The 56,526-nt window shown below is 40.5% G+C and carries 70 protein-coding genes, 1 tRNA gene and 1 other annotated feature (1 of these 72 only partly in view); of the genes, 3 read left to right on the top strand and 68 right to left on the bottom strand.

The features are described from left to right. Positions 1-225: 225 nt before the first annotated feature. Positions 226-597, top strand: coding sequence for a large conductance mechanosensitive channel protein MscL (gene mscL / locus BO48_RS07330; protein ID WP_496366774.1), 372 nt, complete (start codon positions 226-228; stop codon positions 595-597). Positions 598-769: 172 nt separating this feature from the next. Continuing rightward, on the top strand, positions 770-2,134 hold the full coding sequence (locus BO48_RS07325) for a YfcC family protein (RefSeq protein ID WP_496366773.1): 1,365 nt from the start codon (positions 770-772) through the stop codon (positions 2,132-2,134). A gap of 111 nt (positions 2,135-2,245) precedes the next feature. On the opposite strand, the gene BO48_RS07320 is transcribed toward BO48_RS07325, so the two are convergent. The 15 genes from BO48_RS07320 to BO48_RS07250 form a co-directional block, all read right to left on the bottom strand. After that, on the bottom strand, positions 2,246-3,508 hold the full coding sequence (locus tag BO48_RS07320; protein WP_496366772.1) for a bifunctional folylpolyglutamate synthase/dihydrofolate synthase: 1,263 nt from the start codon (positions 3,506-3,508) through the stop codon (positions 2,246-2,248). Positions 3,509-3,523: 15 nt separating this feature from the next. Further along, the gene (locus tag BO48_RS07315) at positions 3,524-6,145 is read right to left on the bottom strand and encodes a valine--tRNA ligase (protein ID WP_496366770.1); all 2,622 of its coding nucleotides are present in this window, start codon (positions 6,143-6,145) and stop codon (positions 3,524-3,526) included. 39 nt (positions 6,146-6,184) lie between these two features. Continuing rightward, positions 6,185-6,393: a binding site (T-box leader), on the bottom strand. A 36-nt stretch (positions 6,394-6,429) separates the two neighbouring features. Further along, complete coding sequence (locus BO48_RS07310; RefSeq protein WP_496366769.1) at positions 6,430-7,476, bottom strand: AbrB family transcriptional regulator; 1,047 nt, start codon at positions 7,474-7,476, stop codon at positions 6,430-6,432. Between the two features lie 98 nt (positions 7,477-7,574). After that, positions 7,575-8,141, bottom strand: a complete 567-nt coding sequence (locus BO48_RS07305; RefSeq protein WP_496366768.1) for a c-type cytochrome — start codon at positions 8,139-8,141, stop codon at positions 7,575-7,577. 73 nt (positions 8,142-8,214) lie between these two features. Further along, positions 8,215-9,501, bottom strand: coding sequence for a glutamate-1-semialdehyde 2,1-aminomutase (hemL, locus tag BO48_RS07300; protein WP_496366767.1), 1,287 nt, complete (start codon positions 9,499-9,501; stop codon positions 8,215-8,217). 2 nt (positions 9,502-9,503) lie between these two features. After that, positions 9,504-10,484 carry a porphobilinogen synthase gene (hemB, locus tag BO48_RS07295; protein WP_496366766.1) on the bottom strand — a complete coding sequence of 327 codons (981 nt, stop codon included), beginning with the start codon at positions 10,482-10,484 and terminating at the stop codon, positions 9,504-9,506. 2 nt (positions 10,485-10,486) lie between these two features. After that, a complete protein-coding gene (locus BO48_RS07290) occupies positions 10,487-11,191 on the bottom strand; it encodes a uroporphyrinogen-III synthase (protein WP_496366765.1) in 705 nt (234 codons plus the stop codon). Then, positions 11,178-12,101, bottom strand: coding sequence for a hydroxymethylbilane synthase (gene hemC, locus BO48_RS07285; RefSeq protein ID WP_496366764.1), 924 nt, complete (start codon positions 12,099-12,101; stop codon positions 11,178-11,180). The genes BO48_RS07290 and hemC overlap by 14 nt, the downstream gene beginning before the upstream one ends. A gap of 12 nt (positions 12,102-12,113) precedes the next feature. Continuing rightward, positions 12,114-12,902, bottom strand: coding sequence for a cytochrome c biogenesis protein CcsA (ccsA, locus tag BO48_RS07280; RefSeq protein ID WP_496366763.1), 789 nt, complete (start codon positions 12,900-12,902; stop codon positions 12,114-12,116). Between the two features lie 50 nt (positions 12,903-12,952). Continuing rightward, positions 12,953-14,299, bottom strand: a complete 1,347-nt coding sequence (hemA, locus tag BO48_RS07275; protein ID WP_496366762.1) for a glutamyl-tRNA reductase — start codon at positions 14,297-14,299, stop codon at positions 12,953-12,955. A gap of 117 nt (positions 14,300-14,416) precedes the next feature. Beyond that, on the bottom strand, positions 14,417-15,004 hold the full coding sequence (gene yihA, locus BO48_RS07270; protein WP_496366824.1) for a ribosome biogenesis GTP-binding protein YihA/YsxC: 588 nt from the start codon (positions 15,002-15,004) through the stop codon (positions 14,417-14,419). Positions 15,005-15,059: 55 nt separating this feature from the next. Then, positions 15,060-16,319: an ATP-dependent Clp protease ATP-binding subunit ClpX gene (clpX, locus tag BO48_RS07265; RefSeq protein WP_496366761.1), complete on the bottom strand. Its 1,260-nt coding sequence runs from the start codon at positions 16,317-16,319 to the stop codon at positions 15,060-15,062. 132 nt (positions 16,320-16,451) lie between these two features. Beyond that, positions 16,452-17,792 (bottom strand): trigger factor, encoded by a 1,341-nt coding sequence (tig, locus tag BO48_RS07260; protein ID WP_496366760.1) that lies wholly within the window; start codon positions 17,790-17,792, stop codon positions 16,452-16,454. 85 nt (positions 17,793-17,877) lie between these two features. After that, positions 17,878-18,849 carry a hypothetical protein gene (locus BO48_RS07255; RefSeq protein WP_496366759.1) on the bottom strand — a complete coding sequence of 324 codons (972 nt, stop codon included), beginning with the start codon at positions 18,847-18,849 and terminating at the stop codon, positions 17,878-17,880. After that, positions 18,839-19,459: a DNA mismatch repair protein MutT gene (locus BO48_RS07250; RefSeq protein ID WP_496366758.1), complete on the bottom strand. Its 621-nt coding sequence runs from the start codon at positions 19,457-19,459 to the stop codon at positions 18,839-18,841. The genes BO48_RS07255 and BO48_RS07250 overlap by 11 nt, the downstream gene beginning before the upstream one ends. A 198-nt stretch (positions 19,460-19,657) precedes the next feature. Here BO48_RS07250 and BO48_RS07245 point away from each other — a divergent pair. Further along, positions 19,658-19,731 (top strand) — tRNA-Arg (locus BO48_RS07245). Positions 19,732-20,006: 275 nt separating this feature from the next. Here the strand turns inward: BO48_RS07245 and BO48_RS07240 are convergent. The 53 genes from BO48_RS07240 to BO48_RS06980 form a co-directional block, all read right to left on the bottom strand. After that, on the bottom strand, positions 20,007-20,180 hold the full coding sequence (locus BO48_RS07240; protein ID WP_496366757.1) for a hypothetical protein: 174 nt from the start codon (positions 20,178-20,180) through the stop codon (positions 20,007-20,009). A gap of 44 nt (positions 20,181-20,224) precedes the next feature. Continuing rightward, positions 20,225-20,638, bottom strand: a complete 414-nt coding sequence (locus BO48_RS07235) for a YolD-like family protein (protein WP_496366756.1) — start codon at positions 20,636-20,638, stop codon at positions 20,225-20,227. Between the two features lie 692 nt (positions 20,639-21,330). Then, the gene (locus BO48_RS07230) at positions 21,331-22,215 is read right to left on the bottom strand and encodes a DUF6731 family protein (RefSeq protein ID WP_496366755.1); all 885 of its coding nucleotides are present in this window, start codon (positions 22,213-22,215) and stop codon (positions 21,331-21,333) included. Positions 22,216-22,527: 312 nt separating this feature from the next. Next, on the bottom strand, positions 22,528-24,237 hold the full coding sequence (locus BO48_RS07225) for a LysM peptidoglycan-binding domain-containing protein (protein WP_496366754.1): 1,710 nt from the start codon (positions 24,235-24,237) through the stop codon (positions 22,528-22,530). Then, positions 24,221-24,361: a hypothetical protein gene (locus BO48_RS07220; protein WP_496366753.1), complete on the bottom strand. Its 141-nt coding sequence runs from the start codon at positions 24,359-24,361 to the stop codon at positions 24,221-24,223. Before BO48_RS07220 ends, BO48_RS07225 begins: the two co-directional genes overlap by 17 nt. A 61-nt stretch (positions 24,362-24,422) precedes the next feature. Beyond that, the gene (locus BO48_RS07215) at positions 24,423-24,719 is read right to left on the bottom strand and encodes a hypothetical protein (RefSeq protein ID WP_496366752.1); all 297 of its coding nucleotides are present in this window, start codon (positions 24,717-24,719) and stop codon (positions 24,423-24,425) included. Between the two features lie 4 nt (positions 24,720-24,723). After that, positions 24,724-25,179, bottom strand: coding sequence for a hypothetical protein (locus BO48_RS07210; protein ID WP_496366751.1), 456 nt, complete (start codon positions 25,177-25,179; stop codon positions 24,724-24,726). Beyond that, positions 25,134-25,580 (bottom strand): hypothetical protein, encoded by a 447-nt coding sequence (locus BO48_RS07205; protein ID WP_496366750.1) that lies wholly within the window; start codon positions 25,578-25,580, stop codon positions 25,134-25,136. The genes BO48_RS07210 and BO48_RS07205 overlap by 46 nt, the downstream gene beginning before the upstream one ends. A 90-nt stretch (positions 25,581-25,670) precedes the next feature. Continuing rightward, on the bottom strand, positions 25,671-25,814 hold the full coding sequence (locus BO48_RS07200) for a hypothetical protein (RefSeq protein ID WP_496366749.1): 144 nt from the start codon (positions 25,812-25,814) through the stop codon (positions 25,671-25,673). Beyond that, the gene (locus BO48_RS07195) at positions 25,804-25,941 is read right to left on the bottom strand and encodes an XkdX family protein (protein WP_496366748.1); all 138 of its coding nucleotides are present in this window, start codon (positions 25,939-25,941) and stop codon (positions 25,804-25,806) included. Before BO48_RS07195 ends, BO48_RS07200 begins: the two co-directional genes overlap by 11 nt. A 2-nt stretch (positions 25,942-25,943) precedes the next feature. Next, complete coding sequence (locus BO48_RS07190) at positions 25,944-26,468, bottom strand: hypothetical protein (protein ID WP_496366747.1); 525 nt, start codon at positions 26,466-26,468, stop codon at positions 25,944-25,946. Further along, positions 26,468-27,562 carry a reverse transcriptase domain-containing protein gene (locus tag BO48_RS07185; protein WP_496366746.1) on the bottom strand — a complete coding sequence of 365 codons (1,095 nt, stop codon included), beginning with the start codon at positions 27,560-27,562 and terminating at the stop codon, positions 26,468-26,470. Before BO48_RS07185 ends, BO48_RS07190 begins: the two co-directional genes overlap by 1 nt. A gap of 266 nt (positions 27,563-27,828) precedes the next feature. Beyond that, entirely contained in the window at positions 27,829-28,170 is a 342-nt protein-coding gene (locus BO48_RS07180) for a four helix bundle protein (RefSeq protein ID WP_496366745.1), read from the bottom strand. An 80-nt stretch (positions 28,171-28,250) separates the two neighbouring features. Further along, entirely contained in the window at positions 28,251-29,156 is a 906-nt protein-coding gene (locus tag BO48_RS07175; protein ID WP_496366744.1) for a hypothetical protein, read from the bottom strand. Next, a complete protein-coding gene (locus BO48_RS07170) occupies positions 29,156-29,338 on the bottom strand; it encodes a hypothetical protein (RefSeq protein WP_496366743.1) in 183 nt (60 codons plus the stop codon). The genes BO48_RS07175 and BO48_RS07170 overlap by 1 nt, the downstream gene beginning before the upstream one ends. Continuing rightward, the gene (locus tag BO48_RS07165; protein ID WP_496366742.1) at positions 29,325-29,615 is read right to left on the bottom strand and encodes a hypothetical protein; all 291 of its coding nucleotides are present in this window, start codon (positions 29,613-29,615) and stop codon (positions 29,325-29,327) included. The genes BO48_RS07170 and BO48_RS07165 overlap by 14 nt, the downstream gene beginning before the upstream one ends. Further along, positions 29,612-30,187 carry a putative phage tail protein gene (locus tag BO48_RS07160; RefSeq protein ID WP_496366741.1) on the bottom strand — a complete coding sequence of 192 codons (576 nt, stop codon included), beginning with the start codon at positions 30,185-30,187 and terminating at the stop codon, positions 29,612-29,614. Before BO48_RS07160 ends, BO48_RS07165 begins: the two co-directional genes overlap by 4 nt. Beyond that, entirely contained in the window at positions 30,188-31,249 is a 1,062-nt protein-coding gene (locus BO48_RS07155) for a baseplate J/gp47 family protein (RefSeq protein ID WP_496366740.1), read from the bottom strand. Beyond that, positions 31,242-31,673, bottom strand: a complete 432-nt coding sequence (locus BO48_RS07150; protein WP_496366739.1) for a DUF2634 domain-containing protein — start codon at positions 31,671-31,673, stop codon at positions 31,242-31,244. The genes BO48_RS07155 and BO48_RS07150 overlap by 8 nt, the downstream gene beginning before the upstream one ends. 13 nt (positions 31,674-31,686) lie before the next feature. Continuing rightward, on the bottom strand, positions 31,687-31,965 hold the full coding sequence (locus BO48_RS07145) for a DUF2577 family protein (protein ID WP_496366738.1): 279 nt from the start codon (positions 31,963-31,965) through the stop codon (positions 31,687-31,689). Position 31,966: 1 nt separating this feature from the next. Beyond that, entirely contained in the window at positions 31,967-32,947 is a 981-nt protein-coding gene (locus BO48_RS07140; protein ID WP_496366737.1) for an XkdQ/YqbQ family protein, read from the bottom strand. A gap of 45 nt (positions 32,948-32,992) precedes the next feature. Beyond that, positions 32,993-33,688: a LysM peptidoglycan-binding domain-containing protein gene (locus tag BO48_RS07135; RefSeq protein ID WP_496366736.1), complete on the bottom strand. Its 696-nt coding sequence runs from the start codon at positions 33,686-33,688 to the stop codon at positions 32,993-32,995. Then, the gene (locus tag BO48_RS07130; RefSeq protein ID WP_496366735.1) at positions 33,688-39,564 is read right to left on the bottom strand and encodes a peptidoglycan DD-metalloendopeptidase family protein; all 5,877 of its coding nucleotides are present in this window, start codon (positions 39,562-39,564) and stop codon (positions 33,688-33,690) included. The genes BO48_RS07135 and BO48_RS07130 overlap by 1 nt, the downstream gene beginning before the upstream one ends. Before the next feature lie 212 nt (positions 39,565-39,776). Then, positions 39,777-40,268, bottom strand: coding sequence for a phage tail assembly chaperone (locus tag BO48_RS07125; protein ID WP_496366734.1), 492 nt, complete (start codon positions 40,266-40,268; stop codon positions 39,777-39,779). A 57-nt stretch (positions 40,269-40,325) separates the two neighbouring features. Beyond that, positions 40,326-40,778 (bottom strand): phage tail tube protein, encoded by a 453-nt coding sequence (locus tag BO48_RS07120; RefSeq protein ID WP_496366733.1) that lies wholly within the window; start codon positions 40,776-40,778, stop codon positions 40,326-40,328. Positions 40,779-40,780: 2 nt separating this feature from the next. Beyond that, complete coding sequence (locus BO48_RS07115) at positions 40,781-42,133, bottom strand: phage tail sheath family protein (protein WP_496366732.1); 1,353 nt, start codon at positions 42,131-42,133, stop codon at positions 40,781-40,783. Between the two features lies 1 nt (position 42,134). Further along, the gene (locus tag BO48_RS07110) at positions 42,135-42,341 is read right to left on the bottom strand and encodes a YqzN/YkzM domain-containing protein (RefSeq protein ID WP_496366731.1); all 207 of its coding nucleotides are present in this window, start codon (positions 42,339-42,341) and stop codon (positions 42,135-42,137) included. Next, a complete protein-coding gene (locus BO48_RS07105; protein ID WP_496366730.1) occupies positions 42,334-42,687 on the bottom strand; it encodes a hypothetical protein in 354 nt (117 codons plus the stop codon). Before BO48_RS07105 ends, BO48_RS07110 begins: the two co-directional genes overlap by 8 nt. Before the next feature lie 112 nt (positions 42,688-42,799). Next, positions 42,800-43,303 carry an HK97 gp10 family phage protein gene (locus tag BO48_RS07100; protein WP_496366823.1) on the bottom strand — a complete coding sequence of 168 codons (504 nt, stop codon included), beginning with the start codon at positions 43,301-43,303 and terminating at the stop codon, positions 42,800-42,802. A gap of 8 nt (positions 43,304-43,311) precedes the next feature. Next, complete coding sequence (locus BO48_RS07095) at positions 43,312-43,668, bottom strand: DUF3599 family protein (RefSeq protein ID WP_496366729.1); 357 nt, start codon at positions 43,666-43,668, stop codon at positions 43,312-43,314. Next, complete coding sequence (locus BO48_RS07090; protein WP_496366728.1) at positions 43,665-44,093, bottom strand: DUF3199 family protein; 429 nt, start codon at positions 44,091-44,093, stop codon at positions 43,665-43,667. The genes BO48_RS07095 and BO48_RS07090 overlap by 4 nt, the downstream gene beginning before the upstream one ends. Positions 44,094-44,120: 27 nt before the next feature. Then, positions 44,121-44,342 (bottom strand): hypothetical protein, encoded by a 222-nt coding sequence (locus BO48_RS07085; protein WP_496366727.1) that lies wholly within the window; start codon positions 44,340-44,342, stop codon positions 44,121-44,123. 3 nt (positions 44,343-44,345) lie between these two features. Then, positions 44,346-45,290, bottom strand: coding sequence for a phage major capsid protein (locus BO48_RS07080; protein WP_496366726.1), 945 nt, complete (start codon positions 45,288-45,290; stop codon positions 44,346-44,348). Next, on the bottom strand, positions 45,290-46,396 hold the full coding sequence (locus BO48_RS07075) for an XkdF-like putative serine protease domain-containing protein (RefSeq protein WP_496366725.1): 1,107 nt from the start codon (positions 46,394-46,396) through the stop codon (positions 45,290-45,292). Before BO48_RS07075 ends, BO48_RS07080 begins: the two co-directional genes overlap by 1 nt. Before the next feature lie 86 nt (positions 46,397-46,482). Further along, positions 46,483-47,415, bottom strand: coding sequence for a phage minor head protein (locus BO48_RS07070; protein WP_496366724.1), 933 nt, complete (start codon positions 47,413-47,415; stop codon positions 46,483-46,485). Beyond that, positions 47,402-48,976 carry a phage portal protein gene (locus tag BO48_RS07065; protein WP_496366723.1) on the bottom strand — a complete coding sequence of 525 codons (1,575 nt, stop codon included), beginning with the start codon at positions 48,974-48,976 and terminating at the stop codon, positions 47,402-47,404. Before BO48_RS07065 ends, BO48_RS07070 begins: the two co-directional genes overlap by 14 nt. Positions 48,977-48,978: 2 nt before the next feature. Beyond that, the gene (locus BO48_RS07060) at positions 48,979-50,340 is read right to left on the bottom strand and encodes a PBSX family phage terminase large subunit (RefSeq protein ID WP_496366822.1); all 1,362 of its coding nucleotides are present in this window, start codon (positions 50,338-50,340) and stop codon (positions 48,979-48,981) included. A gap of 9 nt (positions 50,341-50,349) precedes the next feature. Next, complete coding sequence (gene terS, locus BO48_RS07055) at positions 50,350-51,231, bottom strand: phage terminase small subunit (protein WP_496366722.1); 882 nt, start codon at positions 51,229-51,231, stop codon at positions 50,350-50,352. A gap of 47 nt (positions 51,232-51,278) precedes the next feature. Continuing rightward, positions 51,279-51,875 (bottom strand): sigma factor-like helix-turn-helix DNA-binding protein, encoded by a 597-nt coding sequence (locus BO48_RS07050; RefSeq protein WP_496366721.1) that lies wholly within the window; start codon positions 51,873-51,875, stop codon positions 51,279-51,281. Positions 51,876-51,971: 96 nt separating this feature from the next. Next, positions 51,972-52,175: an XtrA/YqaO family protein gene (locus tag BO48_RS07045; RefSeq protein WP_496366720.1), complete on the bottom strand. Its 204-nt coding sequence runs from the start codon at positions 52,173-52,175 to the stop codon at positions 51,972-51,974. A 3-nt stretch (positions 52,176-52,178) separates the two neighbouring features. Further along, positions 52,179-52,415 carry a hypothetical protein gene (locus BO48_RS07040; RefSeq protein WP_496366719.1) on the bottom strand — a complete coding sequence of 79 codons (237 nt, stop codon included), beginning with the start codon at positions 52,413-52,415 and terminating at the stop codon, positions 52,179-52,181. Between the two features lie 102 nt (positions 52,416-52,517). After that, positions 52,518-52,697: an XtrA/YqaO family protein gene (locus BO48_RS07035; protein WP_496366718.1), complete on the bottom strand. Its 180-nt coding sequence runs from the start codon at positions 52,695-52,697 to the stop codon at positions 52,518-52,520. Positions 52,698-52,752: 55 nt separating this feature from the next. Then, positions 52,753-53,205, bottom strand: a complete 453-nt coding sequence (locus BO48_RS07030) for a RusA family crossover junction endodeoxyribonuclease (RefSeq protein WP_496366717.1) — start codon at positions 53,203-53,205, stop codon at positions 52,753-52,755. A 4-nt stretch (positions 53,206-53,209) separates the two neighbouring features. Continuing rightward, positions 53,210-53,410, bottom strand: a complete 201-nt coding sequence (locus tag BO48_RS07025; RefSeq protein WP_496366716.1) for a hypothetical protein — start codon at positions 53,408-53,410, stop codon at positions 53,210-53,212. A gap of 87 nt (positions 53,411-53,497) precedes the next feature. Further along, positions 53,498-54,055 (bottom strand): dUTP diphosphatase, encoded by a 558-nt coding sequence (locus tag BO48_RS07020; RefSeq protein WP_496366715.1) that lies wholly within the window; start codon positions 54,053-54,055, stop codon positions 53,498-53,500. Then, positions 54,056-54,244, bottom strand: coding sequence for a hypothetical protein (locus BO48_RS07015; protein WP_496366714.1), 189 nt, complete (start codon positions 54,242-54,244; stop codon positions 54,056-54,058). 58 nt (positions 54,245-54,302) lie between these two features. Then, positions 54,303-54,581, bottom strand: a complete 279-nt coding sequence (locus BO48_RS07010) for a hypothetical protein (protein ID WP_496366713.1) — start codon at positions 54,579-54,581, stop codon at positions 54,303-54,305. Between the two features lie 164 nt (positions 54,582-54,745). Further along, a complete protein-coding gene (locus BO48_RS07005; protein WP_496366712.1) occupies positions 54,746-55,393 on the bottom strand; it encodes a hypothetical protein in 648 nt (215 codons plus the stop codon). Positions 55,394-55,441: 48 nt separating this feature from the next. Beyond that, the gene (locus tag BO48_RS07000; protein ID WP_496366711.1) at positions 55,442-55,732 is read right to left on the bottom strand and encodes a hypothetical protein; all 291 of its coding nucleotides are present in this window, start codon (positions 55,730-55,732) and stop codon (positions 55,442-55,444) included. Further along, on the bottom strand, positions 55,719-55,907 hold the full coding sequence (locus BO48_RS06995; protein WP_496366710.1) for a hypothetical protein: 189 nt from the start codon (positions 55,905-55,907) through the stop codon (positions 55,719-55,721). The genes BO48_RS07000 and BO48_RS06995 overlap by 14 nt, the downstream gene beginning before the upstream one ends. After that, positions 55,904-56,182, bottom strand: coding sequence for an AbrB/MazE/SpoVT family DNA-binding domain-containing protein (locus BO48_RS06990; RefSeq protein ID WP_496366709.1), 279 nt, complete (start codon positions 56,180-56,182; stop codon positions 55,904-55,906). Before BO48_RS06990 ends, BO48_RS06995 begins: the two co-directional genes overlap by 4 nt. A gap of 87 nt (positions 56,183-56,269) precedes the next feature. After that, positions 56,270-56,479 carry a hypothetical protein gene (locus tag BO48_RS06985; RefSeq protein WP_496366708.1) on the bottom strand — a complete coding sequence of 70 codons (210 nt, stop codon included), beginning with the start codon at positions 56,477-56,479 and terminating at the stop codon, positions 56,270-56,272. A gap of 16 nt (positions 56,480-56,495) precedes the next feature. Continuing rightward, positions 56,496-56,526, bottom strand: the 3' end of a protein-coding gene (locus BO48_RS06980) for a hypothetical protein (RefSeq protein WP_496366707.1). Its footprint extends 752 nt past the window's final position; 31 of the gene's 783 nt are visible here — the last part of the coding sequence; its start codon lies off the right edge, out of view — the gene reads right to left on this strand; the stop codon is at positions 56,496-56,498.

The following is a 56,526-nucleotide window of genomic DNA, read 5'->3' as shown; positions in this document are numbered from 1 at the left end:
ATATACAGTATACCTGATAATCAAAGCTTGTAAACGGTTCACAATTCAAATTATGATACAAATAATTAACGAATGATGATAACTAATGCTTATGATTAACTATGGCCAGTATAAATATTTATTATGTAAAAATATTATAATATCACTTGTATTTACAACTCGTTGGTGTATATTTAAAAAGTAAAAATTATTACTTAATACACAAACTATTTGGAGGAAAAGTCTATGTGGCAGGAATTTAAAGATTTTATACTACGCGGAAATGTATTGGATTTAGCTGTAGCGGTCGTTATCGGTGCAGCCTTCGGTAAAATTGTACAAGCCTTGGTTGAAAACATCATCATGCCTACTATTGCATTAATTTTCGGAGATACTGATTTTGCTTCCGACTGGGTATACATGGGCATCACTTACGGTGTATTCATTCAGGCAATCATCGACTTTCTGATCATTGCAGCTGCAATCTTCGTATTCATCAAAATCGTCAATAAGCTGACTAAAAACAGATTTGTCGAAGAAGTAGCAGAAGACGAACAGCTGGTACTGTTAAGAGAAATCAGAGATTCATTAGTTAAAGACAACAAACCGAATGACTAAAAAGGAAACTTGATCATTCCGGTTTCCTTTTTTTATTGCGAATCTTAAAATATATAATCATTTTTCCTCCCTTCACAATTGAAAATGGTATACAAATAAGTAAATCGTTACGATATACTTGTTATGTACACTTATAACAAGGAGGCTGATTACAATATTAAAAAACATTAAAATGCCACACGCATTCGTCCTGATTTATGCGATTGTGATCGTGGCCGCCATCGCGAGTTATATCATCCCTGCCGGTGAATATGACCGTTATGAAGACTCAGAAGGCAGGCAGGTCGTTGATGAAACAACATTTACATATATTGAACAGAACCCTGTCGAATGGACACAGATTTTCACCGTCGTTCCGCTCGGCATGGTTGACGCGGCAAGCATCATCTTTTTAATATTCATCATTGGCGGCGCCTTTGGAATGATAAACGGCACCGGTGCAATCGAAGCAGGCATCAACAAAATCGTATCTCTTTTAAAAAATAAAGAGATGATACTCATTCCGCTGACAATGCTGATATTCTCACTTGGAGGCGCAACATTCGGTATGGCGGAGTCCACCCTTATCTTCATACCTATGGGTGTCATACTTGCACGCTCCCTCGGTATGGATGCGATGACGGGCATGTCAATGGTCGCTCTTGGCGCTGCAGCAGGATTCTCTGGCGGATTCATGAACATATTCACTGTCGGCGTCGCACAGGAAATCGCAGAACTGCCGCTGTTCTCAGGTATGGGGTTACGTATCATTGTTCAAATTATCTTTGTGGCCATCGCTGCATTCTTCGTTTACAAATACGGTAAACGTGTTCAGAAAGATAAACAGAACAGTTACGTATATGACCTCGAGAAAGCTGCAGGCACTGAATCGTACGAATTCAAAGAACTGACGAAAAAACATATCGCGGTACTTATTGTAATATTTGCCGGACTCGCATTGATCGTCTACGGCGTAGTCAACGGATGGTCCACCGGCACAGAACTCGCAGCCATATTCCTCGCTATGGGAATACTTTCAGGCTTCATCGGCGGCAACTCGCCAAACGGCATCGCAGAAGACTTCATCCAAGGTGCAAAAGATGTGACTTTCGGCGCCCTGATCGTCGGACTTGCACGCTGTATCCTACTCATCCTTGAAGAAGGCACCATCATCGACACAGTCATCTTCGCAGTGAGTTCAGTACTTGAAGGACTGCCGGCGACAATCGCTGCAGTCGGGATGTTCTTCACACAATTCATCATTAACTTTTTCATCCCGTCAGGCTCCGGCCAGGCTGCCACAACAATACCGTTGATGGCACCGATTGGAGACATTGTCGGCGTACCAAGACAATCCGTTGTACTCGCATTCCAGCTCGGAGACGGTTTGTCGAACTACCTGTTCCCTACTTCAGCGATTTTGATGGCAGGACTGTCGATCGCTAAAATACCATATGAAAAATGGCTCAGGTTCGTCTGGCCCGTCATGTTGGCATGGATAATCGCAAGCTCAGCCGTCATGGCTGTCAGTATCATCATAGGATACGGTCCATTCTAGAAAATAAAAATCCTGCTCACTCAGAAGCAGATAAACTCACAAGTGAGCAACCACATACAAAAAATGAGTCAGGCCCCGATATCAGGTCTGACTCATTTTTTTATGCCTGTTCTATTTATTAAAGCGCTGCTTTACATCACTGATAAAGTACAGGCTGCCGGTGATCAATAACAGCTCACCATCGAAATCTCTGATAAAGTTTTCGTAATCTTTAACAGTCTTTTTACCAGGATGGCTGACCGCCTCATATATATCATCCAGCGGCAGTGATTTAAAGAATTCGAATTCCGTGACGTAAAACTCATCCGCAATCTCATTCAGTTTATCCACCATCGGTCCGATCGGCTTGCCTTTCACAGCAGAGAATAGCACCGTAATCTTCCTGTCGCCGAAGTAATCCTTCATCGTTGAAACAAGTGCATCGACAGCCTCATTATTATGTGCGCCGTCCGCAATGATCAAAGGCGATTCCTGCAGCGTTTCAATGCGCCCCGTCCATTCGGTCTCCTCTATCGCATCAACCATCTTATTCAGGTCAAGCGATAATTCACCGCGCTCCTGCATCTCTACCAGTGCTGCCATCGCAAGTGCTGCATTCTCTCTCTGATGCATGCCGATCATCTTCAGCTGAATGTTTTCGAAATCATAGTTCCCGTAATTAAAAGAAAATTCATTGCCCTGATGATAGATGAATATTTCTTTATGCAGTTCAACGCTCTTGGCATTCTTTTCCGACAGTACTTTCTGTACATGGGACTTGCTCAAATCATCGGCAATATTGTATACGAGCGGAATATCCTTTTTGATGACGCCCGCTTTATCCTTCGCGATGTCGATAAGTGTGTCACCGAGAATTTCGGTGTGATCGAGACCGATGCTTGTCAGTACGGTCATCACCGGTGAAAAGACATTCGTCGAGTCATGGGTCGCACCAAGGCCGGCTTCCACGATGACAAAGTCCACTGCATGAAGCTCGCCGAAATAGACGAACATCATCGTTGTGATGACTTCAAACTCTGTCGCTGCACCCAGGCTGGTCTCCTCAATCATCTCTTCAGTGACCGGACGGACAATGGTCGCCAGTTCCGCGATTGTCTCATCTGAAACCGGCTCACCATTCAAAGAAATACGTTCATTGAATATTTCGATGTACGGTGAAGTGAAAGTTCCAACCGAGTAACCATTGGCATTCAATGCATTCCTCATATAACTCAATGTAGAACCTTTGCCGTTTGTTCCCGCCACGTGTATACCCGTGATTTTATTTTGCGGAGAGCCCAACCGTTCGAGCATCCATTTCATTCTTCCAATACCGGGCTTGATGCCAAACTTCATCTGGTCATGAATCCAAGATAAACTCTCTTGATAGTTCATTAAGATAATACCCCTTTACTTCAAGCTTTGTAGACGCAATGACACTTCATCATACTGCGACTGATACTTGGCTTCTTTTTCTTTTTCCTGCTGCACTACATTTTCAGGTGCATTCGCAACAAATTTTTCATTGCTCAGCTTACCATGTACGCGTTTCAATTCATTTGCCAAACGGTCTTTTTCATTATTCAGGCGCGCAACTTCTTCTTCTTTGTTGATAAGTCCTGCAAGCGGCAGAATAACTGTGGCACCCGCCACCACACTTGTTTTATCATCATCATTTTTCTCTATCGCAGCCGCGATTTCAAGTGTGCCCGGATTACAGAAACGGTCGATGTAGTGCTTGTTCGCTTCCACAGCTTCACGTCTTGCGTCATCTTTCACTTCTATCTTGATATCAATCGGTCTCGACAACGGTGTATTTACTTCACTTCTTGTCTGACGTACGGATTTAATAATCTCAACTAAAAGCGCCATTTCCTTTTTCGCTGACTCATCAATATGATCTTTATTCGCAACCGGCCATTCGCTCGTTACAATCGTGCGGTCGCCTTCGATAGTCTGATAAATCTCTTCAGTGACAAACGGCATGAACGGGTGAAGCATTTTAAGAATCTTATCCAGTGTATAAAGGAGCACTGAACGTGTCATATGCTTCTCTTCATCAGTACCTTCTGTCATCGGCACTTTCGCCATTTCGATGTACCAGTCACAGAAATCATCCCAGATGAAGTTATACAACAGTCTGCCGACTTCACCGAATTCATATTTCTCGGATAGACGGGTCACTTCATTGATCGTAGTATTCAGGTTCGTCAGTATCCATTTATCTGCAAGTGACTTTTTGCCATCCAGATTAATGTCAGCCATCTTGAAGTCCGGACCGATATTCATCAGGCCGAATCTCGATGCGTTCCAGATTTTATTAATAAAGTTCCATACAGATTCCACTTTTTCATCGCTGTAGCGTAAGTCCTGTCCGGGTGTGGAGCCGGTCGCAAGGAAGTATCTGAGTGCATCCGCACCGTACTTATCGATGACATCCATCGGATCTACCCCATTGCCGAGTGATTTTGACATCTTGCGATTTTGCTCATCACGTACAAGGCCGTGCAGTAGAACATCATCGAACGGTTTCTCACCTGTATGTTCGAGTGAAGAGAAAATCATTCTCGCAACCCAGAAGAAGATGATATCGTATCCCGTCACAAGGACATTCGTCGGGAAGAACTTCTTAAGATCTGCAGTCTCTTCCGGCCAGCCCATCGTAGAAAACGGCCACAGTGCACTTGAGAACCATGTGTCCAGAACGTCTCCATCCTGTGTCCAGTTCTCAATGTCTTCAGGTGCTTCCATGCCGACATAAATTTCACCGGTTTCATTGTGATACCATGCAGGAATCTGATGGCCCCACCACAACTGTCTGGAAATGACCCAGTCCCGGATATTCCCCATCCACGTATTGAAAGTATTTTCGAATCTTGGCGGCACAAATTCAATACGGTTGGCAGTGCTCTGGTTCTCCGTTGAATCTTTAGCAAGCTTGTCCATCTTTACGAACCACTGTGTGGATAAATAGGGCTCAACAACAGCGTCACTTCTCTCAGAGTGTCCAACTGAGTGCGTGTGTGATTCAATCTTGATCATAAGGTCCTGGGCTTCCAGGTCCTTCACCAGCTGCTTACGGCAGTCAAAACGGTCAAAACCCGCATACGGCCCGCCAAGCTCATTGATCGAGCCGTCCGGGTTCATCACGTTAATACGTTCAAGATCGTGTCTGTTGCCGATTTCAAAGTCATTCGGATCATGTGCCGGCGTCACTTTCATCACACCGGTACCAAATTCCTTATCTACATAATCATCGGCAATGATCGGCAGTTCGCGCTCGATGATTGGCAGAGTGACTGTTTTACCGATCAGATCTTTATACCGTTCATCTTCAGGGTGAACAACAATCGCAGTATCCCCAAGCATCGTTTCAGGACGCGTCGTCGCAATTTCCAAAAAGCCGGCGCCGTCTGTGAGCGGATATTTTACATGATAAAACTTGCCCTCGATTTCTTTATGAATGACTTCTATATCAGACAATGCCGTCTGTGTCTGCGGGTCCCAGTTGATGATATATTCGCCGCGGTAGATAAGCGCTTTATTATACATATCCACGAATACTTTTCTTACGGCGTTGGACAGCCCTGAGTCCATAGTGAAACGTTCTTTGTCATAATCCAGTCCGAGACCGAGCTTCGCCCACTGGTTTCTGATGAAGTCCGCATATTCTTCTTTCCAGTTCCAGGCATGCTCCAAAAACTTCTCCCGGCCGATTTCGTGTGACTTGATGCCGGCCTCCCGCAGACGCGCATCGACTTTTGCCTGTGTCGCGATACCCGCGTGGTCCATGCCGGGCAGGTACAGCACCTCATAACCCTGCATACGCTTCATGCGCGTGATGATGTCCTGTAGCGTTGTATCCCACGCATGGCCCAGGTGCAGCCTGCCCGTCACGTTCGGCGGTGGAATGACGATGGAGAAAGGTTCCTTGTCAGATTCGGCATCTGACTTAAAATAACCTGCCTTGACCCATTTTTCATATTTACCTTCTTCAATTGTTCCCGGATGATACTTCTTTGGCATTTCCATATAAAAAACTCCTCTCAAAATAAAAAACCCCACATCCTGTAATAGGACGGGAGTTCCGCGGTACCACCTAAATTCAGCAATAAAAATATTGCTGCACTCAAATATTTAACGCATATAAACGTTCAACCCTACTGGCGTGTTCAGGCTGAATTGATACCAGACTACTTTCACCATGATTTTTGTTATGTTCACACCTGCCACATACTCTCTGAAAACCCAATCATGCCTACTCTTCTGACCTCTTTATTTGATTAAATTTATCTTATCCAAATATGCCTACACTGTCAAGTTTCACCATGTTTTCTGCGCCTGTATTTCAAATAGTAGCTGACGGCAGGCGTCACAAATAATATGATGAAAAATATGCGGAATATATGATAGCTTGAGATCATCGCAATATCTGCGCCCATTTCAACGGCAACGATAATCAGCTGACCGATGCCGCCGGGTGCTGCACTTAAAAATAAGTTATTGAATGAATGGTCTGTAAACATCTGATAAATACCGACGATCAACAACGTACCGAAAATCAGCAGGAGGTTCTGAATCAGCATTGAAATGATCATTCTGCTGTTCAATTGATACAACAGTGATGATATTTGAATACCGATTCTGATACCGAACAGTATTTGTGCAATGTTCATAAATTCAATGTTGAGTGAAAAATGATGTCCTGTCGTGACATTCCATACGAGCATTGCAATAATCGGACCCAGCATAAAAGGCACGGGGAACTTTATCAGTTTAAGTATATACATAAAGACGAATGCACCGACCACAATCAGCAGGAGCGACGGCTCGAGCATTTCGGTCAGCAGCGGCGCCTGATCTTCTGCGGCGACAGGTGTAGCTGAACCTGCAGAAAAGAAACTCGCAATGAGCGGCACGAGAATTACAACCAGTATGATTCTCGACATCTGTGTAATCGTCACCAGCAGTAGGTCTGCTTTCTTATCTTCTTCCGCCATGATCAGCATCTGGCTGAGTGCACCCGGCACTGAAGATAACAGCGCCGTTTCCGGCGTACATTTAGTCATCCTCATGAAAATTGTCGATAAGCTGAGGCTTAAGCCGATAATCAGGAAAGAAATGATGATAATATTTCCAAATTCGCCGAGCATTTCCTGCATTGCATCCACTGTAAAAGTCGAACCGATTTCAAATCCGATGACAAACACACCGAGATTACCGAGCCATCTAGGATAATAAAAGTCTTTGGTTACAAATCTTATGAATAAAAATGTTGCAATCATGGAGCCGAAAAGCCAAGGCAGAATCATTCCTGCCATATTTAATATCCAGGATATGGCGATTGCCGATAATAACAACATAGTTAAACGGATTATTTTCATGTAGAAAACCTGCCATTTGGTTAAAGTTTTATAAAAAACATAAGAACTCCCTGTGTAAGGGAGTTCTTATCTATAAATTATTCAGAAAACATTTCATATAATGCAGTCAGTTCTTCACCGCTCACTTCATCTTCACTGAATGAAGGCATTGAGCCCTGACCATTTCTTACGATATCAGTGAATTCATCTTCACCGAGGCTGGTCCCTGCAAGTGCCGGTCCCATTCCGCCTGAGAAATCTTCACCGTGACATGAAGCACAGCTATTTTGAGCAATGCCTTCAGCATCTACGTCGCCTGAAGAAGCACCTTCTTCGCCGCCCTCTTCAGAGCTTCCTTCTTCGCTGCCTTCTTCAGAACTTTCTTCTTCGCCACCTGATTCTTCGGATTCTGCACCGGAATCAGCAGTCTGTTCACCGCCGCCACCGTCACCGCCAATATGGAATATCATTAAAGGAATGATTAGAATAATTACCATGATTGGAACAACCCAAACTAAAGGATTTCGTACATCCTCTTTTTTCTCTTTCTTGGAATGGATAATCATTTCACGGCCCTGGCCGTCGATATAGGTTCTATCCTTATCTTTGACGCCGTCCATATTTACTTCCTTATCTGTAAGGTTTTGATCTTTTTTATCACTCATTCGCTGTGACCCCCCAAATATTATTCATACCTATTATACACTTAAATAGCCAACTATGAAGCATAAATTTTAGTTACTTTTTACTTAAACGCTCCAAAGCATTGTCAAATGCGCTAATTGTCGCATTAATATCTTCTTTTGTATGCTTTGTTGAGAGGAACATACCTTCAAATTGGGAAGGTGGTAAGTAAATACCTTCTTTAAGCAGCTCCTGATATAATTCTTTGAATAATACCAGGTCACTTTCATTTGCGCTGTCGAAATCGGTCACAGGACCATCTGTCAGGAAGAAACCGATCATTGAACCGGCACGGTTGATGGTAATCGGACGGCTGTGTTGATCGAATACTTTTGTCAATCCGTCTTCAAGCAGGTCTGCAAGCTCGTTAAAATACGTGTAGCTTTCTTCTGTCAGCTGATTTAATGTATGATAGCCGCCCGCCATAGCAAGCGGATTGCCTGAAAGTGTTCCTGCCTGATAAACATCACCGACAGGTGCAACTTTTTCCATAATTTCTTTTTTACCGCCATATGCCCCTACCGGCAGACCGCCGCCGATCACTTTTCCAAGACATGTCAGGTCAGGATTGATGCCGTAATGGCCCTGTGCACAATTGTATCCGACTCTGAACCCTGTCATCACCTCATCAAAGATTAAGAGTGTATCATTGTCTTCAGTGATTTCACGGACTTGATTCAGGAAATTGTCAACCGGCGGAACAACTCCCATATTGCCGGCAACCGGTTCAACTATGACCGCTGCAATATCCTCGCCGTATTTATCAAAAGCTTCTTTTAAGCTTTCCGGATCGTTGTACGGAACAGTGATAGTATTGATTGCCGTTCCTTCAGGAACACCCGGTGAATCCGGAAGACCAAGTGTTGCTACACCGGAACCTGCTTTGATAAGCAATGAATCGCTGTGACCGTGGTAACACCCTTCAAATTTAAGTATTTTGTTGCGCCCTGTATAGCCTCTTGCCAATCTGAGCGCTGCGAGTGTTGCTTCGGTACCTGAAGATACCATGCGGACCATTTCAATGGAAGGCACTCTGTCTATGACAAGTTCAGCCATTTTATTTTCAAGTTCTGTCGGTGCTCCAAAAGTCGTGCCCTTTTTCGCTGTTTCTGCAACTTCATCAACGACTTTATCGTCGCTGTGGCCTAAGATCAAAGGTCCGAAACTCAGACAGTAGTCAATATATTCATTACCATCCACATCATAAACACGCGCATCCTTCGCACGGTCTATAAATAAAGGATGTTCTCCTACGGATTTGAATGCTCTTGCCGGTGAGTTTACACCGCCCGGCATCAATTCTACCGCTTTTTCATAAAGTGCTTTAGATTTGTTAAACATTACTACACCTCTCCCTGATCAATCTTTTTACAAATGTCTTTTGCAAAGTAAGTGATGATTAAATCCGCGCCTGCACGTTTCATCGACAGCATCTGTTCAATAATGACCTCTTCATCCAGAAGTCCCATATCGATGGCAGTTCTTGTCATGGCATACTCGCCGCTTACATTATATGCGACGACCGGAAGGTCTGAACGATTTCTGACATCCCGTATGATATCCAGATATGACAGCGCCGGTTTGACGATCATCATATCCGCCCCCTCATTCTCATCGCTTTCAAGTTCTCTCAAAGCTTCAAGACGGTTTGACGGATCCATCTGATATGTTCTCCGGTCACCGAAGGACGGTGTGGATTCCGCTGCATCACGGAATGGCCCGTAGAATTTGGATGCATATTTGATACCGTAACTCATGATCGGGATATGGCTGAAACCATTGTCATCCAGACCTTTTCTGATTTCAGTCACAAATCCATCCATCATATTGCTTGGTGCAATGATATCTGCCCCGGCACGCGCCTGTGAAACTGCCGTTTTGACCAGCAGCGGCAATGTCGCATCATTGTCGACATCTTCCGTTTTCTCGTCAATCAGGCCGCAGTGGCCGTGATCGGTATACTCGCAAAGACATGTATCCAGAATAACAAGCAACTCCGGATAAAGCGCTTTTGCCAGTCGGCATGCTTCCTGAACAATACCATGGTCATGATATGCACCACTGCCCTCCGGGTCTTTTTCATTTGGTACTCCAAAGAAAATAACAGATTTAATACCCAGAGCGACGACTTCATCCAACTCTTCTTTCAGCATGTTCAATGAAATCTGATAAACTCCCTTCATGGAAGGAACCTCTTTTTTAACATCATCTTTTTCCACTACAAAAATTGGATAGATCAAATCATCCTTGTGGAGATGTGTCTCTCTGACGATATCTCTCATAAATGGTGATTTACGAAGTCTTCTATGACGCTCAAATTCCATTATTACACCTCATAATTTTCTTTTATTAATTCAAATATACTTTCAAGTGTTGCTTTTTCAGGGGATTTTGACGGAATACCCAGCCCATCCAGTTCCTTTTTTGTCACCGCACCGATTGAAACAATCGGTTTATTTTTCAGCATTTTCTGCTCGATGTGTTCCTTCATTACTTTCACACCTGACGGGCTTGAAAAAGTGATGATATCAATATCATCCCATTGTTCTTTGATCATCTGAATGGACTCAACATTATCTACTGGCTGATAAATTGGAAATTTAATCACTTCGACCCCGCGATTCTCCAAATAGTCATGAAGAATATTCCTTGCATCTCTGCTTGTCGGATAAAGCACTCTGTCGATATCCACTTCATCAATCGGAAATTCCTCTATAAAACCTTCCTGTGTATACACAGTGGGTTCGAAATCCACATGATACCCATGTTCGACCAGCAGTTCCGTCGTCTTTTCTCCGATGCTTGCGATTTTCGTATACCGGGTCTTAGCCAAATAAGGTAAAAATAGATTCACCGCATTTTTACTCGTTAAAATGACCCAGTCATAATGCTCATCCAGAAAATCATCATCGAACGAGAGTGGCTGTATCTTGATGAGCGGTGCATGAACGATATCAAACCCATCGCTCTCCGCATTTAATTTCGTCTGGGTTACGAGAACATTCTTTATGTTATTGTTATAAGGTTTCATTGATTTTATCAATGATTTCCTTTGCTCCGATTTTCTCCATCTCATCAGCAACCAGGTTGCCGAGTTCATATGGATCCGATGCGGACTTTTTAACAAGATACTTCTCTTCGCCATCTTCTGACATGATCAGGCCGGTCAAATAAAGTTCGCCGTCTTCAAGTGTTGCATATCCGCCGATAGGCACCTGACAGCTGCCGTCCATACGGCTGAGAAATGTTCTTTCAGCATTCGTACATAACGCGTCATCGCTGGAGTGCACTTTCTGAAGCATTTCATCAAGCTCATGGTCATTCTTTCTGATTTCGATGCCGAGTGCACCTTGTGCGATTGCTGGAATGAATTCTTCGGCATCGAAGTATTCAGTGACACGGCTGTCACCCCAACCCATTCTTTTTAGCCCTGCAGCTGCGAGCAGTATTGCGTCATACTCGCCGGATTCCATCTTTTTGATACGTGTGTCGATATTTCCCCGCACCCAGTTAACGGTAATGTCGTCACGGATGGATTTCAACTGTGCAGCGCGTCTTAAGCTGCTTGTTCCGACGATACTGCCAGCCGGCAGATCTTTGAAGAGCACTTTATTGTTGGAAAGAAAGGCGTCTCTCATATCTTCTCTTTCAGGTATACATGCGATTTTAAACTGATCCGGCAGTTTGCTCGGCACATCTTTTAAACTGTGGATCGCCATATCGATTTCTTCATTTTCAAGAGCCTGTTCTATCTCTTTGACGAAAAGGCCTTTCCCGCCGACTTTTGACAATTGAACATCGACGATACGGTCACCTTTTGTAACAATTTCTTTTATTTCGAATGCCGTCTCCGGGAATTGTTCCTGAAGTAAAGCGATAAATTGTTTTGATTGTGTCATGGCCAATCCACTGCGTCTGGATCCAACGATAAACTTTCTCATAAAAATACTCCTTTAAGTCCATATATGGAAATTTGAAAACTGTGAAATGAATAAATAATTAATCATGCAAATAATAAACAGCACCATATTTAAAATAGCAAAAACATAAAGATTACGCATCTTTTTTAAATAAAAGAGCAGCATTATATATAAAACAACTATAAATGATGTGCCTAAAACTTTTATATCAACACTGATTTCCGGACCGATGATCTGCAGACCCCAGTGAAAACCTAAAAGTATACTGATTGTCATGGTCATCAGACCGATACCCACACTGCGCATCATCACTTTACGCGCCGTTTCTATACTGAATAAAGAAAAGAATGTACGGTTGAAACGTTTCTTCTTTAAATTTGTATATTGAATGATGTATATCAGAGAGTGCAGTGCTGAGACAAAAAACAGGACATAGGCAAGCAGGGCCAAACCGACATGGATGACCAGCAGCTCATTCATGATGACCGACACTTCCGCCTGCCGTGTTAAAGGTTCAGGCTGGAATGTAAACATCGAAAAGAATATAAAGCTAAAAAATATGAATCCGAACAGCACTTGTTCAGTGTCATTCTTATAATAATACATAATGCCGACAATTGATAACACTAAGGAAAGTGTGTACATGCCCTCGTAAGTTGTCAGAATCGGTATCCTTTCAAGACTGAAAACAGCATTCACATAAGTTAACATGTGCAGCGCCGTCGCCAGAATGATGACATAAAAGGAAACCTTTCTGGCTTGGCGATTTCTTAAAGCTAAATCGTACGCCAGCACAGAAAGGCCAGTAAAATATAAAAACATGGTAAATTCATTAATTCGGAACAGAATATCCATATTAGTCCCTACCCATTTTATTCAAACACGATTTCAGATTGCTTGTTGATCAGTGCCTGGCGGTGTTTATTTCGCTCTCTGTCTTTGACATCTTCCACTTCTTCTTCGATGCCAAATAGCGTTTCTATTTCTTTAAGCTTTTTCATTGCGTGTTTTTCATTGCCGATTTCTTTTGTATAAGTGATCGGATCTTTCAGCATTTGATTGATGATGCTCTTCATATGTTTGCTGATGACCGTTTTTTCTCTTTCAGTCATATCAGGCATTTTACGCTCGACACTTTTGAACGTTTCTTCGTGTATTGTGAGTGCTTTTGTTCTCAGGGCCTGGATGACCGGTGTCACTCCGAGCTGATTCACCCATGTATCGAAGTCTTCCTGTGCTTTCATAATCATCGCTTCGACCTTTTTCGCTTCCTGCTGTCTTGTTTCAAGATTTGAATCAATCAGACCCTGCAGGTCATCAACGTTGTACATATATACATTTTCGTATTGGGTTGTACTTGGTTCTATATCTCTCGGCATTGCTATATCTATAAGAATTAACGGACGGTTTGTTCTCTTCGCCTGAATGGACTGTAACATCTCTTCAGTAATCACATAATTCCGTGATGATGTACTTGAAATGACAAGATCCGTATCCATAAGGCAGTCTTCCAACTTATCCATCTGCTCATAGCTGCAGCCGAACTTATCCGCAAGTTGTTTTGCATTCTCTATTGAACGATTGACAATCGTCACATCGTTTATACCATTTGAAGTCAAATTGAGAACTGATTGCTCTGACATCTCCCCCGCACCGATGACAGCTGCTTTTGTTTCTCTGTTTTCTTCAAAAATCTTATTGACCAGCTGTACAGCTGCATACGAAGTGGAAACCGCATTTTTGGAAATATCAGTATCATTGTGGCCTTTTTTAGCAACGGTAATCGCTTCTTTGAACAGTTTGTTAAAGATTGTACCTGTCGTCTGCTCATTTTGCGCTTTGAAAAATGCATCTCTGATTTGTCCGAGTATTTGAGTTTCTCCGAGAACCATGGAATCCAGTCCGGCTGTCACATAAAAGAGATGCTCAATCGCTTCTTCACCGACTTTTACATCTATTATTTTCTTTATCGTTTCCAGATCAACATCGAACCAGTCAGCGAGGAAGCTTTGTGCATAGTATTTGCCGGTGTGTACCTGATCACTCACTATATATACTTCCGTCCGGTTACAGGTGGACAGCAGTACTGTCTCCAAAATGCTTTTTTCGGTTCTTAATTTATGTAGAGCATCTGTCAGCTCCACTTCATTGAACTGTACTTTTTCACGCTCTTCAACTGTCGCTTTTCTATAATTTAAACTAAGCGAAATTACGTGCATTAAATTTCCTCCTACCACAATTAAACGTTATTAATAATAATTCTAATTATAACAAAAAAACCATGCTATATCTATATAACACGGTTGAATTAAGCAGTAAAATGAAAATGTACCAACCTAGACATATTTACTTAATGCTGCATGAACTTTCGGCAGATTTTTCTTGTCCACTGAAGAGAAATCAATGATAGTATCTTCCGGTTCAATTTCCAGACTTTCTCTGACTATTTTCAAATGCTTGTCAATTTTACTCTTTGCAATTTTATCTGCTTTAGTGCAGACGACAATAACAGGCAGATCAAGATGCTTTAAGAAATCATACATTAAAATATCGTCCTGTGTCGGTTTATGACGAAGATCGATCAGCTGGACGACAGCCTGTAGTTCCTCTCTTTCAGCAAGATAAGCCTCGATCAGCTCGCCCCATTTTTCTCTGTCTTTTTTAGACTGCTTGGCATAGCCGTAGCCTGGAACATCCACCATGATAAACTGATCATCAACATCATAAAAGTTGAGATTTACTGTTTTACCCGGTTTAGAAGATGTTCTTGCAATATTTTTACGGCCGACAATCGCATTGATAAATGATGATTTACCGACATTTGAGCGGCCGCTGAGCGCAATTTCATTTTTATTTTCCGTTGGGTATTGGGAAACACCCATCGCTGAAATCATAAATTCAACGTTATTGGGATTTATTTTCAATTTCATTCTTTAAACTCCTTATAAAAAAAGCTGTCTGAATCCAGACAGCTTTATGTTATGCACTTTTACGATCGATCGTGATTTCTTTACCATCTTTATCGTAAAGCAGTGGTTCACTTTCATCCACTATCGTTTCTCTGGTTATTTTAACCTTCTTGATATCATCATTTGAAGGTACACTGAACATGATGTCCACCATACGCTCTTCTATGATTGAACGAAGTCCGCGGGCACCTGTTTTTCTTTCAATCGCCAGTTCGCTGATTGCATTCAATGCATCTTCATCGAATTCCAATTCAACTTCATCAATGGCAAGCATCTTCTGATACTGCTTGACGAGAGCATTTTTAGGTTCAGTAAGAATAGAGTTGAGCGCGTCGACATCCAGTTCACCCAAGTGGCTGATAATCGGTACACGACCGATGAATTCAGGAATTAAGCCGTAGCTCTGAAGGTCATCCGGGCGTACTTTTGAAAGCAGTGCATCTTTGTCTTCAGCTGAAGTAGCCGGTCCGCCGAAGCCGATGACTTTCTCTCCGATTCTGCGTTTGATGATTTCATCCATGCCGTCAAATGCGCCGCCAAGTACAAACAGAATGTTCTTCGTATCTATTTGAATTGACTCCTGGTTAGGATGCTTTCTGCCACCTTGAGGCGGTACACTCGCAGTCGTTCCTTCCAGGATTTTCAGAAGTGCCTGTTGTACACCTTCACCAGAAACATCTCTTGTGATGGATGTGTTTTCACTTTTACGAGCGATTTTATCAATTTCATCGACATAGATGATGCCCTGTTCTGCACGCTCTACATCAAAGTCTGCAGCCTGAATCAGACGCAGAAGTATATTCTCTACATCATCACCGACATAACCTGCCTCTGTTAAACTTGTCGCATCCGCGATGGCAAATGGTACGTCAAGTGTTCTTGCCAAAGTCTGAGCCAGTAATGTTTTACCACTGCCGGTCGGTCCAATCAGAGCGATATTACTTTTAGAAATCTCTACATCGTCTTCGCTGCTTTCCTGGTTGATACGTTTATAGTGATTGTAAACCGCCACACTCAATGCACGTTTAGCATTATCCTGACCGATTACATAATCGTTTAGAGATTCAAGTATTTCCTGAGGTTTTGGCAATTCAGTAAAGATTGCTTTATGTTCTGTTTTTAGTTCTTCTTCAATAATTTCATAACACAATTCGATACATTCGTTACAAATGTACACACCGCTGCCTGCGATTAATTTCTTAACCTGTTCTTGATCTTTACCACAGAAAGAACATGTCAGATTTGTGTCATCTTCATTAAATTTAATCATATTAACACCTCTTTTGTCATTGTCGTAAACTATACTAGAAGTCGATGATGAAATCAACGAATAAACTCACGGGCAATGATACCAATAGCTCTGCAGCTGATCAGCCGCAGAGCTATTAATCATCAAACGGATTTATTTTTCTTCTGTTGATTCTTCTGAATCAGCTTCTGTTTTTTCTTCAGCTGTTCCTTCAACGATTTTTGCATTGTCAACAAGTACATCCAATGCTTTTTGGACTTTAAGGTCGTTTTCAAGCATTGACAGGTCGCCTAGAGTTGATTTGATATCTTCAACACCGATACCGAACTGTTCACTCATTTTTTCAAGCTCTGAATCAAGATCCCCTTCAGAAATCTCGATATTTTCATCTTCAGCAATCTGCTTCAGCGTGATGTTTGTTCTGACGCGCTTTTCAGCATCTTCTTTCATCGTTTCACGCAGTGCATTTTCATCCTGGCCGGATAACTGCTGGTACATTTCAAGGTTGATACCTTGTTGTGACAAGTTTTGTTCGAACTCCTGAAGCATTCTGTCAAGTTCAGAGTTGACCATTGCTTCTGGAACATCTATTTCAGCATTGTCGCTTGCTTTTGTAAGAAGTTCTTCTTTCAATGCTACATCTGACTGATTTTCTTTTGCTTCTTTCAAGTCTTTTTCAAGCTTGGCTTTCAGTTCATCTACAGTTTCAACACCCTGATCAAGTTCTTTTACAAGCTCATCATCAAGTTCCGGAGTCTCTTTGACTTTAATGGAGTTAATTTTAACTTTGAATACTGCAGGCTTTCCAGCCAGTTCTTCCGCCTGGTAATCTTCAGGGAAAGTAACTTCTACATCTTTCTCATCGCCTACTTTAAGGCCGACAAGCTGTTCTTCGAAACCGCCGATGAATGAACCTGAACCAATTTCAAGATCAAACTCTTCAGCTTTTCCGCCTTCGAACTGCTCTCCGTCAAGATAGCCGTCGAAATCAAGGTTGACTGTATCACCGTTTTCAATCTCGCCGTCATCTTTGATAACCATTTCAGTATGGTTTTCAAGCATATGACCGATTTCATGTTCAATGTCATGGTCAGTTACTTCTGTTGAAAGTTTAGTGCCTTCAAGTCCTTTGTATTCACCCAGTTTAGCTTCAGGCTCTACAGTGACTTTAGCTGTGAAAATAAGATCTTTGCCTTTTTCAACTTCTACAATATCTACTTCAGGCTGATCAACTGGAGTAATACCTTCTTCTTCAACAGCTTTAGCATAGTTTGGTGAAAGTACAATATCCAATGCATCCTGATATAAGGATTCTACACCAAATCTTTTTTCAAACATTTGACGTGGAATTTTTCCTTTTCTGAATCCTGGAAGTGAAACATCTTTCGATACTTTGACAAATGCTTCATCCAACGCTTGATTGAACTCCTCCGCAGGTACTGTCACCGTCAGAAGTCCTTCATTTCCTTCTTGCTTTTCCCATTTGTGAGACATAGTATAAATTCCTCCGTTAATACAATTTTTCATAACTTTTTTAGTATAACATACTACTTTTCCTTATCCAACAATTGACTTATATTTAGGTTTTTGTTGAAGTGACAATCTGTTCCATTTCGACTATCCATTCATAAACCCGGTCATCAGCGCTGTATGAATGATCGACATTCAGCAGGTCGAGGATATATTCAAGGTAACCTTCTATCATTTCTTCTGAACTGAACTCCAAAGTTTTTGGATAGTTGAAAATCGCATGGCTCGTCATCAGAAGCGTCGCTTCACTGACAATTTGCGGCGCCTGTGATTCTAACACATCGAGTACTTCCGGCTCAACTTCACTGATCAGCGGTACTTCCTCCAATATCGGAAGATCACTCGGGTTGATTTCCTCAGCTTCTCCGAACTTATAATGCTTTACTTTATTGTCATACCCTATTTCCTTCAAATAAAGCAGCATAAACGTCACGATGTCTTTATCATTGATATTTTCAAGTGCATCCAGTACAAAATCTTCGTACTTATCATTTTTCTCATCGGCAAAAGTACTGAACATTCTCAGGATTTCCTGATGGCTCATGTTTTCGAGGTCTATATCCTCAACTTCCAGCGTCTCTTCCTCTTTATCTTCCGGTGGTTTTCCGGCACTGAGCTTTTTATTATCAATACCTTTCTTTGCCTCGTGCCGCAGACCTGCGATATCGATTCTGAACCCTTGAGGAATATTTTCCTCCATCAGATGGTCGGAGAAATTGATGACTTCATAATATCTCTCCTGATGATTCAGTGCTTTCAGAAGCTCAAGCATATGCATCTCATAGTCCCCGCCGCCTTCATTCAGCTTCATCAGTGCATAATCCGTCACTTTGTCATACTCCTTTTCGGCATCAAGCACTTCATAGAACATTTCTTCCAGTCGGATATCGGCGGTGCCCATGCCGATATACTGATAATATCGTTCTATGAAGGTTTTAAATTCGCTATCTTTGAATAATTGAACCAGATCTTTTTCAGCTTTCTTTAAAAATCGCTGGTGTGTTGTGATTTTATCCGCCATAAGCATCACGAATGATTAATTCGCTCCATGATTCATAAGGGGAAAGATCTGACAGTTCATCATTATCCGTCCATTTCAGCGCAAGAGTATCTGCTTCCATATTCGATACACTGTCTTTATCAACCGAAACTTTCAATACAAGACCGATGTGAACAAGGCCGACATCATTAGCATCATCGTTGATGAGCCCCATGATTTCTATATCATTCACATCATCACCGACTAAGCCCACTTCCTCTTCAAGCTCGCGCTTAGCATTGATCGACAGCTTTTCATCTATATCCGTCACTTCAGGTATATCGTTCATATGACCACCGACACCGATCGAGAGCAGACCATGCAGTCTTTGTTCTCCGCCGCCGCCGAGCCTTTCGTAAACTAAAGTCTCCTTATCATCAGCAGTAGAGATGATGACATAGCTGATTAGCTGCTTATAGGATGAGTCTTCTTCCATATCACCGCGGCGTTTCACATCATAATTTTTAAAAGTAGCTACAATCGCCTGATAGCGCGGATCATCTTTTCCGATGAAGCCGTTAAAAGCATTCTCTTCTGAATTGAATAGTGGTTTTCTTGGTACTACTAAAATCTGTTCATCAAATTTACTCATGATCTTTCTCCTAATTTTTATTTCGCTCACATATCATTCTATAAAACGTTTATTTACTTGTAAATCAAATAAGACAATAACTTTTTTATAACAATTTGTAAACTTCTTTAATTTAATGTAATTTCACATCATTAATTTTAAAATAATAATTGACTTATACCCTGTTCATTGATTATAATTGAATTTGTTCTTAATTAAGTCTCGATAGCTCAGCTGGATAGAGCAATGCCCTTCTAAGGCATCGGTCGGGGGTTCGAATCCCTCTCGGGACGCTACTATACAATATTAATAAACTTTAAACCCCGATAAACGTTGATTTATCGGGGTTTTTAATGTCTTTGACTAAAAATTATAGGTTTTAAAGATGTTTTATGTTGTCAATATTGTCGTCAATATAGCTATACCCTCAAGGGGTATCAAATATATTGTTAAAATTCTAGTTCCTTCATATCTATATAGGATAGGATTTAAGATATTAAAAAACCCCTCTGCTCACTCCACTAAGCAGGGCTTAATCATTATATAGAAGATTAATGCCATATATTGATTATATCACACCTAAACCATCCGCCAAGCGTTTAAAATCCTCGTCAGTGAAGTCTAAAACCACCACTTCATGATCTGCTTTCTTATTCTCATACATATCTTTAGCTGCTTTCGTAGAATGAAAGAGTTTGATTGCATCCCCTATCGTACATACCAGTGTCGTATCTTTATCCATATTAAAATCATCCCCTTGTTAAGATAATTTATTATAGCACGTGATCAATCGATTGAGTATATATCTTCATCGCTGATTCTTACTATTTCATAAATGTGGGTAAAGTTAATAGTCAATAAATTCGTACCTTTACTCACAGTGATTGTTTGTCCCCAATTCTCAATGTATTCTAACTTACATTCAAGTTGTACCTCGTAACCTGAATCCCAATAGCGTAAAACTAATATCTTACCGATACTGTTTCGTAACGTAACTTCGAGTTCCTGCAGCTCATCCTGTCCAAGCGATGGTTCTGACACATGTGCCTGTCGTTCTATCATGCGATCCACTGCCTCATATTGTTCCGGCATGGTTGCAAACGGCGCCCATTTGACCATGCCACGGCCCTGTGGGATGTTAGAATTTAACGCTGACTGCGGCACTTCTCGGTAATCTAATCCTTTATAAGTGCAATGCATTATAATCACCTCTTAAGGTTATTATACGAACGTATGTTCTGTTTGTTAATATAAAAATAAGTCCCCAATCTGTTACGGGGACTTAAATATCATTTTAAGAAGAGTGCAGCGATTTCCTACTATTCTTTTAGCCTCAATGATTTCGACGTTTTATCTGTGGATTTTTTTTAGTTTGCATTGGTCTATTTCGTTTTTCAAAAATTATATTACTTATTGTATATAAATAAGTAGCAAACATACAATAAAAATAAAATGAAAAGGATAATATAAAGTAAACAAGATTACTATTGGAAATCGTTGATGTATTTGACTGTATCTCAACTGATTCAAATACAAATATGACTAAAATCAATACTATAATAATGAATCCGGATGCAACAATTCCATAATTCATATATATAAATTGTTTTCTTATCTTCTTGGAATTCATGATTTTATCGATGATAAGGTTATCCTTTAAACTAAAAATCAATGTGAAAATAGCTCCAAAAAACCCAACACTAATACTAATAGAGTTGATTAACACATTCAATAAATCTAATAATTTATTCTCTATAATGTTTGGTTCTTTATAATATAGTAATATTAATATTCCTATTGTAAAAATTACGATTAAAAAATAAACAATCCCTGTGAAGTATTTTTTTAACCATGTAAAATGCCTTTTCAACATTTCTTATCACCACTCTATCCTAAACAAGTAAGGAAATAGCTTCATCATCATTTCTATATAAGTTCTCCATATCTGAATAAATACGATATGCGTTTAATTCTACTCCTTCTTGATAGGAATATTTTAAAGTCCTTTTTAAGGAGTGTTTCAATAGGTCTATTTCTTCTATTGGGGTATCCTCTGTCTCCTTTGTTTTGACTGAAAGTTTCTCTACTTTATCATGGTCTACCCAGTTTTCTAAAATTCTTTTACTTATACTGTAATCTAGTTCAGAGTCTTTCGCCCTATTTGTAGAAATAACAATTTCAACACTTTCAACCCCTTCATAATTATTTCCTGAAACCCCTAATAATAAATCATCAGTGTCTTCACCAGTGACTTTTAGAGTAATCTTTCTGAATATATCATTACTTAATGCCTTGCTTTTCGCTCTATGATCTATTGCTGCAACAAGTTTGAAGTTGGCAAACTCCTCGTAATAATCGAAATATAAACTATCTATAAATTTCTCCACTCCTGAGGGGCTTAAGGAACTAATGTTTCTTTGAACGAGCATTACATTTTTCGTCGGATCATATAGAATACTTATTTCATGACCGATATACTCATTTGCTTTTAAATCAAGATCAGTAGATTCACCATAAATAGTGGTTTTACTAAGAGGTCTGTCATCTAATCTCTCCATAATGATATGGTAGTAACCAGTTATATTAGATACATCAACAGATTTTATTCTGATAGGATCAAAATTATAACTTTTAACTACTTTAAATTCGTTGTCATCTTCATATTCTTCTTTGATTGTATCGAACAATTCTTTAAGAGATAAGTAACTGTATTTTTCATTTTCCTCGAAAGCACAAGAATAAAAAACATTGATATTTACCACTTTAGTTCTAGACATCCCCATTACCTCTTTCATTGTGTAGTTAACCAAATCTTACAGATATTTACTATACATTTCAATATCGAAATAAAAATAGCTGCTAGCGGGGAGGCTAACAGCTTAACTACACAACTATAGTATACCATGGAAAGATACAAATGAACAAACGTATGTTCTTGAATATGAACAATTATGTACCCCTTCTGACCGGCAAGTTAGAAGGGGCTAAGAAACCAATATATTATATTGTGTTAAAAATTGAATTTTCGTTATTGGCTAGAGTGACGGTATGACCAGTGTTGCATCACCTCCAATGAGTGCTACAGATGATTACTTAACTCTTAATCGTTGACCAACATAAATCTGATCAGCACTTCTTAGATTATTCCAACTAACAATTTTACGTTGACTTGAACCATATCTTTGAGCCAAGTGACCGACTGTGTCCCCTGACTTTACAGTGTGATACTGTGTTGAAGCCGCTCCAGATACTTTAAGTTTCTGACCTGCATAAATCTTGTTAGGGTTAGAAATGCCGTTTAAGTTTTGAAGTGCTTTAGTTGATGTGTTAAAACGTGAAGCGATACCAGAAAGTGTATCACCTGATTTAACAGTGTACGTCGATGTAGCAGAACCTTTCAATTTCAACTTCTGACCGACTTTAATCAAATCAGGATTGCTGATACCGTTTAAGTTTTGAAGCTTCTTAGTAGTTGTTCCCGCTCTGGTTGCAATACCGCTTAACGTATCACCTGATTTAACCGTATAAGTCGAACCAGTTATTTTATTGCTTTTCGGCTTAGACTGGTTTGGTTTAGATGGTGCAGGTGATGAAGGTTTCTTCTTAGATTTCTTACCATCTGTAAAGTACTCTAAAGATTTATCACTGATGATGCGGTTTAAATCAAGATTGCTGTTGTACCCTGGTAGACGTCCATGCTCTGTATACTGATGAATGTCTGCTGGGAATGCCGGCTTGCTATATGGACTGCTACTGCCCGAACCATAGTGTGGAATCCACACCGCATCTGCTTTAGATGTGTCTAGGTTGAGCTGCTCATACAGATGGTGAGCGATGTATAATCCAATCTTCTTAGCGCCATGTCGTCTTAAATCGTCAATGTAAATATTAACTGCCGCTTTCATGTTCGAGTGTGGAGATGTCTCTACATCAATCCACCAGAAAGTCGGGTCTAAATCTTTCGTTCGATCCCAGAACATTTTCGCTTCATTCTTCACATGTGTATTATTCTGTGCCCTGAAAAAGGCGTAAGCCGCAGTCGGCACACCGTGTTTACGGAAATTCGCATGATGCTCTTTGTATGCCCTATCAATCATATCTGCATCCATTGTCCGAATAATAACGTGATCTACATGTTTGGACAACGTTGCATAGTTGATTGATTTTACAGGTTGATGATGTGATACATCAATAATCATTCCATCACTGCCCTTAGCATTAGATTTATTGTCTTTATTGTAGCTTGCCATATCCGGCCATGATTTACTCACATCAATCTTCAATGGATCGATACCATTGCACGTAAATGGTTTAGCAGCCAAAGCGCCATAATTTTGAAATTGGATATGCAGATGGGAAGGCATTGAAATGCCTAAATTGTTTGATGCACCCTGATAACCAACAACATCACCTTTTTTCAACTTCTGCCCTATCTTTAAACGCTTCAAAGGATTGTCGAATAAATGACCATAAATCACTTGCCTGTGCTTACCGTCCGCATCCACAAATCCACCCACAAACGTCCAACCGAATGTATTCCAGCCTGTCCCGTTCAGTACCGTCATGCGTGCAAAAGCGTGCATAGGCTCTCTGTGTCCCTTGCTTGTATCAAAGGCATTATGATCACCCCCGCAAAAAGAGTCTACATTATTACCGTTTCCGTCAATGTGACGACGGTCCCCAAATTTTCTTTTACCTTTTGCCGGGGGGCCGTAATCATCATAGTACTTGTGAGGGTTTGAGGTGATTCTGTGACCATCTTCTTGCAATACCGTGATTGGATTAATCTTTTTTGTCATCAGTACCACCGCCTCCGCCGAATTTTGTTTCTGGATTTAAAACTGTAGGATCCATACTCACTTTTTTATCTTGTTTCTTCTTTTGATTTCTCTTGTTGGACTGTTTTTCATTATCTTTCGCCATTTTTAAAACACTCCTTAAATTTATTCACAAAAAAGACACCTCTTGATTAAATGAGATGCCCTTATTTCAAACCTTCTTCTTTCAATTTTTCATTCTGTTTTTGTGCTTTCTTGCCGCTGAAGTGATTCTTCCAGATGTTATAAGCGGTATATCCAAATGCAGCGATTGCATATAATAAAATACCGAATGAGTTAATCAGTTCTTCATTCAACCAATCCATTCCAAATCCAGCCACACCTGCAAAGCCAGAGAATGCAACGAGGATGGCTAAAATCTGATTAATCAAACCTGTCTTTTTCTCTTTCTCTACCTCTTGTTTAATACGCTTTTCATCAACTGTATACTGCTCTCTTTCCATTTCCTTACCTCCCCTCTAATAAATAAGGGATAATCACTTCGACAATGCTGAATATCCCCCCAATTATTGCAACAAAAATAGCGGATAGTCCGACTACCCACTTTAAAAGTTGACCTTTTTTACTGTCTGCAATTTCCTGTTGTTTCAGAATGAATTTATTATGATCCTTAAGTTGAGTATCATGATTACCAACTTTTTCTCTTAACTCCTGGTGACTTTGACGATTTTGTTTGAGTTCGTCTTTTAGCTCTGTAGAGAAGTTATCAAACGAACGGCTCAATCTGTTGTTACTACTCACTATATTTTTATTCGTTTCTTGGGAAACTGCTAATACCTTTGCCAAATTACCATAATTAGTAGTATGCTTTTCGTCCACATATTGAATTTTTTCAGAAAGCCTCTTTGATTCTCTCTCTAATTCAATTTGCGTAACGTACGGATTTTTCTCTTCTCTCTCCATATGCACACTCCTCCGTGGATGACTAAAACCGCATTGAAAAAAGCAATTAAAGTTATTGTGTATTGCGTTATTGCCATGTGACTTTCTGAAAATGCGATGAATGAAAAGGGGAAACCAACAATAACACCCAAAGCATTTCCAGCAATTAAGCCATAATATTTTTTAATCGTTTGCGATACTGAGCTACCAATAACGACGATTGCTCCTGTAATAAAAATAACACCCCAAATTTGAAAAGGGATGATATTATCCATAGCTGTATATAATTCCGAATTATTGACACTCTCATTGCTTGTCAATACTAAGGAAAGCCCTCTAATAATCATGAAAACGCCAATTAGCCATAGTGAAAACATAGCTTCAAATTCTAGGTTGGTCAGTTGTTTTTCTTTTTCTTTCACATGACATCAACCCCTTTCTTCAAAATAAATAGGACCCGGAGGCCCTATTAATTGGAGTCTCCACCCATCCGCCCACCTACCACCCTTTTATCAGTCTTCACTAATAAATTTCTCTACAGATGAATACTCTCCAATCAGCAGCAAAAGATTTGATATCACTGTTATTTGATGGTCAATTACTGCGGATTGTTGTTGTATTAAATCATGTAACTCTAAAACTTCTTTACTGTTCATATTTCTCTCCACAAATTTCTTCGTATTGCTCAGGAGTGATTGCATTTAATACCACATACATTTTCAGCTGATCTAATCGCACCCAATTCCATGCAAAGCGCTGTTTTAAAGATTCGAATAAATTCATTTTTATCCCTCCAAATTACTTTGTAATAATTGTAGTTCTAAGCTTGTGACTTGCTGTCCCAGAGATTCGATTTGCCCTTTTGTCATCATATCCTCTAATTCTAAAGTTGTATTTTGTTGCCCGAGATTCTGCGCTTGCCCTTTCAGCATAAAATTTTCAATTTCTAATGCCGTATTCTGCTGTCCGAGAGATGTAGATCTTTTTTCTAGTTGTAATTCCTTCAGAGGGTGATTACTCACTCTCTCCTCTTTATCCTCTAATTCATCAGGAAATAAGCCTTGCAAAGCGTAGCGTTCAGCAAAATGAGCGTATGCTTCATCTAAGTCTTTAACTTCTTCCAAACGTCGATGTTGCTCATCTGTGAATTCTGGAGTGGTGAACTCAACAATTTCTGTATGCTTCCATTTTTCAGCAAAGTCTTCCCACCACTTCTTATCATTTGTATAAGCGCTATATTCTTTGCCATGTTGCTTATACACCACTTTGTGAAGCGGAAAATTTAACTCTCCATTCACTGTCTGCAGCATTAAATCACACCTTCTTTAATAATATTTTCATCAATCTTCAATCGACCTTTAAAATCTTGATAAATAAAAGGATTTCTCCTCTTTAATTTTTCAACGAAATTATAACTCGACCCGTACATTGCATGACCATACCAACTGTTTAACATCGTTTCTGCAGTCTCTTTTGATAATCTTCCTCTTCTGATCAAGTCCGGCATCTTTTTAGTCTTCCGTTTAATCTTTTTCTTGCAATCATCTCTGAGCAACCTATGAGTTCTATATATTTTAAAACCATAAGCATTGACGCCTTGTTCAATCGGAAATACTCTGGATTTACCAGGATGCATATCAAGCTTCAACACTGCCTTCAGAAAATAACTCATTGTTTCTAAAATAAGCAGCGCTTCATCCTTGTTTTTAACTATTGAAATTACATCATCAGCATAGCGGATGTAATACTTTAGTCTTAGTTTGCGTTTACAGAACTGATCAAACTCATTCATATAGACATTCGTCAATAATTGACTGAGTGTATTTCCAAGAGGCATACCGACAGAGTCTATTTCATCTGCACTATCGATGATATGATCTACTAAGCTCAATGTTCTCTGACATTTTATTTTCTTCCTCACGATGGTTTTTAATGTCGGCCGATCAATTGTATAAAAGAACCTCTTAACATCCAGTTTGATAATGAATGCTTCTTCTCCGAACTCGACACTTGCACGTTTGAAGAATTCAGAGACTCTTTCAACTGCTTTATGAGTACCTTTGCCGTCCAAACAAGCATATGAGTCAAAAATAAAAGCAGGTTGATATACCCGCTTCAAAATTCTATCTGTGGCTAACTGGACCACTTTATCTACATGATAAGGAGCATCTATAATTCGTTCCTTTGGTTCATGCACCATAAATCTTTTGTAACCAGAAAAGGTGTAGGTGCCATTAATCAATTTTCGCCTGAGATTATTAATGTTATAAGTCTCATTAACTGAAAATATAATAGCATCACGACTGAATCTGTTCTTACCCTTCATACTTTTCTTAAACGCCCAATCAAGGTTTTCTATTTCTATAATATCTTCAAATAAATTATCAAATCTAGATTTCGACATTTCCCCGGTTTTCCTTTCGTACTAAGCGTGATGTCTGTTCATGTGTTTACAGTTCGTACTGAATCAGCACCGCTGAAAGAACCAAACTCTCTTGAACTTTTCAAGTCTTGTTACTGAAGCCGTGACCTCAGTAATCATTATCCTTGTCCAGGACGGGACGCCAACCTCTATTATTATTCACATTCGACGAATTATTCGCATTGAGGTTCGAAGCTCCATTGTTGCCACGGTTGACACGACGTTTGATAGTTTGATCCTTAATGTTTCTATTTAATAACAGAGCGGATATAGCCTCTCAGAAGTTTATTTATTTCGGTCAATTCCATATCCACTTCTTTGAAAAACCCGACACTTATATATTTTCTTTGTTTCGATAGTTTGTTCAGAGTTTTCATCATCTGCAGTTTAGCATCAGCTTCCTGTAAATAAGTCAGGCGTTTCGATTTAACATTGTTCGCCATTGTAATGAAACTCAGCATATCGAATAATGTTGTTTTGATTGTGTGACATAAACTGAACTTTTCCGACTTTGGATAGTTCGACAATCTCGGATAAATCTTATAAAGTAAATCCTCTGAACGTTTGTATAAAATTAGGTTTGTTGTCATTGCATTCTTGCTTTCATATATTATTTTTAATGCTCCGCTCGGCCTGCGCCGAGCCGTTCGCTTTGCGAAGAGTGTAGCGCCTAGGAAAGTTCAAGCACGGGACGCCAACCTCTATAATTATTCACAAACGACGAACGATACGCATAGAGGTACGAAGCTCCATAGTAGCCACGGAAGACACGACGTCGTGTCTCTTCCTCTCCAGTTTCTTCATTCGTATCAATGTAGTCACTAAACTCTTGACACCATGTATAAGAGCCTACCCCTAGCGTATGATGAGTCCTTAAATCAAAGTCTGTTAAGCCGATATCCCAATCAGCGGTAGGTGATCCTGCATGAGTGTTGTACCTGAAACTGTTAGGCGCTCTTTCGTGTAACGGTGGGATAAGATGATTCCATTCGTTCTCAGGACCATTAGATCCTCTGTCAGAATCGTAATAACTATCTTGAGGATCACTCGCTGCACCTCTCATTAGTCTGACTGTGTAACTGAGGTTTCCTACGGTTACACTGGCGTCTTGAGAGACTCTGTCCTCTGACGCTACATATCTAGAGTCATTCTCTAGCATGTAAGACTCTGCATCTGATGGATCGCCTGACCCTGTTCCATAAACAGCTCCAGCCTGATAAATACTATCCCAACTCAAGCTTCGGCGTATAGGTTTCAAAGGAACAAACAATATCTTTCCATTCCACGAAAATTTCATCCATGGTGTATTGGATTCCATGAGTGTGCCCGCAGAAAGCCCGATTGCTTGAGCTAGGTTAGATCCGTTAAAATCCATGCCGTTTTCCCCATCTGGAATTATTCCGAATTCACTCGGTTTTACAAATCCATAAAAGCCGGCTTGTTTATTGCCCCGCTCTATATATTGGGGTCCCGGCGAACCGTAAGGATCATCGGGAGTCCTTGTTTCATTCCCTTTTCCAATAGCCGCTATCAGTCTTTCTGCTTGCTCTGCATTAGGTAATGTAAATTCTGCCATTATTCAACCTCCTCCACACTTACAACTAAGTGTCCATTTCTAGCTTTCAATTTTGTTTCATAAGTTTTATCTGACTCATCTGATTTGACATAATTCTGGGCCTTATCGATGCCATCTTCCATTCGATTCAACTCCATATCAGTCATCTTGTCATCCGGAACCCAATGTTTAGGTTTGTACATGTTGTTGCACCCCTATTCTTATTTTCAGTTCAATGTTATACATATCCTGTATGTTTACATTCGTTGTCTTGTGATACATCAATTGTCCTGAAACGTTATATAACTTCACCGACACGAGTGAAGGAATCTCTTCAAGCGGCCTTAATGTCATTTCAAACTGAGTATTGTTGAGACGAGTTATATTGATTATTTCAGCATCTCTATCGTTGACTGCAGCTCTTTCAATATCATTAATAATATTTGTTGTAATTTGCCTTAAATAGGACGATGTAATCATAAGCTCACCTCTCTCACACTTTTAGTTAGTGACATCCCCACGTACATTTCTCTGACTCTATGATATTCCCTAAACCTGATATTCGATTGATAACCAAAGTCAATTACATTGCTGTCAGTCGGAAAAAATGTAAAATCTAAGTGGGCCGGGACCGCTAACTTGAATTCTTCCAATAACCGCTGCCAATTGAAGTCTTGCCAATTAAAGTGAATATCCAACCTGTAAGGATTGTCTTTGTTAAACTTCAAATCTACTGAGTTATCAGTCAGATAGTTGTTAATTAGCGACTCCAAAAGAATGTGTGTGGCCGGTTGGTTACTAGATAGATGGTTGATGATCCTGCGCCTTCTTTGTTCAATCGTGGAATCAGGCTCACGACTTACATAAGCAATGCGTTCCCATCTATCTAGGCCCCAGGTGGCTGTCATAACGAAATTCTGATCTAGCAGATCGTTTATTTCAGATAATGACTTTTCAAACTCAGGTGCTTCAGTTTTTATCGATTGATTGAACTCTCTTAGGTTAGCTAAGAACTCTGGTAAGTAATTCAACATCTGTTCTTCTTTATTCATTTACATCAGCTCCAATTTCACCGATGATAAACTCGCTATCTTTTCAGGGTTTATGCTGAAGTTATCTGCAACGCCATTTATTTTCACATCTGAATAATTTCTAACGGAATCTGCATTTAATAACAACTCGCCTACCGATGAAATATTGAGATAATCAATCCTGAATGAGTTATCCCTTAAATATTGACTTAACGATAAATTTAACTCATCCTCAGCATCTGCAGTTGTCCTATTGATGTGCAGTCCAACATTTGCAGTGATGTGAACGTCTTCCAACGTTGCTCCGGCAACAGTCACTGTAGCGCCTATAGGCGCTTGTCCTTCCCCTCTTCCTGGAGCAGGTGATATATGGTCTTGGACATTATTCACTAATGTTTGAATGGGTGGTTGATAGTTGTCGTTCGTGATTACTATCTTCACCGTCCCTGGACCATCATAGAGAGGGAATACCTTAGCGACTCCGACGCCCTCAACATCTTCAGCCCATTGTTTATAATGTGCTGAGTTGCCACTATTAGCCTCACGTCTTACTCTTACGAAATACCTCTCACGTAAGCTTTCATCATCTTCCTCATCAGTCCCACGTTGCAACAATTGAGTTATTTTAACGCCCTCTAATCCAACAAAACTATCTAACGGTAGTATTTCAGTACCTTCTTGAATATTGTTTCCTGGTTCACCAGGCGTTTCAATTCTTAAAGTATCTTCATCTACCAATTCAAAATAACTCTCGTCAATCAAGAATCGACTGCCTACCGGTATTCTGTCACTACCCTCAGTTAGATTGAATTCAACTTGATATAAGGCATGAGACGCCGGATATCGACTGATTCCCACTTCTCTTGACCGCATTTCAAGGAATTCTCCCATCGATGTATCAGCAAACGCTAAGGTCAATATCTGATCCATCCATATATACTGTTGTGAAAGCTCTGCAGCAGCAGGACCAAGAGCATTATATATGACACTGCCTTCACGTTTATCAATATCCAGAGGCACTCTATCGAGCATTCTTTCCATAATCTCTTCATAAGAATATTCTTCAGAGTCAAATCTAACCATCCAAGTACACCTCCTCCATTCTGATTACTTCATCGACAGTTACCACATCGAAAGAAGCAATATATCTCTCACCATCTAATGTATATTCGTAATTTTCGACAGCTTCGATGCGCTCATCATGAACAAGCGCCTCTTCAACCATCCTTTGTATCTCAGACAGTCTTAATTCTTCTGTGATTTCTTTATCTTTAATCACTTCTTTAATCTCAGACCCATAATCATGAGAATAAATAGGATGTAGAAACCTTTGAGTCATCAAAGTAATATAAACGAATTGCTTTATCGCTTCCACTTCATCGATAATTTCACTTGTAATAATTCCTCTTTCAAAATCAATCTTGAATGTTTCGAGGGTTTCAACTTCCGCTTCTTCCTCGTTTTCCTCATCCAAGACATCTTCAAATTGCACTTCAGGAATAATCATTCAGCTCACATCCTTAATCAATCCTGTCAATTACGTATATCTCATCTCCACCTTTATTGATTAGAACGAGAACTCTACTGCCTATCCAAAGTCTTTCGTTATGGATTAAGTCGGTTATCCTGGACGTAATTGAAAGCATATCCCTATTTAGTATTAATTTATTGTTGTTCTTCAATCGAATTCTAAGAGGATATACCGAAGTCACCTCTCCAGGCTCGATTTTCGATTGCTTTGACTTCTTGTCATTTTGGTCAAAGACCTTTGATAATGCTTGAACTATATTAGTACTCATTTTAAGCACTTCCTGTCGGCACGAAATTACGATCTACAACAGTCAGAGTGGTGAGATGTTGATCCCCACTGAAAGTGTGAGTGTCAGTATCGATGTACATATTCTTCTTTAAATTCAACTCAGGTATGTCTATTCTCACTCTTAGAGCGCTTTTTAGTATCGGATTTCCTATTACATTCAAACTATCCAAAGTGTGCTTTACACCTCTTTTTTGAGACAATCTCGTATTCGCTCTTTGTTGTAACTGAGATAGGTTAAGCTCAGTCTGAGCGATTTCCACATATTGAAGTTGACCGTACTTTCTTCTATTTGGTGAATCTGTCGCAGTTCTCGTATAAATTTTATCGTTGATTACAGACCTCACCTTGACTTGAGTCGCCGTCTCTTCAATCGAAGTTTCGTAAGTATAATCCATGATGTTGCTATCTGTACTCAAAACCTGCAAGGTTGTTGGATCTGGATATCTCTTAAGATGTACCTTCCCTTTATCTGCACTGACATAGTAAAGGTTGTTCGTTTGCGCTCTTGTATCCCTTATCCCTTTGATCAGAATTTCTAACAGAGGGGTATCATCAATAAAGAGCATCTTTTTAAACCTACGTCCTGTATTTACTACTGTGCCCATGGGAAGGTTGAAGTCACGACAAATACGAGTGAACATATCAGTCAGTCGAACATTGGAAAAAGCGTACATATCCTCATTTCGTGAGAGATACCTCAATAAATCGTAAGCAATTATTTTCACTTGATTTTCCGAAGGGTATTGACGTTTGAAAACCGTCCCTCTAAACAGTTCTTTGCCCTTCCATTTAAATTGGATGGTGTCGCCTTCTACAGCCGAGTTAAATCTTTGGTCATTCTGTTTCACAACGCAATTAACTTCGATTCTTCTCGGTGATTTCCATCTGGCCCCACTCCAAACTACGTCTTCAACTACTAGCTCCTGATATTTGGTGTTAGTGACCTTAAATACCTCAATCAAAAAACCACCTCTTTCAATAAAAGGTGGTTTAGTGAGTACAATATATCATTTCGGAATAATCAATGATTGGCCGGGGAATATCCAGTGGCCCGGCATATAGGTATTCCTCTTGTCTCTAGCAATCATCATTTTCTTGTTTGTAGGGTTATTCCATATTTTCTTCCACTGTAAGTTATTATTGTAATACTTTCCTGCAATGGCCCACAAAGTATCTCCACTTTTTACAGTGTGAGTCCTGTTAACCACCTTAGGTTTCGATCTCGGTTTACTAACCTTTTTGACCGGTTTCTTCTTAGGTGGTCTTTTAATCTTTATTGTACGAGGTTTAGGTACGGTGTACTCTTTCAATTGTATTGCCATAACTAAGTCTCCGACACCGTAAGCACCTTCATTGAATGAAACACTTTCTATCGTCACTTTCATATTGATTTTTGCAGTTCCCGTGACGATAAACTGGATTGTATCCTTAGCATTTGACCAGTTTGTTAATCTCTTTTCTATTGTCTTTGGTTTCGGAAAATTCTTATATTCACATGACGGGAACCAATCTCTCGGAAGTAGAACACTGAAATCAAATATTTTCAATCCCGGCTTGTTTATGAATGTCACTTCTCCGAAATCAGATACTCGGACCGTTTCGTTATATATACCTAAGTCAATGTCTAACGTTTCTGGATTGATGGGAAGTCTAATTTTCGACTTCCCATTGTTCAACCAAAATTGATAAGCTGATTTAGCCATTACATCACTTCCCCATCAGGGTATTCATCATCTATTTCACTGATAATAGAGCGCTTAACACGTTCTGCAATCTTTTCAATATCCTCTTCATTTCGAACATGGATATCTCCAGTAAAATTAATGTTAACCTCTTTATTTCCACCGCTGCCGTTTGGTTGTGGCTTTGGATTTGGAATTTTAATCCTATCAAAACCACCACTTTCATTAGAATTTCTTTCGTAGTGATACTTATTAAAGTCGATGACTTTTCCGACTCTCTGATCGGCTCTATTCATGTTTTCTGAAGCTGGTGTAACTCTCATGCCTAACATATTGGCGGCTCGGCTTAAATACATTCTTCCTTGAGCTCTGTTCCTCTCAACCGGAATAACGAACTCACTGCCGTTCTCACCAATATAAGACAAAGTGCGATTTGCTACGTAACCACCTGTTGCATGTCCTTTTAGAATCGGCATTGGATCGATGGCGTTTTGGTTACCCGCCCCCGTAGAGCGGTTGTGTACTTGAGTATGCAAGTGCCCCGAACCTACTACGTAGTTACCGGAGTTGCCAGACGTGGCAATGTGATCTCCAGTCTTAACCATGTCACCCACACTTTTCATGATTTTAGACAAGTGCATAAACCACCAGATATGACGAGCGTTAGTTAACTCTAATGAATTACCTCCACCGTGGTCATTCCAAACTCTCGTAACTTTTCCGGAAGCCGGGGAGAGAACCGGATCAAACTTGTGATTAGTATCAACCCCGTAATGTTGTCCACGGTTGAAGTTGATGCCGCCTGTGTAGCGTCCGAACGTCTGCAATATCTTCTTGCCGAGGATGCTGGAGCCGTCCACGTTGCCGCCCTCATTTTCTTTAAATATGTCTGTGAGGAATTTGAGTCCTCCATCTTTTATTTTATTCCATGCACCACTTAGCATTTTTCCTGGGAATCCGCCGAATCCACTAAAGTCTGGAGAAACGGAGTCCACAATAGCATTGAATGCCTTTTTCGGCCTAATGACATAATCCCATATATTAGAGACTACATCAGACAACGTGCCAGACAAGCTCTTATCTCCTGTGCCTGAACCGGCATTCTCTCCCGGGACGGTCCCTTCGCTGAAATGAGGCAACGGATTAGACTCAAAGATACTTTGGGTCTGTGCACCGTTATAAATTTTATCTCCTCTTTCAAGATCAACAAGTGCATTTTTTCCACGAGGCATTAATAACTTACCTCTACGCTCTATTAATTCTTGTGTCGCTCCACCCATACCGTTTCCGGGGCCTCTGTCGTTAAGAATTCCTGGCGTACCTCTGGATATTCTGCCGTTACTTGTACCTGTTGAAAATGTCGGTATATCAATCTTATCTAATTTAGTGACGTCTAAGGCATCTAGCACACTGTTTAGACCACTAATGATTCCGACATTTAGAACTTCGTCTAACTTGCTCATTATTGAGTTACCCATCAAACTTGCACCTTCGACAGCTTTACTTGCCATGCCTGAAATAGCTGATCCGATCCTGCCTGGTAATTCTCTCGACCCTTCAACTAAATTACTGAATAATGACATTCCATCATCATGGATATTGCCAAAGAAACCGGTAATTCCAGAACTCATTTCTTTTGCCGATGCGACAGTATTTCCTTTGATGTTTGCGAATGAAGCCGTGACATTTGATTGAGTATTTAATGAAGTGGCAGTAGCGTTCGACAGCATCTCATAAAACGAGGAATTTACGTTTCCGACCATCCCTCTGGTGATTTCAGCCGTTCGCTGATCCAGATTAGAAAAAATGCCTCTTACGGTCTCGGAAGATCGGCTCGTAAAGTCTATGATTTTCTTCCATACCGCTTCAGTGTCTTCGCTAGCTTGATCCATTGATTCGAATCCAGGCAACGCCTTGTTACCTAATCCTTCAGTCGCTCCTCTATAGCTTGATGATCCTTCTGAATTATTGATTTGGACGTTTCCATACGAACCTCTGCTCGCTTCATTAAGCCATGAGCTTTGGTTGCTCGTTCCGCCGCCACCAGAATAAGTCGGTCCGCCTTGAGGGATTACTCTCATGCCGAGCATTTGAGCGGCACGGCTCAAGTACATGCGACCTTGACCTTTGTTGTTTTGTACAGGAATAACAAATTCGTTACCGTTCTCACCGATCAGAGCGTTTTGTCTGCTAGTAATATATCCACCAGACGCATACCTTGCACCGCCGCCGCTAGATCCAGGAGCGCTATCACCACTGCCTCCCAGTCCTGTAGCACTAGACCCCAACTCTTTTGCTTTATCTATTGCGTTTGAAACGGTGCTAAAAACACTTTCAGCAGCGTTTCTGACGGCGTCTAGCCCATTACTTATAGGTCCAAAAACGTTGGTGTCAAACCATACAGAAACTCCTTCGAATGCACCTTGAACTAAACCTCTCGCTTCTTCGAATTTTCCTCCAAAAAACGTCGCTACGTCTGAAAAAATACTTTTAATCGGCTCCCAAACATTTTCTGAGAACCAACCTGAAACGGCCGCCCAAATATCTTGAATCGCAGTCCAAGCATCCGAGAAAAATCCAGTCACTGTGGCCCATGTTTCAGAAGCCCACGATTTTAAAGGCTCCCAAATGTTTTCTATGAACCAACCACTGACAAGCGCCCAAGTGTCTTTTATCCAGGTCCAAGCGTCGTTTGCCCAACTTGAAATTTTATTCCACGTTTCAGAAGCCCAGTTCGAGAGAGGCGTCCATACAGTATCTATAAACCAACCACTGACAAGCGCCCAAGTTTCTTTAATCCATGTCCAAGCTGCGCTCGCTTTTTCAGAAATCCAGTTCCACGCCAATGTTGCAGATTCTACTAATGGGTTCCATACAGTTTCCATGAACCACTCGCTAACTAAAGACCACGTCTCCTGTATCCAGGTCCAAGTTGTAGTGGCTTTCTCTGCAATCCAACCCCATGCCGTAGTGGCCCATTCAATGAGTGGATTCCAAACATTCTCCATGAACCATTCTGTCACAAGGCCCCAGGTTTCTTGAATCCAAATCCAAGCCTCATTTGCTTTTTCGGTAATCCAAGTCCAGGTTTCCGTCGCCCAAGTTTTCAATGGAGTCCATATATTTTCGATGAACCATTCGGATACGGTACCCCAGACTTCTTGTATGCCTTGCCACCCCATAATAAAAAGACCGACAATAATATTTAGGGTGTCAATTGCAAAGTTTTTCAATGGATTCCAAATTGTGTCTAGGAACCAAGTTGAGACTTCTTGCCACGTCTCTTGAATCCATATCCAAGCTTCACTAGCCGAATTTGAGATTGACTGCCAAGTTTCAGATGCCCATGTTGATAAAGGAGTCCAAATCGTTGAATTAAACCATTCAGTTAGACCAGACCATGTATCACTGACCCATTGACTCGCATCTGAAGATTTAGTAGAAATCCATTCCCACGTGGAGGATGCGCCACTTTTAATCGGTTCCCATACATTACTGCTGAACCATGATGAGAAATCAGACCACTTCTGTTGAATGACCCCCGTATCCCAAAGCTCTCCGAGTTTTTCTCCCCCGATCGCTCCGAGGACGCCACCGATAGCAGTTCCGACCGGACCTAATAAAGATCCTAAAGCACCTCCACCGAGGCCACCTAGAATTGTACCAATCGTCTCTCCCATGTTTTCAGCATCACCAGTAATCAAACCGAAAGCGCCTGCGAGAGCTCCTACAAGTGGTATACCTTTAAAGTCTTTAAGCAGCTTCCCTAATCCTTTTGGCAGCTTGATATTTTTCAATCCACCGAATAGTTTTTTGAAGTCTATCTTTTTAACACCGCCAAAGAGAGCGCCTATTAAACCACCCTTAAAGAAGCCTTTTCCACCCTTGCCCTTGCTCTTGCCGAACAATCCGGTCAACAGTCCGCCTCCCAGAGTTCCTAATCCGGCTAGAATACCCTTGAATCCTGGGATGAATTTAGTTGCCATAGCAAGTAGCATCGCATCTACAAGCAACGTTCCCCAAATATTGCCTTGAGATTGTAACTCTTCATCACCAATAATTCTGCCGAATAGATCTTTAAATCCGCCGACGTTAATCTCTCCGACTTTCGAGAATGCTTTTTTGATTAAGTCGCCCGGATCAAGCTCTTCTATGAATCCCTGTCCGAAAGCAACAGCAGACTCACGACCCAATTCACCCAAAGTAGTGAATATATCGTCTTCACCGTCTCCGGTACCCATCAAGCCATTAATGATTTTATTCAGTCCGCCACCGTACGACTCACCTATATTGCCCATAAATCCTGAAATTTTATCAATTCCGGTAGTTCTCAACCATTTATTGGCGTTATCTATTGCGTTGCTCATAACATACTGTAATTGCTCGCCTAAACCATCTAAGTCTTCATTCTGGAAGGCTTCATCGAATAATGAACCAATGCCATAAAAGGGAGCAGCTAACGCGTCTCCGAAGTCACTTCCCCATCGCTCTAAATCATCACTAATACCTTGCATGACATCTGAATTTTCTCCACGCCATTCTCTGAATGCCATTAAGGCAGGTCCGAGTCCAGACTCTAAACCTTCTCCCCAAGGCATCATTAGTGTATTTTGACCGAAAGAGCGTACACCTAGAAGCAAGTTATTGAGGTTTTCAGACATTCTTCCCATCATATCGTCATATGTGGAAAACTCTTTAGTGACTTCTGGCCATATCTCAGCAATGTCGCCGCCGGATTCTGCTAATTCTTCGATTTTATTACGTGTTTCACCACTCATAGCACCCATTTCTTGCAGTGCCATCGTCGCATCACCGACAGGACGCCCCGAAGCAAGTCCGTCATACATACGACCAAACCACATCGCCACTTCGTTGATCGGACGTTTAGTACCTGCAGCAACGTCACCAATGAGCCTCAGTCCATCACCCGTAGATAGAGCATCTCCTGTAAACGTTTGAAGCACTCTGGACGCCTCGAAAATATCGTCACGTAAGAATGGTGTACTGCTTGCGAAATCTGTCAACTCATCTACTCTGCCGGCAGCGTCTTCAGCACTACCGAGCATAACTTCAAATTGAGTTGTGATATCTTGTCTGTCGGCCACCATTCTAAGTGGTATCATAACACCACCATAAGCACCGCCAGCGACGCCTAGCATACCAAGAGTAGAAAATGCAGCTCGTGCGATACCTTGAAGTGGACGAGTAGCCATATCCAACACTCTGATAGTGGATGTAAACGTCCGACCGGCAAAGTTTCGCATCATTCCGCCTGCCCTTTGTAATGGACCAGTAAACCGATCGATAGCGTTTAACCGAGTTGTATAAGATGATCTGATTCTTCCGACACTAGATAGCACCCTATTAATAACATTTGTAGCTCCATCCCTTGCACGAATAGCAATAGCCGGGACACGTCTGACTCTTGCCAACATGCCACTAATACGCTGCATTACAGGGCTGATTTCATCAGAGGCTCTGAGCCTTACTCTACCAACCCTTAACCTACTCATTCTTTTCTCTAGTCCATTCAACGCATTCATGTTAGCGCTTATCGGAAGTCTGATTCCGGTTCTGGCTATCTTTTGAGCCTGGCTGAGGCCATTTCTGTATTGCCTTACATGGTTTATGCGCTTCAACATGCTAGATGGTTTATAATTGTCAGTAAAAGCCTTCTGTTTCATCACATTTGTATATCTCAGTGATCTATGTAGCGTATTTACGCCTTTTAAACGTCTTCTCATAGGAGTTGGATTGTACTTATCAGTCAACGCCTTCTTGTGTTGTCTGTTTAAATTGTTCATACGCTTATCTAGATTTCCGAGCCTTTTTGCTAAACCAGTGAATTTATTTGAAGCCCTATCTGAAATGCTGACAATTATTCTTAAACTGGCCATTTATTTTCCTCCTTTCTATTAAGATTTCCTTTTCATTCCTTCCGCTTCTTCTTGCTCATTTTCCATATGGATTTTCATGAGTGATTTAATCAAGATTTTGAATCTTCTGTCCTCATAATTATTTTGGAAGAAGTCATATAACGAAGAAGGAGACCACTGAAGTTTGATCATTGCATAGTACATGAACACGGTATCAGGGTCGCCTTCCTCGATTAGTTTTTTACTTCATCTTCAATTTCAGAGTAGTCCTCATCTAGCTCATTAACGCTCAGCGCTTTGTCAATCCACGCAGTGTATTCACCAGGCACATTTAAAATAGCTTTAGCGACATTTACTGCATCATGCTCTTCATAAGCTTTTAGAAGCTTCTTATCAGTAAAGTTAGGATAAACAGTCGAGTTTAAAGCCACTTTTTCATAGAAACGCTTCTGATCAAGCTCTTTAACTCGTCCTTGACCTCTTACTTTTTTATAATCAGTACAGTCTTTTTCAATTTTTTCTAATTCTTCAACTGTGATTGCTTTCATTTTGAATGGAATAACTCTTCCTTCGTTATCTTTAAAACGCTTTGATAAAACGAATTCTTGTGGTGCTGATTCTTTGTTTTTATCCGGCATAAAGAAGGACAAATCATTTACTTTGCTCACTTCTTCAACCGCTTCATTTTCTTGTTCAGTTAGTTTTTTTTCATTTTCTTTACTCATTTTTGTTTCCTCCAATTAAATTAAAAATGATAAATAAAAAGGGGGTAATCCCCCTTTTTAAATAGTACCTCTAAGCTTTTTAAGAACGTCCATGTCTTCAAACGTGAATGGCATTTCTTCTTCTAATACTTCAGCGTCCGCATCTAAGTTAAGAACCATCATAGAGTCAAAGTTGACCTCTCTGAGCGCTACTCTTTCAGTGCCTCTTCCTGATGACTTGTCATCAGTTGCCGTTTCAAGTACGAAATAAGGATCTTCTCCTGACTTGACGTACTTTTCAGCCATATCAGCATAGTGGCTTGTAGCTTTGTACACAGTCAGAGTGCCAGTTCCGCCTGCCCCAACAGTCTTACGACCTGTGATTCTGCGGCCCATTACTTTTATTTCAGCTTTTTCTTTTTCTAACGTTGCTTCAATCGCTTTGACTTGGAAAATTTCTACGCCATCTAAAAAAACACGACCCTCTTTACCAGAAATCGTGTTTTGTGCTCTAAATTTATTTTGTGCCATTGTTATCTAACCTCCACATTAAAGTAGAATTTCTCTGCAGCATCTATAGGAGTGATTGCTAAGTTGATATCGAAGCCGTCACCTTGATCAGTTACTGCTACAGTGATATCTTCTTCAGTATTGAAATCCAGTACGCCGCCATTCTCAACAACGATATTCATGTAACCGATGATCATCGAAGTGACTATTTGTTCGCCGTCCTCATTTGCCGGAATGTCTACGCCTGCATCCTTACGAGCTGCAATCGTACGCTTCAAGTTATTCGTTAAATCATTTTGAATCGCATCTTTCAATCGAACGATCTTATTCTTGCGAGATACGCTGTTCAGGCTCTGCAATGAGTTGATGTCTTGTTCGATATATACTTGACTGTCACGAGGGTCTAAAGTGAAGAAGAAATCTCCTGCATTTAAGGCATCTACAATTTCGTCATTCCCAACAGGTCCACCAATTACATTAGTAGCACCTGGATAAGCCATGAATGTCAATGAACGAGTGTACGTTGACCCTGCAGACATACCTGCAACAAACGCTGTAGCGACTTCCTTTTTGATTTCTGTTCCGTCATCCATCACAACGCCGTTTGAGACGTTAATAATACCCTCGTAGTCAGCATGTCCATATCCAGAAAGTACACCTTGAACCTTTTTGCCCTTATCCTCACGTAGTGTCTTGATGAATGACACAAACGTTACCTTGAGCGCTTCATCCTCCAACGGAAGAGCGACAACATCAAACGCTTGATTTTCAGCCTTTTCAAGGAACTCTGCAAAGTTTTCGTTGGAAGCAGTACCATCAGAACCCTGAGATAGCTTAATTGAAGCCTGATCATTAAGCTCTGCTGTGCCACTGAACTCAACATATTCATTCTCTACTAGATCACTTGAACCGCTGACGATTTGCTCATCAACCATGCTCCCACCAAAGTAAGTTTTGACAGACTTTTTAGACGAGTCGCTCAACTCCTCAGTAATCGACAATGTAATATCGTTGCCTAGAGAGCCTGTATGTTGAGCTGTTACAGTCATCCCTGAACCACCACTGCCATCAGAGACCGTCGCACTTGCTTTATCGCCTTCATTAATGCGGTAAACGATAACTTCACTCGCACCTTTCAAAGCTTCCCTAGCAGGCAAGAATGACGGCTCACTGAGTGCTGTTTGAAACTTCCTTAGAGCATCTTGCGGGTTTGATAATGATACAAACTCACCAACAGGGCCCCATGGCAGGGATAATGGCAAAAGAACTCGACCTCTCTCCCCCGATTCGATTCGCTCTCTCGCTACTTCAGCAAAATTAAAATAAATACCCGGTCTTACTTTTTCAACTCCTGGAGTAAATGTTCCACCGTTCATATTATTTGACCTCCCGTTTTAAAAATTCTTTCACGTGACTGTTTACTTCATTTTTAGAAAACTCGTCACCTTTACCATGTAAAGCGCCCTCGATAATATATCCCGAAGCGTTAAATACTTCGGACTTCTTGAGAATGTCTTCCCGGCTAAACTTTGTTTCTGCCTTTTTAGCAGTCGCTGCCGATTTTTGTTTTTTATTTTCAGACATTTTCTACCACCTCATTTACAATATTTACGTACTCAATCGGTACGTAGTCTGTTCTTCCGTACATTTCTTCGACCGTATAATTAAAAGTCAAAGTGGCTGTCGCATCTATTTCATTCGACCGTATTTGTATGTTTGAAACTCTGAAGTATTCCCCCAGAGCATTTCCGTCAGCATCAACAAACTCGATCATCTTTCTAGTTTTCAATATGTTTTTTCGTATATCTACAGCCTTACCATAAACCTCGTCAATATCATCCCCGAATAGGGTAACTTTGGATGTATGGTCTGCAAATTCAAACTGCAAACCACCCGATGATTCGTTAACATCTGGTCTAGGAAAATACATGGAGGGCCTCTTAAATCCTTCAGGTAATTTATCTATATATATGCTTCCAGGCGACACCTTGTATAACCTGTTAATCAAGCTACCTAAATGAGCATCCACCAGAGACCACCTCCTAAAAGTATTTATCTATCCATTGTTGTATTTTACGTTCCAGGGATTTGTCAAAAACCCTCTTGAATATCGCTTCAGCATTGTCCCAATAATTCGTACCAGAAACCCATTGCTGTTTAAGCAACATGCCACTTTCTCGATTACCAGGCTGATATTGAAAGCTGTCACCAACCCAAACACCAGGCACCCAACGCCTGTCTCTTCCACTATTTATATCAACAGTGAAGTGACCGTCATTAACGAATCCTGCGTATTCTACGTTGGTCCCAACACTTAGTGATAATCCGCCACTTCTAGTAACCCACTCATTGTCACTGCCGCCTTTGCTGAAGGAGGATAACAGCCGACGTGTATCTACGGTCCCGGTCCGGATGATCTCTTCCTGAACAATATCCAGGAACTCAAACCCTAAAGCATCCAGGTAAGTGGTAAGCTCTCGCTTAAAGTCTCCCTTACCTGCTTTAGTGAAGTTTGTCATCAACCGATCCAAACCGATTATTTCCACTCTTAGACTCATAGGCTGTCACTCCTTTTCACCTTGACTTCTATATGACTATTTTTGATTTGTTTTGGTTTTTGAGCAATGTAACTATCACCATCGAATACGACTTTGTCGTTCTTTCTGATGTCTGTTTCCAATAAAAAAAACGCTTTGAGCGTTTCGGTAATCTGATTGTTCGGCTCAGACTGTACAATATTTTGATTTTCTTCAGAGAAGTACGATTTAACAACGGTTTCATCAGGGTCTTTTGGATAACTAAACTCCTTTTGAAAGTCTTCAACCGGTACTCCAAAAGTCGGGGTGGACGTATTCTCATTATCCAGATGATAGATATCACAACGGTCTGTCAGGAGTGACTCAATGCTCATATCGTACTGATCCTCACACCGTTATCACCATCAGGCCGGAATTTGAGGTCTTCAATGAGATAATCGATATCTACATATCCCCTTATATTTCCTTCGCCTAATGTGTAAGAGTAGTCACTCAATCTCTCTGATTTGTAACCCTTTGCTATCTTCTCATCTGAACTTGTAAGCAGTGCGGAGATCGTCAACTCTTCGATAGCGATACCTAAGCTCTCTAACTGGTCTAGTGTCACTTCAAAACCTACTAATTTTCGGTTTAGATAGTCACTAGACTCAAGTTTTTTTGTTGATTTCTTTATCGCTCTTTTGATTAACGATTCATCCATGCTCTTAATAGATTGGAATGTAGAGTTATCTTTAATAGTTTTGCTGTTGACCATATCGTCAAGTAGACCATTTGTGATAACTACCTTTTCCTCTTCCATAAAATTACCTCCCCCGACTTTCTCAAGCTACTTATCTTTACCTTTGTTATCGTCATCGTTGTTATCAGTCTTTGGTGCAGGCTCTTCCTTGACCTCTTCAAACAAACCGGTTTTCATCAGGTATGTTTTTTCTTGAGGCGTCACCTTTTGAGGTGTACCTGCAACGAACTTCTTCTTTTTAGTCTGATACACCTTGCAGCCCGGACCATCAGAGCGCTTTTTAGGTGTCGTTAATTGTAATAGAGTCATTGATTAATCCTCCTTGATATTAATAATTTTTGAAACCGCTTCTTCTTCTTCATATTTAGCATCCAGTTTCATAGTCAGGACGAAGATATAACCACGCCTAGTGATACTTCTCTCCATCTCAATGCGGATATCACGAGAAACACCAACCATAATGTTCTTAGGATGAACAAAGATACCATTCGAAACTTCAGCACCTTCAGCACCAAAATCAAACGGATTCAAGTTTGCACAACCTTTAACTGGTGCGCCGTAAGCGTTTGGATGCCCGCCAGTAACAAGTGTATTGTCACCTAAAGCTGTTTGACGGCCGACAATGCTATCTTTCCACTCCATAACGTTGTTATGAGAAATGTAGAAATTATTGTCAGTAATTCGTTTGCGGTAACGGGAAGGGACGACTTTAATGGCGTTCTTGAATGCTTCTTTAGTCAATGCTGCACCCTCTAAGTCCACAATGTGAGACTGAGTCTGCTTCAAAAGACCGTCGATTAAAGCAAGGTAGCTATCTGCCGAATCAACGTCACCATTGATAATTAACTCTTCGACATCAAGTGCCGCTTGTTGAGCTAGCAGTTTAACGATCGTATCAGTGATATTGTTATCTTCAATGTTATTCTCGATAGTGTCATCTGAAATGTTGACTTCAGCAATGACTTCTTTTGCTGAAAGGCTGACTTTTCCAGTTGACGGTTTTACTCTTTGGTCTTCAGGTAATTCTGTAAATTCCTCAGCAGAACGAAGTACACGCTGACCGAATCCAATTTTGTCAAATGTCTGGTTGTCACTATTCATACGAACAGTACGAGCATCATTTAAAATTGTCGGCTCGTCTTTCATCATTTGAATGAATCTAGCTGATTGTGTCGGGTTCATCTGTCCGCCAGTTTTAAGACTGTTAACCCCAAAGAAATTCTTCTGCAGTTTATCTAGGATTTCGCTGTTCTTCATTATTGGTTACCTCCCATGAATAGTGAGTCGAAAACGCCCACATTTTCTTCTTTCTTGATTGTTTCTTCGTCATCATCCAATCGGTTAGACCTCTTAGTATTTTTCTTAAGAGAATCAACATCCTCTTGGATTGGTTTCAAGCTCTCCTCGATAGTCTTAGCTATAGTGGATTTAATATCTTCGGCAGTAAGTTCTGTTTCAGTATTTTCTTCAGTTTGTCCCTCTTCTTTTTTAAGCTGAGTGATATCATTTTTTAAATCACCAACCTCTTCAGAGATAGCTTCTTTAACAAGCTTTTTAATATCTTCTGCTTTCATGTCGTCTTCCTCCTTGCTTATTCCTTCATATTCTTCTTTTGATTTCTGCAATTCTTCATAAGAAATCTCATTAATGAGTTCTACGAATTCATTTGCATCTTCTTTCAGTTGCTCCATATCCGTCTGGTAATTGTCATACATGCTTTCTTCAAGAGAGCTGAAAGCAGCGAAAACATTACGGCTCTTTTTATTACGTTCGTAATAGTCTCGGACCACGCCTTTTGACAATGCTTCGCCGACGGCATCTTTAATCTTTTCGATGAAAGTTTTTTCTTCACTATCGTCCTTTTCAGGCTTTGTATTGGAGTTACTTTGTTTTTCTATCGATTGAGCAGTCCCTGCCATAGAGTAACCAGTGATGTCACCCTTTTTAATCGACTCCCAAACTTCATCAGAAGCCTTAGTTACCATGACCCAAGTGCCTTTGGTTATTGTCTCCTCGCCGATTTCGAAGTCAGCCGGCGCAATGTAGCTTTCGACAACCTCTCCCACACCTGCTTCAAAGTCGTGATTGGTATCAATATTCCGAGCTTCCTTCATGAAGTTATGTGCAGCGACTTCAATATCGTCCGCTTCCATATAATCCCCATGAGCATCTTCTGTATCAGGTTCATAAACTACGCCGTATACAAGTTGCTTTTCATCGGATTTATCGATAATGACATCAACATCTTTTTCGAAGTCAGGTTTGCCCTCAAGACTTTTAGTAAGTAAAAACTTCTTTTTATTTGCGGCGCTATTCACATATGACACGTGAGTGATTTCCGCATTTTTCAATTGTCTCGCCATGTTTGTCCTCCTCCCTCACAAGTAGGTGGCTTAGCGAGTACAAAAAGACATAAAAAAGAGCATGTGACTGCACAGCTCTAAATTTATTATGTTAACCCTAGCTCTTGTCTTGCCTCTTCCCGGATTTGCATCTTTTCTTCGTAGGATAGGCCCAGGATATGACTGTCTACGACAGGACTCACAATGCACCCACAGTTAATACGTTCTTTAGCTGATAATTTGGTGTCTCCCGGTTGCATACACGTCTCGCCTGAGCCGGGTATGACAAACTCTTTATCCACATCGATGATCTTTCCATCAAGCATCATGTGATTCGGTCTCGGCTGTTTCCTATTCTTAGCGCCACTATGCCGCCATTTCTTACCTCTGACCGAGGGAGATTGCTCATATGACTCTTGTAGTGCCACATTCGAAGCGCTTAACACTTCAGTGATTGCAGTGGTCCTTGCCCGCTGTCTATTGAAATCGGGCATATCTTTTAATTCAAGTTCTATATTTTGGATGGATTTACCTTCTTCCAATGCGTCCACAAGGGCATCTTCTACATGCTCATTGGTATTCAACTGCATGATGTTCGACAACTCTTCAGACCACTCTTCTATAATTTCTGTGGTCCGTCTGGATGGCTCTTCAAATGGAATGTCTGGATCAATGCTTTCCATCATCGAAGTGGTGATATTTTCCACTATCTCTCTGAAGTATTCAGAATTGATATCTTTTGTTGCATCTTTGAACTCTTCACTGATAAATAGGTTATTCCCATAATAAGCTGCCATTTGTTCGAAGGTCATTGAATTGAATATGATGTCTTCTTCAGTCTTCGCAATGGAAGAGTTGAGTAATTCTATCAGTCTATTCAACTCTTCTCTAAACACTTTCGCCATCGCCGTTTCATATCTTTCAATGGCATTCGGAATGTGTTCGCTGCCTTCGAATTCTTGGATGATATCCAAGTCGCCCTTTTGGATATCATGAACATACTTATTAATATTCTCAATAAGTGTTTCAGTCTTGTTCATTCTTCATCTCCAAAAGCACATCTCTTACATCTTTCAATAGGTGGGCGACCTCGTCATCACTCTTTTGTATTTCACCACTTCTTATTTCATCAATTATTTCAGTGTTGCCTCTTCTACCTAACACAACAGGACGGTCATAAAATTCATCCCACTCGTCCAACTCAACACCTAGAATCTCTCCTAGAAGCGGTCTTAAATCATTAGGGGATGCAGCACCGCCATCGATGAATGGCTGGATTAATTTAGCTAGCTCTTTAGGGTCTCTAAAGTCGGCGTTCTTAAATACAAGTTTTGCTTGGTAGATCCCCAATTCAGGAAGCAGCACTGAGTTTAACCGCCTGGCTATCTTCTTTCTTTCCGGTTGGAAGACTTGCTCTTCAGTAATCTCCCTAGCAGTGTCTGATGTCGCTCTATTGTATTCTTCAGCTTCCCCAGTATAGATTGGAGGTAGTCGGAATGATGACCTAATTTTCTTACGAGTCTCTTTATCGTACTCCAAGAAGAGTGCATCCTGTTGGATGACTTGAGCGAGGTCCTTAATATCTACCTTCGCAGGCGTAACCTTCTCTTCGCCAGTGTTGCTTTCTGTAGTATCTCCCATGGCTTCCAGTAATAAGAATTTGTGAGCATTCTCGACGCCCTGAGCATTCTTCATGTAGCCTTCCAAGTCATCTTTTGATTTTTGGTCAAGCATACCGTTTGAAACAGTGATTGCTGCCGGTAGATGTCTACCATTTTGGAAGTAGTAAAAGTTGAGTTCTTCTGCCTTTCTAGCACCCAAAGCAGAGATTACATTACCTATCCATCGAGGCTTGCCATAAGTGTCATTACCAATCTTAATGTGCAGCACTTCAGAAGCTCTGTCGTCGTAGTCAACAGAATCGCTGTATTCACCAGTCTTCATGTGTAATTGTTGAGGGTGTCCATACTCTTTAAAGTAGACCTTCTTCATACCTACCACTTGCACATATCTCCTGAATGTTTTTTGACTCGATTTATTCTTCAGTTTTCCATTGATTTCTACTTCTCTTGTAATCGTTTGAGATTCTTCATCCTTTTTACATATCCTCATGTTTTCAGATGGCAGGTGTTCAAATGTCGATATCTCACCATCATCCGATCGTAGTATCTCGAAATAACCATTGCCCGTCTTCTCCAAGTCATCTTCAACCGCTTCAATCACTTCTTCGATAGGTGTTTCCAAGTTAATGTAATTGAGGTATCCCGACAGTTCCCTGACTTCTTTTTCTACAACATCTTTCTCTTCTTCTTTCAGCACGGTGGTATCTACTCTGGCTTGCGCTTCTAGTCCGAAACCTGCGATGTTTGTTTTATATGCATCAATACATTGCTGCAGTATAGACGATTGTTCGCACAATAATATCAATAGTTTGTTTTCATAAGGAGGGTCTAAAATATCTTGATTTATGGTTGTAGAACTTTCATCTTCTATTTGATTTCCCTTTTCCACTTTTGTATTTTTCAACATTTCATCTTGAGTTTTCATGATTGGATGCTTTGCACTTTCCATGTCAACGTTATAAACGGTAGCTTTCGCCATTATTACCTTCTCCTCCTGTCTCTTCTTCTAATTTCCGGTCTTGTTTTGTTATCAGAATGTTTAATATCTGTAATGTGATAGTTCTCTATTCCATACCATATGGAAGAAAATGTATGTGAATCAATATTAAAGTCATCTTCTATGGTCTTGCCATCCTTATCTCTTGCAAATGTAAGAGTCTTTAACTCTCTAACGTGGTGCTTGCACTCTTCAGCAATGAGGATTTTCTTGAATCGCTTCACTTTCTTTGTGTTGGCCACCCTGGAGTTTGGTCCTTTGGCAGCACCGACCATATCCAATCCTTGCCTACGGTAGTAAGCTATTGATTTATGCTCCAGGTCGGCAGTGACTCTCTCACCACCAACAACTCGACTGCCGACATACTCTCCGAACTCTAAGTACTCTTTCAAGTCTTCTAGTATTTCAGGATCAGTTAATCCTCTTGAATAGTATTCGTCAGTGATGAAGAGCCATTGCCGGTCTGTATCGATTGTCATTTTACTGAGAGCGTTATACGATTCCACAAAGCCAAAGTCGAATCCATTTCTTTTGATGATGTTTTCAGACCTTGCTATTTCGTCCATAATCAACGCCCTTGGAGCGACTTCGATTTGAGGTAATACTCTAATGCCATTTACACCGAATCGTCCTTCACGTGCAATCCTGTACAAGTCTGGGTCGTACTCTTTTATCTCGTCTAATTGGTCAATGTATGACTGAGGTAAAAAGAAGTTGTCGTCTGCAGTTGAGTAATGATAGTAAGTATCGTTAGCAACCATAGTCATGTTTTTGTAAAGTTCTTCATCATCTAATACATGCCGCTCTTCGAGCTCGTCATAGAAGAAGTGCTTGAATGTCCAGTTATCCATGCTGACCGGGTTTGTCGTCAGGATGATGTGCAGTTTATGAGTTGGATGCCTTAAGCGCCCTAGCAGTTCTTTGAACGCCTCATAGTTAATCTCACTGCACTCTTCAATCCATATCAGGCTGATGTTGTTGATGGATTTAAGCTTGGCCGGATTGTCCAAACCTTTAAATAGTAATTTGGATCCGTTGCTAAACTTCAATTCATAAGGAGATCTAGCCACACGTATTTTTCCATGAGCAATCCTGCCTACTGTTCGATGATCAGCGAGTCCTAAGCCCTCTATCAGTTCCTCAAATAATGAAATCGTGCTGTCTTTATGAGTGCCGTATACATCACGGACAACCATTCCAGTACGTTTTTCAGATAGAAGCTTCAGCAATATTTTAAATGCGGTATGGTAACTCTTACTGGAGCCGTATCCACCAACGAGAAGATATTCTTTGTGGTTCCAATCAAATACATAGTCTTCGAATCGAGGGTTAACCTCTTTCTGTATGACAGCCATTTAATCACTGCCCTTCTCAGAGGAGGCTCTGATGATTTCGATTTGAAGCGGCACATCTTCTTCAGGTCCAACATCCAATAGCTCAAGTTCTTTTTCCAACTTACGATTCTTGAGGTATTGTCCTGGTCTTTTATAGTCAAGCGACTCCTCAATGTCATTCCGAGTCTTAATTGCCCTCAACAAGGTATCTGTCACCTTAGTAAGAGCTTCCTCAATAAGTAAGATGTCATTTATCTTTCGGTAAGAGGTTTCGTGCCTCTCCACTTCTTTCAAATTGTACTTAGGCGTTTTAATAGCATAACCATCTATGATTTCTATATCCGTTCCGTCTTTAACCATACGATGGACAGACAGCGTTTCTTTTTCTTCGTCAGATAAGTCATCCTCTAAGGTCTGTATCCTTCTCATCATCCGGCGCTGTCTTATCCGCAGCTCGACAATGGTTTCACCTATATTTATAAGCGGATCATATTCATTCGATAGCATGTCAACGACCATATCTTTCTCATCCTTGTCTAAGAAATCAAATGATATGGTCTCGTAAAGCCCGTGCTTCACTGCATTTTTATTACCTGTTTTAGGCTTGGTATTACCCCTGTTGCCTTTAGCAAATTGATTACCTTTAGGCGCTTGGTAGTTCTGCTTCTTGCCCTTACCTTTACCATTACTAGAGACCTTACCTTTACCATTTGAATGGTCGTAAGGTAAGTCTGCTAATTCTCCATTGAGAATCTTTTCCCATTTGTCTTGGGATTTCCACTTACTGATGAGACTCGGAGACACACTGAGCTTCTCAGCAATCTCTTTTGGCATCAGCTTTCCACGAGATTCTAAATATAGTCTCCTGGATTCATCACGTTTAGGATTACGTTGTCTGCTCATTTCACATGTGCCACCTCCACTCTGTCTATATATAGTTGGCTCAGCGCTTACAGCACGCCTTCAAGTAAGAATATATCTGAGTCCTTATTCACTTTTATTTTGTGCCTGGCACGCCTTAGCATAGTATTAACAGTCGAAGGCTTTACCTTCATGAACTCTGCTATATTACCAATCGATAGCTGTTGACCTTCAAAGAGCATGAAGGCCTCCTTTTCTTTTGCTGTTAGGGTTGATAAAGCGGATTCGAGTTTAAATAACGTCTCCTGGTTCACTTCTTCCTGTTCTTGGTATAGAGTATCGTCGGTGCTATATATCACTTCTAGTAACTTAGGGTCCACTTCAATCGTCCGTTGATCATATGAGTAGTTTTCAATACTCGTTACATTGTCTGGACACTTACCGCTTCTTAACCATTTCAAAGCATAGGTTGTGGATGTGATCATTTGAGACAGCAGGCTTACCTCTCGCTTGAATTCGACAATCCTCACCAATTCATCATCAGTAAGAGGCTCTCTATCTATCTTCTTTTGTTCTAACTTCTTAAGAGGCGCTTGATACTCTTTCTTTCTGACATTCAGGTCTCTCAACTCATCCTTATAATCCTCGATTAGATCCGACCAATGTCCCCAACTTGAACTTGTCACATTCAACCCTCCCTCAAATAAAAAAGGGACACCAATGAAGCGGTCTATAACCGTCCTCGAAAGTGTCCCCTAGCTGTCTAGTAGGCGCTTATTTAATTAGAATAACTCACTTGTTTTCGCTTGTACTTTGGTTACTTTACTATCTTCAGTGACTATGCTCACCTGTCCGTGCGAAGGTAACTCTGTCGCCCTTACTTTACCGTTGCTTACTATTAGTGCATGGTTGTTTAAATCATTATTCATTACGTACTCAATTAAATCTTTGTGTTCATCATGACTCGCTTCTTCTGTTCTACTCATACGTCACCCACCCATTAGATTGATTGCTGATTTGCCTTTCGGCTCATCATCTTCTTTTTTGCTCTTCTTCTCTAATTCTCCAATTGTGAGCGCTGCATAGAACTTCTTATCACTCACTTGGAAACAGATATCTATAATGTCTCTTGTTACTGGTAGCAGTGCCTGGTGTTCGTTAATCTTTTCTTGCAACCTCTTTACGGAATCCGCTTCAATAATTTCAATGTTATTTTTAAATCCCATTACCCAACACCCCTTTTAATTGAAATAAAAAAGAGAGACACAAAATAACAGTTTTTAGCTGCTATAATGTGTCCCCCAGTTGTCTGGTAGGCCCATTCGTTTTTAGAAGTCGGAAGATCGAGTGAATTCCACTCTTTTAACACTTCCGTCGTAGCTTGTAATGACTGTATTGCCTTCTTTTAGCAAGTCCACAATCTTTACTTTGCCCTTGTTTACAATTATAGCATGATTTTTATATTTTTCCTCTAAAAACTGAATGTCTTGCCGATTTATCTCTTTCATATCCGCAAACCCCTCCTGAGTGTTGGTTTCAGTGTATATGTGTTATTCATTTAATTTATCGATTGAGAGCGCTCATTCCGCTCAAATCTTTAACTTTTATGGATACATGGTCAGTGTTTCCATACTCTTTGTTGATACTGAGTTCGACAACTTGAGAGTCATCTTGGTAAATTGTTCCATTTAATGCATCGAGAATCGCTTTTGCTAAGTTGTCGAGGTCTGGACGTTTCACATATCTCAACGTGCCGTCTTGTGCCGACTGCCTCTTCTTCTTTGCGTAAGAGGTAGGTATTGAATAAACGAAATTGAGGTGTACAGCAACCGGGATTGGATCAGGAATGATTATCATCCGGCGTTTATTCATTTCGCTTTTGGCAGTGAGCTTCACCAGCCGCTTATAAGTAACGCTCCTGCTAGAATTGACCGCTTTTGACTTTCCAGTCTCTGTCCTGAAGACTCTGGGACGGGGTTGGGGTACAGGCTTTCCTTCCACAATAAATTCAATCACTGGATCACTCCCACAGTTTCTTTTTATCGCCTTGATAGAACGGCTGATTGTTTTGTTTCTTCTTTATGGCTTCATGCATATTTTTAGGTTTAATATTCGGTTTGCTGCCATAAGTCTTATTAAATGCCGATTGGATAGTTTCATTCATCCTTTGGTGTATCTCTTCGGATTCGAGAATCAATCCTTTGTTGCTTTTCAAATTCACCACTACGCCTCCCTAGTATTTCTTTCACTGCTTCTAATATGTTTTTAGTCGTATTTCCCTCTGTTGAACCAGGCACTGTACTCATAATCAGGGATACACCTCGTCCGTGCTTCCAAACCCCTTATTTCCTCTGGCTGATTCCCCTTCGAATTCATCTACCATTTTTACTGCAGGTGTCACTATAGGAGTGATGACCAGCTGAGCGATCTTATCGCCTTTACTTATTTGATACACTCGGCCCGATGCAATGCCGAAGGGATTGCCATTCTTAACCTTCTGACCCTTGACATCATACTTGAGCATCTCAAATCCTCTGTCTAATTCTCGGTTATTGATTTCCACTTCTCTCTCGTTTGCCTGTTCATCATTCTTTATATTGACCATCATCTCTCCGTTATATCCTGCATCTATTTTGCCCGTCTCCACAACGATATTTGTCTTACTGGAGACTCCTGATCGTGAAGTAAGGAATCCCACATAACCAGGAGGGATGTCTACTGCTATACCTGTCTTCAGAAGGTGCTTTGCCTGCGGAACCAATATCACATCTTCATTTGCATATATATCAAGGCCTGCATCTGTCTCATGAGATCTTGTAGGTATAATTGCATCTGGGTGTAACTTCTTTATGCTGATAGTGTTCATTTATTTACCTCTTTCAATTAATTGTTTTTCGTACAGTTCTAACTTTATTTGTGAATGCTTTTTGTGCAGCTCCAACATTTCTTCATCTCTCTTCTTGGCGTAATCTTTCCAAATCTGCACTTCATGGCGTTTTGCAAAATACAGACCGGTCATTATCCCGGTTATTGACATTAGGATTGTAATTATCATATCTACTCCTCCAGGGCTTCTGAAAATTTGTCTAAGTCCATTCCATCCACTCTCCTAATCAAAATAAGTAGTTGCTGTACTGAGCAATGTAATCATCCAGATAAATTTCGCCTTCAAATCCACTCGCAAGTTTTTTGATCTCAGCAGCTCTTGCTTCCATTTCTTCTTCTGTAACATTCCATTCGCTCATGTCTGGCAATTTGATCATGCCTTCTCCGTAAGACTCATAAATTATACGCTCATCAGAAGACAGTCGCTTGTTTAATATCCACATCTCACCGGAGCCATTTCTTCCGTGGTCGTTATAAATAAATTCCCTAGGATACTTGTTAGTCATTCTGAATCCTCCTCCATTTCAATAATCAACTCTGTTATTCGGATTTATCCGACTATCAATTTATACAATCCGTATGTGAGGATTACTGACCAGGAAATAACTAAAAGCAAAACTAATGAAACGAGTATCATTCCTATTAGTTCTCCCATATTTTTAGGTTTCATCTACTCACCTCCTATTTCTCTTGCTTCTTCTACTGCAGATTGAGTTGTATTGTTATGAGATTCTACAACTTCATTCGCTCTTAACAGTTCTGCTTCCAAGTGAATTACATATTCTTGATCAGGAGCGTTCTGTAATTGTCCTTCTAGCTCTGAAATTCTATCAACAGCGCCATTGTAATTTTCATTTGCCGTTTGTAGTTCGCTTTCTAAGTTATCTACATATTCTTGGTCCGGAGCGTTATCTAATTGAGTTTGTAAGTTATCTCTTTCTGTTCTCAAATTGTCGATTTGTGTGTTCTTTTCTTCTATTTCGTTTTGTTTTGCATTTAAATCGGTCGATAATGTAGCGTTATCTGTTTTCAATTGCTCGATTTCATCTTTTAATTCATCGATCTTATTAACAAGTCCGGGTGGATTGTTTTCTTTATAGAGTTCTAGCTCTTCAGCGATTAACCGCCCTCGCTCTTCCGCTGATATCCTACCCTCGTTTTCAGCTCTTAAGATGTCCATAATTTCCTCTAGATGTCCTGTAGACTCTGATATTTGAGTATCTCCCTCGAATGAGATCCATCCATTCGCATAGGCAATAGACCCTGCTCCAATTAGTAATAAAGCCCCTGCTATAAATCCTAGTAAAGTTTTTTTCATGTCATTTCTCCTTTGATTATTAAATGTTGTTTTCCTCCGACCTGCGAACTATCCGTAATTTTGACAGTTTTGTCTTCCTTTGGTTTGAACTTCATTTGCTTTATCCTCCCCTGACCATTTGAATGTCAAGTCCATCCAGACATCTTCAGGTACCTTATCCAATTCAAATGAAATCGCTTTGTAAGGGTATGATTTGACCACTTCATCCATACTCACTTCTTGCTCGTATAAGTAGTCCGGGTCTCTTTTCTTTGGGTAAAACACTAATATGTCATCGATTCTGTAAAGGGTAGCAAAGTCACCGTTCCACTTTTCCATAACTTTTTTATTTTCTGTCATTTCCAGAACCTCCTGCATCTTCATTAATTTGTTTAATCATTTGTGACACTGCACCACTGATAAATGCTGAATACATCACCATATCTCCCAAGTGCATATATCTTTCAGGGATGAGCGTTACAAAAACTAAACCGAAAAATAGTGCTGTAGCTCCTCCGCAGATGAATATCCTCATAAACCAAACTCCTCTTTGAGACTTTCTAATAATTCCTCAGCGCCCTCTTGACTGAGCACGATTTTTCCATCTGCAAATGATACATTTTCTTTTGAAATATCCCCGGTTATCGCACATGTCAATGCCGGCTCATACTTCCTTAGGATGATTAAGTCCTTTTCTGTAAAAACTTCCAGCGGATCGCTGACATCGATATTCATCATTCTTCTTAGTTCGATTGGTACAACAATTCTTCCGAGTTCATCAACTTTCCTTACAATTCCAGTCGCCTTCATACAACGTCCTCCTCGAGTGTTTTTTGGATTTATCCGACTATCAACTTGTACAATCCATATGTAAGGATTGCAGACGCCGATATATTCTTATAAACTTTCATTCTGAATTTTTTCTTTCAGGTCATTCAATTCATCCATGAGCTTCACATTTGCCTTAATCAAGCCTGCGTCCGGACCATTCATTTTGATGTTTTTTATTTTTTTGTCTCGTCTCTTGAGTTGGTTCTTCAAGCTCTGATTCTCGCCCTTCAGATATTCTACTTTCTCTTGTAGCCTTTTATAGGTCACTTCATCCATCTGTAAACCTCCTTGTTTAAGCCATCTCTTTTTCTTTGTAAGGAACT

The organism is Lacicoccus kunmingensis DSM 17847 (assembly GCF_059568765.1).
The sequence above is the reverse complement of the archived record's forward strand: the minus strand, read 5'-3'. Positions and strand labels throughout refer to the sequence as shown.

Coding starts and splice junctions, on each gene's coding strand:
- mscL (WP_496366774.1), top strand. CDS start 226: ATGTGGCAGGAATTTAAAGATTTTATACTACGCGGAAATGTATTGGAT.
- BO48_RS07325 (WP_496366773.1), top strand. CDS start 770: ATGCCACACGCATTCGTCCTGATTTATGCGATTGTGATCGTGGCCGCC.
- BO48_RS07320 (WP_496366772.1), bottom strand. CDS start 3,508: ATGAACTATCAAGAGAGTTTATCTTGGATTCATGACCAGATGAAGTTT.
- BO48_RS07315 (WP_496366770.1), bottom strand. CDS start 6,145: ATGGAAATGCCAAAGAAGTATCATCCGGGAACAATTGAAGAAGGTAAA.
- BO48_RS07310 (WP_496366769.1), bottom strand. CDS start 7,476: ATGTTGTTATTATCGGCAATCGCCATATCCTGGATATTAAATATGGCA.
- BO48_RS07305 (WP_496366768.1), bottom strand. CDS start 8,141: ATGAGTGATAAAAAAGATCAAAACCTTACAGATAAGGAAGTAAATATG.
- hemL (WP_496366767.1), bottom strand. CDS start 9,501: ATGTTTAACAAATCTAAAGCACTTTATGAAAAAGCGGTAGAATTGATG.
- hemB (WP_496366766.1), bottom strand. CDS start 10,484: ATGGAATTTGAGCGTCATAGAAGACTTCGTAAATCACCATTTATGAGA.
- BO48_RS07290 (WP_496366765.1), bottom strand. CDS start 11,191: ATGAAACCTTATAACAATAACATAAAGAATGTTCTCGTAACCCAGACG.
- hemC (WP_496366764.1), bottom strand. CDS start 12,101: ATGAGAAAGTTTATCGTTGGATCCAGACGCAGTGGATTGGCCATGACA.
- ccsA (WP_496366763.1), bottom strand. CDS start 12,902: ATGTTTTTATATTTTACTGGCCTTTCTGTGCTGGCGTACGATTTAGCT.
- hemA (WP_496366762.1), bottom strand. CDS start 14,299: ATGCACGTAATTTCGCTTAGTTTAAATTATAGAAAAGCGACAGTTGAA.
- clpX (WP_496366761.1), bottom strand. CDS start 16,319: ATGATTAAATTTAATGAAGATGACACAAATCTGACATGTTCTTTCTGT.
- tig (WP_496366760.1), bottom strand. CDS start 17,792: ATGTCTCACAAATGGGAAAAGCAAGAAGGAAATGAAGGACTTCTGACG.
- BO48_RS07255 (WP_496366759.1), bottom strand. CDS start 18,849: ATGGCGGATAAAATCACAACACACCAGCGATTTTTAAAGAAAGCTGAA.
- BO48_RS07250 (WP_496366758.1), bottom strand. CDS start 19,459: ATGAGTAAATTTGATGAACAGATTTTAGTAGTACCAAGAAAACCACTA.
- BO48_RS07240 (WP_496366757.1), bottom strand. CDS start 20,180: ATGGATAAAGATACGACACTGGTATGTACGATAGGGGATGCAATCAAA.
- BO48_RS07235 (WP_496366756.1), bottom strand. CDS start 20,638: ATGCATTGCACTTATAAAGGATTAGATTACCGAGAAGTGCCGCAGTCA.
- BO48_RS07230 (WP_496366755.1), bottom strand. CDS start 22,215: ATGTCTAGAACTAAAGTGGTAAATATCAATGTTTTTTATTCTTGTGCT.
- BO48_RS07225 (WP_496366754.1), bottom strand. CDS start 24,237: ATGACAAAAAAGATTAATCCAATCACGGTATTGCAAGAAGATGGTCAC.
- BO48_RS07220 (WP_496366753.1), bottom strand. CDS start 24,361: ATGGCGAAAGATAATGAAAAACAGTCCAACAAGAGAAATCAAAAGAAG.
- BO48_RS07215 (WP_496366752.1), bottom strand. CDS start 24,719: ATGGAAAGAGAGCAGTATACAGTTGATGAAAAGCGTATTAAACAAGAG.
- BO48_RS07210 (WP_496366751.1), bottom strand. CDS start 25,179: ATGGAGAGAGAAGAGAAAAATCCGTACGTTACGCAAATTGAATTAGAG.
- BO48_RS07200 (WP_496366749.1), bottom strand. CDS start 25,814: ATGAACAGTAAAGAAGTTTTAGAGTTACATGATTTAATACAACAACAA.
- BO48_RS07195 (WP_496366748.1), bottom strand. CDS start 25,941: ATGAATTTATTCGAATCTTTAAAACAGCGCTTTGCATGGAATTGGGTG.
- BO48_RS07190 (WP_496366747.1), bottom strand. CDS start 26,468: ATGCTGCAGACAGTGAATGGAGAGTTAAATTTTCCGCTTCACAAAGTG.
- BO48_RS07185 (WP_496366746.1), bottom strand. CDS start 27,562: ATGTCGAAATCTAGATTTGATAATTTATTTGAAGATATTATAGAAATA.
- BO48_RS07180 (WP_496366745.1), bottom strand. CDS start 28,170: ATGACAACAAACCTAATTTTATACAAACGTTCAGAGGATTTACTTTAT.
- BO48_RS07175 (WP_496366744.1), bottom strand. CDS start 29,156: ATGGCAGAATTTACATTACCTAATGCAGAGCAAGCAGAAAGACTGATA.
- BO48_RS07170 (WP_496366743.1), bottom strand. CDS start 29,338: ATGTACAAACCTAAACATTGGGTTCCGGATGACAAGATGACTGATATG.
- BO48_RS07165 (WP_496366742.1), bottom strand. CDS start 29,615: ATGATTACATCGTCCTATTTAAGGCAAATTACAACAAATATTATTAAT.
- BO48_RS07160 (WP_496366741.1), bottom strand. CDS start 30,187: ATGAATAAAGAAGAACAGATGTTGAATTACTTACCAGAGTTCTTAGCT.
- BO48_RS07155 (WP_496366740.1), bottom strand. CDS start 31,249: ATGGTTAGATTTGACTCTGAAGAATATTCTTATGAAGAGATTATGGAA.
- BO48_RS07150 (WP_496366739.1), bottom strand. CDS start 31,673: ATGATTATTCCTGAAGTGCAATTTGAAGATGTCTTGGATGAGGAAAAC.
- BO48_RS07145 (WP_496366738.1), bottom strand. CDS start 31,965: ATGAGTACTAATATAGTTCAAGCATTATCAAAGGTCTTTGACCAAAAT.
- BO48_RS07135 (WP_496366736.1), bottom strand. CDS start 33,688: ATGGCTAAATCAGCTTATCAATTTTGGTTGAACAATGGGAAGTCGAAA.
- BO48_RS07130 (WP_496366735.1), bottom strand. CDS start 39,564: ATGGCCAGTTTAAGAATAATTGTCAGCATTTCAGATAGGGCTTCAAAT.
- BO48_RS07125 (WP_496366734.1), bottom strand. CDS start 40,268: ATGAGTAAAGAAAATGAAAAAAAACTAACTGAACAAGAAAATGAAGCG.
- BO48_RS07120 (WP_496366733.1), bottom strand. CDS start 40,778: ATGGCACAAAATAAATTTAGAGCACAAAACACGATTTCTGGTAAAGAG.
- BO48_RS07115 (WP_496366732.1), bottom strand. CDS start 42,133: ATGAACGGTGGAACATTTACTCCAGGAGTTGAAAAAGTAAGACCGGGT.
- BO48_RS07110 (WP_496366731.1), bottom strand. CDS start 42,341: ATGTCTGAAAATAAAAAACAAAAATCGGCAGCGACTGCTAAAAAGGCA.
- BO48_RS07105 (WP_496366730.1), bottom strand. CDS start 42,687: ATGTATTTTCCTAGACCAGATGTTAACGAATCATCGGGTGGTTTGCAG.
- BO48_RS07095 (WP_496366729.1), bottom strand. CDS start 43,668: ATGAGCATTGAGTCACTCCTGACAGACCGTTGTGATATCTATCATCTG.
- BO48_RS07090 (WP_496366728.1), bottom strand. CDS start 44,093: ATGGAAGAGGAAAAGGTAGTTATCACAAATGGTCTACTTGACGATATG.
- BO48_RS07085 (WP_496366727.1), bottom strand. CDS start 44,342: ATGACTCTATTACAATTAACGACACCTAAAAAGCGCTCTGATGGTCCG.
- BO48_RS07080 (WP_496366726.1), bottom strand. CDS start 45,290: ATGAAGAACAGCGAAATCCTAGATAAACTGCAGAAGAATTTCTTTGGG.
- BO48_RS07075 (WP_496366725.1), bottom strand. CDS start 46,396: ATGGCGAGACAATTGAAAAATGCGGAAATCACTCACGTGTCATATGTG.
- BO48_RS07070 (WP_496366724.1), bottom strand. CDS start 47,415: ATGAACAAGACTGAAACACTTATTGAGAATATTAATAAGTATGTTCAT.
- BO48_RS07065 (WP_496366723.1), bottom strand. CDS start 48,976: ATGGCGAAAGCTACCGTTTATAACGTTGACATGGAAAGTGCAAAGCAT.
- terS (WP_496366722.1), bottom strand. CDS start 51,231: ATGAGCAGACAACGTAATCCTAAACGTGATGAATCCAGGAGACTATAT.
- BO48_RS07045 (WP_496366720.1), bottom strand. CDS start 52,175: ATGAGTAGAACAGAAGAAGCGAGTCATGATGAACACAAAGATTTAATT.
- BO48_RS07040 (WP_496366719.1), bottom strand. CDS start 52,415: ATGGGATTTAAAAATAACATTGAAATTATTGAAGCGGATTCCGTAAAG.
- BO48_RS07035 (WP_496366718.1), bottom strand. CDS start 52,697: ATGAAAGAGATAAATCGGCAAGACATTCAGTTTTTAGAGGAAAAATAT.
- BO48_RS07020 (WP_496366715.1), bottom strand. CDS start 54,055: ATGAACACTATCAGCATAAAGAAGTTACACCCAGATGCAATTATACCT.
- BO48_RS07015 (WP_496366714.1), bottom strand. CDS start 54,244: ATGATAATTACAATCCTAATGTCAATAACCGGGATAATGACCGGTCTG.
- BO48_RS07010 (WP_496366713.1), bottom strand. CDS start 54,581: ATGACTAACAAGTATCCTAGGGAATTTATTTATAACGACCACGGAAGA.
- BO48_RS07005 (WP_496366712.1), bottom strand. CDS start 55,393: ATGAAAAAAACTTTACTAGGATTTATAGCAGGGGCTTTATTACTAATT.
- BO48_RS07000 (WP_496366711.1), bottom strand. CDS start 55,732: ATGACAGAAAATAAAAAAGTTATGGAAAAGTGGAACGGTGACTTTGCT.
- BO48_RS06995 (WP_496366710.1), bottom strand. CDS start 55,907: ATGAGGATATTCATCTGCGGAGGAGCTACAGCACTATTTTTCGGTTTA.
- BO48_RS06990 (WP_496366709.1), bottom strand. CDS start 56,182: ATGAAGGCGACTGGAATTGTAAGGAAAGTTGATGAACTCGGAAGAATT.
- BO48_RS06985 (WP_496366708.1), bottom strand. CDS start 56,479: ATGGATGAAGTGACCTATAAAAGGCTACAAGAGAAAGTAGAATATCTG.